Annotated in this window: 56 protein-coding genes and 5 pseudogenes (2 of these 61 cut by a window edge); 29 read left to right on the top strand and 32 right to left on the bottom strand. The window is 63.1% G+C overall.

What is annotated here, in order from left to right; genetic code table 11:
- Positions 1-478, top strand: partial view of a hybrid sensor histidine kinase/response regulator gene (locus ACG873_RS13780; RefSeq protein ID WP_394892419.1) — the 3' end only. It extends 863 nt beyond the left edge of the window; 478 of the gene's 1,341 nt are visible here — the last part of the coding sequence; its start codon lies beyond the left edge, outside the window; its stop codon occupies positions 476-478.
- A gap of 64 nt (positions 479-542) precedes the next feature.
- Here the strand turns inward: ACG873_RS13780 and ACG873_RS13785 are convergent, their stop codons facing one another.
- Positions 543-1,226, bottom strand: coding sequence for a response regulator (locus tag ACG873_RS13785; RefSeq protein ID WP_394892420.1), 684 nt, complete (start codon positions 1,224-1,226; stop codon positions 543-545).
- A 302-nt stretch (positions 1,227-1,528) separates the two neighbouring features.
- Here ACG873_RS13785 and maiA point away from each other — a divergent pair, with 302 nt between their 5' ends.
- Positions 1,529-2,179 (top strand): maleylacetoacetate isomerase, encoded by a 651-nt coding sequence (maiA, locus tag ACG873_RS13790; RefSeq protein ID WP_394892421.1) that lies wholly within the window; start codon positions 1,529-1,531, stop codon positions 2,177-2,179.
- A gap of 12 nt (positions 2,180-2,191) precedes the next feature.
- Here the strand turns inward: maiA and ACG873_RS13795 are convergent, their stop codons facing one another.
- From ACG873_RS13795 to ACG873_RS13805, 3 genes are all read right to left on the bottom strand, one after another.
- Positions 2,192-2,671 carry a MaoC family dehydratase gene (locus ACG873_RS13795; RefSeq protein ID WP_394892422.1) on the bottom strand — a complete coding sequence of 160 codons (480 nt, stop codon included), beginning with the start codon at positions 2,669-2,671 and terminating at the stop codon, positions 2,192-2,194.
- A gap of 117 nt (positions 2,672-2,788) precedes the next feature.
- Complete coding sequence (locus tag ACG873_RS13800) at positions 2,789-3,220, bottom strand: phasin family protein (RefSeq protein ID WP_394892424.1); 432 nt, start codon at positions 3,218-3,220, stop codon at positions 2,789-2,791.
- 61 nt (positions 3,221-3,281) lie between these two features.
- Positions 3,282-4,586: a DUF445 domain-containing protein gene (locus ACG873_RS13805; RefSeq protein WP_394892426.1), complete on the bottom strand. Its 1,305-nt coding sequence runs from the start codon at positions 4,584-4,586 to the stop codon at positions 3,282-3,284.
- Between the two features lie 182 nt (positions 4,587-4,768).
- Between ACG873_RS13805 and ACG873_RS13810 the strand changes: the two genes are divergently transcribed.
- A complete protein-coding gene (locus ACG873_RS13810; RefSeq protein WP_394892427.1) occupies positions 4,769-5,257 on the top strand; it encodes a phasin family protein in 489 nt (162 codons plus the stop codon).
- Between the two features lie 207 nt (positions 5,258-5,464).
- On the opposite strand, the pseudogene ACG873_RS13815 reads toward ACG873_RS13810, so the two are convergent.
- From ACG873_RS13815 to ACG873_RS13835, 5 genes and pseudogenes are all read right to left on the bottom strand, one after another.
- Positions 5,465-5,761: pseudogene (locus ACG873_RS13815) on the bottom strand (DoxX family protein); the annotation flags it as partial.
- Complete coding sequence (locus ACG873_RS13820) at positions 5,703-6,152, bottom strand: GFA family protein (RefSeq protein ID WP_394892428.1); 450 nt, start codon at positions 6,150-6,152, stop codon at positions 5,703-5,705. The gene ACG873_RS13820 and the pseudogene ACG873_RS13815, both read right to left, overlap by 59 nt.
- 28 nt (positions 6,153-6,180) lie before the next feature.
- Positions 6,181-7,107, bottom strand: a complete 927-nt coding sequence (locus tag ACG873_RS13825; RefSeq protein WP_394892429.1) for a transglutaminase-like domain-containing protein — start codon at positions 7,105-7,107, stop codon at positions 6,181-6,183.
- Between the two features lie 24 nt (positions 7,108-7,131).
- Positions 7,132-7,593, bottom strand: coding sequence for an SRPBCC domain-containing protein (locus tag ACG873_RS13830; RefSeq protein ID WP_394892430.1), 462 nt, complete (start codon positions 7,591-7,593; stop codon positions 7,132-7,134).
- Positions 7,577-7,927, bottom strand: coding sequence for an ArsR/SmtB family transcription factor (locus ACG873_RS13835; protein WP_394893503.1), 351 nt, complete (start codon positions 7,925-7,927; stop codon positions 7,577-7,579). Before ACG873_RS13835 ends, ACG873_RS13830 begins: the two co-directional genes overlap by 17 nt.
- Before the next feature lie 209 nt (positions 7,928-8,136).
- Here ACG873_RS13835 and ACG873_RS13840 point away from each other — a divergent pair, with 209 nt between their 5' ends.
- Positions 8,137-9,117, top strand: coding sequence for an alpha/beta hydrolase (locus ACG873_RS13840; protein WP_394892431.1), 981 nt, complete (start codon positions 8,137-8,139; stop codon positions 9,115-9,117).
- An 11-nt stretch (positions 9,118-9,128) separates the two neighbouring features.
- Here the strand turns inward: ACG873_RS13840 and ACG873_RS13845 are convergent, their stop codons facing one another.
- Both ACG873_RS13845 and ACG873_RS13850 read right to left on the bottom strand, forming a co-directional pair.
- Positions 9,129-10,325 carry an MFS transporter gene (locus ACG873_RS13845; protein WP_394892432.1) on the bottom strand — a complete coding sequence of 399 codons (1,197 nt, stop codon included), beginning with the start codon at positions 10,323-10,325 and terminating at the stop codon, positions 9,129-9,131.
- A gap of 115 nt (positions 10,326-10,440) precedes the next feature.
- Positions 10,441-11,817, bottom strand: coding sequence for a DEAD/DEAH box helicase (locus ACG873_RS13850; RefSeq protein WP_394892433.1), 1,377 nt, complete (start codon positions 11,815-11,817; stop codon positions 10,441-10,443).
- A 260-nt stretch (positions 11,818-12,077) separates the two neighbouring features.
- On the opposite strand from ACG873_RS13850, the gene ACG873_RS13855 reads away from it, so the two are divergent.
- Together ACG873_RS13855 and ACG873_RS13860 are read left to right on the top strand one after the other, a co-directional pair.
- On the top strand, positions 12,078-12,425 hold the full coding sequence (locus tag ACG873_RS13855; protein WP_394892434.1) for a type II toxin-antitoxin system RelE family toxin: 348 nt from the start codon (positions 12,078-12,080) through the stop codon (positions 12,423-12,425).
- A 12-nt stretch (positions 12,426-12,437) separates the two neighbouring features.
- Positions 12,438-12,803 (top strand): helix-turn-helix transcriptional regulator, encoded by a 366-nt coding sequence (locus ACG873_RS13860; protein ID WP_394892435.1) that lies wholly within the window; start codon positions 12,438-12,440, stop codon positions 12,801-12,803.
- A 15-nt stretch (positions 12,804-12,818) separates the two neighbouring features.
- Here ACG873_RS13860 and ACG873_RS13865 read toward each other — a convergent pair whose 3' ends face one another.
- Positions 12,819-13,358, bottom strand: a complete 540-nt coding sequence (locus ACG873_RS13865; RefSeq protein WP_394892436.1) for a DUF1697 domain-containing protein — start codon at positions 13,356-13,358, stop codon at positions 12,819-12,821.
- A complete protein-coding gene (ilvA, locus tag ACG873_RS13870) occupies positions 13,355-14,611 on the bottom strand; it encodes a threonine ammonia-lyase IlvA (RefSeq protein ID WP_394892438.1) in 1,257 nt (418 codons plus the stop codon). The genes ACG873_RS13865 and ilvA overlap by 4 nt, the downstream gene beginning before the upstream one ends.
- A 142-nt stretch (positions 14,612-14,753) precedes the next feature.
- Between ilvA and ACG873_RS13875 the strand changes: the two are divergent.
- The 3 genes and pseudogenes from ACG873_RS13875 (at position 14,754) to ACG873_RS13885 (ending at position 17,840) form a co-directional block, all read left to right on the top strand.
- A pseudogene (locus ACG873_RS13875) lies at positions 14,754-16,212 on the top strand (TrkH family potassium uptake protein).
- A 90-nt stretch (positions 16,213-16,302) separates the two neighbouring features.
- Complete coding sequence (locus ACG873_RS13880; protein WP_394892439.1) at positions 16,303-17,478, top strand: alpha/beta hydrolase; 1,176 nt, start codon at positions 16,303-16,305, stop codon at positions 17,476-17,478.
- Between the two features lie 14 nt (positions 17,479-17,492).
- Entirely contained in the window at positions 17,493-17,840 is a 348-nt protein-coding gene (locus ACG873_RS13885) for an antibiotic biosynthesis monooxygenase family protein (RefSeq protein WP_394892440.1), read from the top strand.
- A gap of 96 nt (positions 17,841-17,936) precedes the next feature.
- On the opposite strand, the gene ACG873_RS13890 is transcribed toward ACG873_RS13885, so the two are convergent.
- Positions 17,937-18,752: a class I SAM-dependent methyltransferase gene (locus ACG873_RS13890; protein ID WP_394892442.1), complete on the bottom strand. Its 816-nt coding sequence runs from the start codon at positions 18,750-18,752 to the stop codon at positions 17,937-17,939.
- Positions 18,753-19,047: 295 nt separating this feature from the next.
- On the opposite strand from ACG873_RS13890, the gene ACG873_RS13895 reads away from it, so the two are divergent.
- Both ACG873_RS13895 and ACG873_RS13900 read left to right on the top strand, forming a co-directional pair.
- Complete coding sequence (locus ACG873_RS13895; protein WP_394892444.1) at positions 19,048-19,395, top strand: hypothetical protein; 348 nt, start codon at positions 19,048-19,050, stop codon at positions 19,393-19,395.
- Positions 19,396-19,443: 48 nt separating this feature from the next.
- Complete coding sequence (locus tag ACG873_RS13900; protein ID WP_394892445.1) at positions 19,444-19,644, top strand: hypothetical protein; 201 nt, start codon at positions 19,444-19,446, stop codon at positions 19,642-19,644.
- A 27-nt stretch (positions 19,645-19,671) separates the two neighbouring features.
- Here ACG873_RS13900 and ACG873_RS13905 read toward each other — a convergent pair whose 3' ends face one another.
- The 8 genes from ACG873_RS13905 to ade all read right to left on the bottom strand — a co-directional run bounded on the left by ACG873_RS13905 (position 19,672) and on the right by ade (position 27,571).
- Complete coding sequence (locus tag ACG873_RS13905; RefSeq protein ID WP_394892446.1) at positions 19,672-20,907, bottom strand: HlyD family secretion protein; 1,236 nt, start codon at positions 20,905-20,907, stop codon at positions 19,672-19,674.
- Positions 20,904-21,446, bottom strand: coding sequence for a hypothetical protein (locus ACG873_RS13910; RefSeq protein WP_394892447.1), 543 nt, complete (start codon positions 21,444-21,446; stop codon positions 20,904-20,906). Before ACG873_RS13910 ends, ACG873_RS13905 begins: the two co-directional genes overlap by 4 nt.
- Positions 21,447-21,704: 258 nt before the next feature.
- Positions 21,705-22,175, bottom strand: coding sequence for a VOC family protein (locus ACG873_RS13915; protein WP_394892448.1), 471 nt, complete (start codon positions 22,173-22,175; stop codon positions 21,705-21,707).
- Between the two features lie 159 nt (positions 22,176-22,334).
- Positions 22,335-22,676, bottom strand: a complete 342-nt coding sequence (locus ACG873_RS13920) for a hypothetical protein (RefSeq protein ID WP_394892449.1) — start codon at positions 22,674-22,676, stop codon at positions 22,335-22,337.
- 146 nt (positions 22,677-22,822) lie between these two features.
- Complete coding sequence (locus ACG873_RS13925; RefSeq protein WP_394892451.1) at positions 22,823-23,494, bottom strand: glutathione S-transferase family protein; 672 nt, start codon at positions 23,492-23,494, stop codon at positions 22,823-22,825.
- Positions 23,495-23,589: 95 nt separating this feature from the next.
- Complete coding sequence (locus ACG873_RS13930) at positions 23,590-24,420, bottom strand: MerR family transcriptional regulator (protein WP_394892452.1); 831 nt, start codon at positions 24,418-24,420, stop codon at positions 23,590-23,592.
- Between the two features lie 190 nt (positions 24,421-24,610).
- On the bottom strand, positions 24,611-25,645 hold the full coding sequence (locus ACG873_RS13935; RefSeq protein WP_394892454.1) for a hypothetical protein: 1,035 nt from the start codon (positions 25,643-25,645) through the stop codon (positions 24,611-24,613).
- A gap of 111 nt (positions 25,646-25,756) precedes the next feature.
- Complete coding sequence (gene ade / locus ACG873_RS13940) at positions 25,757-27,571, bottom strand: adenine deaminase (protein WP_394892455.1); 1,815 nt, start codon at positions 27,569-27,571, stop codon at positions 25,757-25,759.
- 196 nt (positions 27,572-27,767) lie between these two features.
- Between ade and ACG873_RS13945 the strand changes: the two genes are divergently transcribed.
- The 10 genes and pseudogenes from ACG873_RS13945 (at position 27,768) to ACG873_RS13990 (ending at position 37,939) form a co-directional block, all read left to right on the top strand.
- Positions 27,768-29,609, top strand: a complete 1,842-nt coding sequence (locus tag ACG873_RS13945) for a sensor histidine kinase (RefSeq protein ID WP_394892456.1) — start codon at positions 27,768-27,770, stop codon at positions 29,607-29,609.
- Complete coding sequence (locus ACG873_RS13950) at positions 29,606-30,982, top strand: sigma-54-dependent transcriptional regulator (protein WP_394892457.1); 1,377 nt, start codon at positions 29,606-29,608, stop codon at positions 30,980-30,982. The genes ACG873_RS13945 and ACG873_RS13950 overlap by 4 nt, the downstream gene beginning before the upstream one ends.
- 156 nt (positions 30,983-31,138) lie before the next feature.
- Positions 31,139-31,734: pseudogene (locus ACG873_RS13955) on the top strand (L,D-transpeptidase).
- Positions 31,735-32,181: 447 nt separating this feature from the next.
- Positions 32,182-32,325, top strand: coding sequence for an ABC transporter (locus tag ACG873_RS13960; RefSeq protein WP_394892458.1), 144 nt, complete (start codon positions 32,182-32,184; stop codon positions 32,323-32,325).
- A gap of 147 nt (positions 32,326-32,472) precedes the next feature.
- Entirely contained in the window at positions 32,473-33,171 is a 699-nt protein-coding gene (locus ACG873_RS13965; protein ID WP_394892460.1) for a hypothetical protein, read from the top strand.
- Between the two features lie 71 nt (positions 33,172-33,242).
- On the top strand, positions 33,243-33,830 hold the full coding sequence (locus ACG873_RS13970) for a protein-S-isoprenylcysteine O-methyltransferase (protein ID WP_394892462.1): 588 nt from the start codon (positions 33,243-33,245) through the stop codon (positions 33,828-33,830).
- Between the two features lie 16 nt (positions 33,831-33,846).
- Positions 33,847-34,668, top strand: coding sequence for a hypothetical protein (locus ACG873_RS13975; RefSeq protein ID WP_394892463.1), 822 nt, complete (start codon positions 33,847-33,849; stop codon positions 34,666-34,668).
- A gap of 220 nt (positions 34,669-34,888) precedes the next feature.
- Positions 34,889-35,866, top strand: a complete 978-nt coding sequence (locus ACG873_RS13980; protein ID WP_394892465.1) for a tripartite tricarboxylate transporter substrate-binding protein — start codon at positions 34,889-34,891, stop codon at positions 35,864-35,866.
- 91 nt (positions 35,867-35,957) lie between these two features.
- Complete coding sequence (locus tag ACG873_RS13985; protein ID WP_394892466.1) at positions 35,958-36,419, top strand: tripartite tricarboxylate transporter TctB family protein; 462 nt, start codon at positions 35,958-35,960, stop codon at positions 36,417-36,419.
- Positions 36,420-36,429: 10 nt separating this feature from the next.
- Positions 36,430-37,939, top strand: a pseudogene (locus ACG873_RS13990) (tripartite tricarboxylate transporter permease).
- A gap of 12 nt (positions 37,940-37,951) precedes the next feature.
- Here the strand turns inward: ACG873_RS13990 and ACG873_RS13995 are convergent.
- Positions 37,952-38,497 (bottom strand): GNAT family N-acetyltransferase, encoded by a 546-nt coding sequence (locus ACG873_RS13995; RefSeq protein ID WP_394892467.1) that lies wholly within the window; start codon positions 38,495-38,497, stop codon positions 37,952-37,954.
- Positions 38,498-38,748: 251 nt separating this feature from the next.
- On the opposite strand from ACG873_RS13995, the gene rirA reads away from it, so the two are divergent.
- On the top strand, positions 38,749-39,219 hold the full coding sequence (rirA, locus tag ACG873_RS14000) for an iron-responsive transcriptional regulator RirA (protein ID WP_394892469.1): 471 nt from the start codon (positions 38,749-38,751) through the stop codon (positions 39,217-39,219).
- Here the strand turns inward: rirA and ACG873_RS14005 are convergent.
- The 5 genes and pseudogenes from ACG873_RS14005 to hemP form a co-directional block, all read right to left on the bottom strand.
- Entirely contained in the window at positions 39,216-40,007 is a 792-nt protein-coding gene (locus ACG873_RS14005) for a heme ABC transporter ATP-binding protein (RefSeq protein ID WP_394892471.1), read from the bottom strand. The two genes, rirA and ACG873_RS14005, sit on opposite strands and share 4 nt — an antisense overlap.
- Before the next feature lie 10 nt (positions 40,008-40,017).
- Positions 40,018-41,088, bottom strand: a complete 1,071-nt coding sequence (locus ACG873_RS14010) for a FecCD family ABC transporter permease (protein ID WP_394893504.1) — start codon at positions 41,086-41,088, stop codon at positions 40,018-40,020.
- 47 nt (positions 41,089-41,135) lie between these two features.
- Positions 41,136-42,009, bottom strand: a pseudogene (locus tag ACG873_RS14015) (heme/hemin ABC transporter substrate-binding protein).
- Positions 42,010-42,040: 31 nt separating this feature from the next.
- Positions 42,041-43,102 carry a hemin-degrading factor gene (locus tag ACG873_RS14020; protein ID WP_394892472.1) on the bottom strand — a complete coding sequence of 354 codons (1,062 nt, stop codon included), beginning with the start codon at positions 43,100-43,102 and terminating at the stop codon, positions 42,041-42,043.
- Positions 43,103-43,112: 10 nt separating this feature from the next.
- Positions 43,113-43,319 (bottom strand): hemin uptake protein HemP, encoded by a 207-nt coding sequence (gene hemP, locus ACG873_RS14025; protein WP_394892473.1) that lies wholly within the window; start codon positions 43,317-43,319, stop codon positions 43,113-43,115.
- Positions 43,320-43,482: 163 nt separating this feature from the next.
- Between hemP and ACG873_RS14030 the strand changes: the two genes are divergently transcribed.
- The 5 genes from ACG873_RS14030 to ACG873_RS14050 are packed head-to-tail and all read left to right on the top strand — an operon-like array spanning position 43,483 to position 48,099.
- A complete protein-coding gene (locus ACG873_RS14030) occupies positions 43,483-45,684 on the top strand; it encodes a TonB-dependent receptor domain-containing protein (RefSeq protein ID WP_394892475.1) in 2,202 nt (733 codons plus the stop codon).
- A 3-nt stretch (positions 45,685-45,687) separates the two neighbouring features.
- Positions 45,688-46,125, top strand: coding sequence for a hypothetical protein (locus ACG873_RS14035; protein WP_394892477.1), 438 nt, complete (start codon positions 45,688-45,690; stop codon positions 46,123-46,125).
- Between the two features lie 10 nt (positions 46,126-46,135).
- Complete coding sequence (locus tag ACG873_RS14040) at positions 46,136-47,485, top strand: energy transducer TonB family protein (protein ID WP_394892479.1); 1,350 nt, start codon at positions 46,136-46,138, stop codon at positions 47,483-47,485.
- 21 nt (positions 47,486-47,506) lie between these two features.
- The gene (locus ACG873_RS14045; protein ID WP_394892481.1) at positions 47,507-47,773 is read left to right on the top strand and encodes a hypothetical protein; all 267 of its coding nucleotides are present in this window, start codon (positions 47,507-47,509) and stop codon (positions 47,771-47,773) included.
- 11 nt (positions 47,774-47,784) lie between these two features.
- The gene (locus tag ACG873_RS14050; RefSeq protein WP_394892483.1) at positions 47,785-48,099 is read left to right on the top strand and encodes an antibiotic biosynthesis monooxygenase family protein; all 315 of its coding nucleotides are present in this window, start codon (positions 47,785-47,787) and stop codon (positions 48,097-48,099) included.
- A gap of 7 nt (positions 48,100-48,106) precedes the next feature.
- Here the strand turns inward: ACG873_RS14050 and putA are convergent, their stop codons facing one another.
- On the bottom strand, positions 48,107-51,721 hold the full coding sequence (gene putA, locus ACG873_RS14055; protein ID WP_394892484.1) for a bifunctional proline dehydrogenase/L-glutamate gamma-semialdehyde dehydrogenase PutA: 3,615 nt from the start codon (positions 51,719-51,721) through the stop codon (positions 48,107-48,109).
- 148 nt (positions 51,722-51,869) lie between these two features.
- Between putA and ACG873_RS14060 the strand changes: the two genes are divergently transcribed.
- Positions 51,870-52,322, top strand: a complete 453-nt coding sequence (locus ACG873_RS14060) for an Lrp/AsnC family transcriptional regulator (protein WP_394892485.1) — start codon at positions 51,870-51,872, stop codon at positions 52,320-52,322.
- 4 nt (positions 52,323-52,326) lie between these two features.
- On the opposite strand, the gene ACG873_RS14065 is transcribed toward ACG873_RS14060, so the two are convergent.
- Complete coding sequence (locus ACG873_RS14065; RefSeq protein WP_394892486.1) at positions 52,327-53,529, bottom strand: cytochrome-c peroxidase; 1,203 nt, start codon at positions 53,527-53,529, stop codon at positions 52,327-52,329.
- A gap of 7 nt (positions 53,530-53,536) precedes the next feature.
- A complete protein-coding gene (locus ACG873_RS14070) occupies positions 53,537-53,989 on the bottom strand; it encodes a FixH family protein (RefSeq protein ID WP_394892487.1) in 453 nt (150 codons plus the stop codon).
- Between the two features lie 145 nt (positions 53,990-54,134).
- Here ACG873_RS14070 and ACG873_RS14075 point away from each other — a divergent pair, with 145 nt between their 5' ends.
- Entirely contained in the window at positions 54,135-55,055 is a 921-nt protein-coding gene (locus ACG873_RS14075; RefSeq protein ID WP_394892488.1) for a sugar kinase, read from the top strand.
- A gap of 14 nt (positions 55,056-55,069) precedes the next feature.
- On the opposite strand, the gene ACG873_RS14080 is transcribed toward ACG873_RS14075, so the two are convergent.
- Positions 55,070-55,135 carry the end of an aldose epimerase family protein gene (locus ACG873_RS14080; protein WP_394892489.1) on the bottom strand. The gene runs 954 nt beyond the window's last position, so the window shows 66 of its 1,020 coding nt (coding positions 955-1,020); its start codon lies beyond the right edge, outside the window — the gene reads right to left on this strand; it ends in the stop codon at positions 55,070-55,072.

A 55,135-nucleotide genomic window follows, 5' to 3' on the forward strand; every position in this document is an offset into this window, starting at 1 on the left:
CGTCGGGCGGGGCACGGCGTTCCATCTCGACGTTCCGGCGGCGGCGGTATCCTTTGCCGAAGCCGGAGCGCTGGCCGCCGAGCCTGAGCGGCCGCGCGGCTACGGCCTGTTCGGCACGAGGGTGCTGCTGGTCGAAAACGACACCGAGGTTCTGGAGGCCATGACGACTCTTCTGGAACGCTGGCAATGCACGGTGAAATCGGCGACTTCGACCGAACAGTCGCTGGACGCGCTGGGCGACCGTGCGTGGATTCCGGATATCGTCATCGCCGACCAGCATCTGGACGATGGCGACCTCGGCAGCATTACGATCGCCAGCGTCCGCAACTATCTCGACCGGGCAGTCCCGGCGCTGATCGTCACCGGCGACGGGTCGGCCTCGCTCGCGCGGGACGCGCGCGCGGCTGGCGTCGAATTGATGCGCAAACCGGTAAAGCCGGCGCAATTGCGGGCGCTCATGGCCCATCTACTGGCCTGACCGGAGACTCATCGCGACAGCTAGTATAGGCTGCCTTTATCGACCAAGCGGGTCGCTGGAAGCGCTAGAACCCCGACGGATCGCGAAACAGTTCGGCATTGTCGAGTTTGGAAACCTCGATCACCGCCTGGGTTCGGCTGTAGACGTTCAGCTTCCGCAATATCTCCGAAACGTGCGCCTTGACCGTGGTTTCGCCCACCTGGAGTTCGTAGGCGATCTGCTTGTTCAACAGCCCTTGGCGCAGCATCTGCAACACGCGCAATTGCTGTGGGGTGAGCTTGGCCAGCCGGCGCACCATTTCGGCGCGGTCAGCACTTTCGGCATCGGGCGGCCGGGCTTCGTAGTTCTCCGGCACGTGGATCGCACCTTCCATCACCGAGCGAATCGCGGCAGCAAGATCGCTCTTGCGCACCGATTTCGGCACGAAGCCGGCAGCGCCGTAGGACAATGCCTCCGAGATGATCTTCGGATCCTCGTGCCCAGAAACCACGACGACCGGCAGATGCGGGTGGCGGGTGCGCAACTGCAGCAGTCCATCGAAGCCGTGCACGTCGGGCATTGAAAGGTCGAGAAGCGCAAGATCAAACGGTTTCGGCCCCGAAAGTATGGTCAGCGCCTCTGAAATGGAACGCGCCTCGGCGGTATCGACGTCCGGATAGGCCATGCGCACGGCGCTATGCAGCGCTTCGCGGAACAACGGATGGTCGTCGATGATAAGAAAGCGGGCGGCTTCGTTGGCAGCATTCATGTGGCGATTCTCCATCCGGAGATCGTCCGGGTCAACGGGCGCTTTCCGATACGCCGGACATTCCTGTTCCGCTCCCATCGTTTCCCCCATTGCCAGAGAATATCCAACCATCGCTCGCCCGATATTGGCAATTGGTACATCGCAGTCGGGCCTGCGCACGAAACGCGCGAAGGTGGCGCGCAGCTTCGCATCATGCGACAGTTTCAGGAATACGATGCCAGAAGACCGCAGGCCGTTCCGGTTCCGCCTGCGTTTCGGAATACGCGATCTGGACGAGATCGGCATGACCGGTGGGCAATGCAATGAGCGAAGTCATCCTGCACAACTACTATCGATCCTCGACCTCATATAGGGTCAGGATCGCGCTTGAGATGAAGGGGATAAGTTACCGCTACGTGCCGCATCATCTGCGCCTTGGCGAGCACCTCGAACCATCTTATCTGGCGGTCAATCCGCAGGGATTCGTGCCCGCCCTGATTTGGAGCGACGGCGCACTCCTGACCCAATCGCTGGCGATCATCGAATTTCTGGACGAAATCCAGCCGGAGCCCCCGCTTCTGCCAGCCGATGCGCATGGACGGGCGCGCGTGCGGATGCTGTCGCAGATGATCGCCTGCGACATCCACCCGGTGAACAATCTGCGGATTCTGACTTCGCTGCGCACACTCTACGGCGCCGGCGACGAGGATGTGGCCAACTGGTTCCGTCACTGGGTCAACGAAACCTTCCAGCCCCTTGAAAAACTTCTCACCGAGAGTTCCGAGACCGGAAAATTCTGCCATGGCGACACGCCTGGGCTGGCGGACATCTGCCTTGTCGCTCAAGTCGCAAACAATGCCCGCTTCAACCTCGACATGGACCCCTACCCCGTGATCTCGCGGATCAATGCCGAGTGCCTGACACTGCCGGCGTTCATCAAGGCCGCGCCCCAGAACCAGCCGGATGCCGAATGAATGGTGGCGCGATCAGGCGCCAGCTTTCCGGCGGCGTTCGTAAAGCATCACCAGCGTTTCGGCGACCAGCGCCGGCCTTTCGTCGCCATCAATTTCGACCGTGTTGCCGGCTTTCATCAGATATTGCCCGGGTCCCTTTTCCTCCACCGACATCAGCGTGGTCCGCAGCCTGACGCGCGCGCCGGCCTTGACCGGAGCGACAAAACGCACCTTGTCGAGCCCGTAATTGAAGGCGGCCTGAGTATTTTCCGGCATTATGCCGAGATCCTGCGCCAGCGTGGCGACCAGCGAAAGCGTCAGGTAGCCATGTGCGATCGGCGTTCGGAACGGGCTCTCTCTCCTGGCGCGCTCGATATCGACATGGATCCACTGACGATCGCCGGTGCAGTCGGCGAATTTGTCGATCATTTGCTGATCGACCGCGACCCATTCGGATACGCCCAGTTCCTTTCCGACAAAGTTCTCGAGCGTGGCAAAGGTCAGTGCCGTCATTCCTGGCTCCGCACCTGAAAAATGCCCGGCCTGATTCGGCACGGGTGGAAATATCTTCGATGGCATTTCTGATCGGACCCGATCCGTCTCGCGGTTCGGAACTTGTTCCCCTAACGGCTACCGGTTCTTCTCGTAGCCTTTGCGAATTTCTTCCATCGTCTCGCGAATGCGCTCTCGCAGTATCTCGACCGACTCGGTTCCGGATTTCTTTACAATTTCGGCGACTTCGCTGGCGTTCTTGACGGCGGTCTCGAAGGAGCGCCGCGCAAAATCGGCTTGTTTGGCCATCATCTCTTGCGGATTGCCGGGAGCCCGATAACTCTGCGCCATATCGGTGATTTCGCTCATCGTGTCCTGCAATATCTGTCGCTGCTTGGTCATCAAATTCTGCGCGCCCATAGTCGTCGCTGACGCCGATTTCTGCAGCGCTTCGAGATTCTTGCGGTGGTGGCTGAGGATGGCTTCAACGTCCATGCTCGGCAATTTCAGATCGCGGCCGAAATTGTTGAACATATCCAGGAAGGATTCGGATTCCGGCTTCTTTGCCATGGCTCTCTCCCTTGCCGGCGCGGCGGCGCCGCAATGAAGAATAGAGCTTTGGCGAAGCGGGTCAATTCGCCAGCAAAAGCCGTTCGGCCACGTAAAGCACCAGACCGGCCAAGCCGCCGATCAGCATGCCGTTGAAGCGGATATACTGCAGGTCGCGGCCAATGTTCAGCTCGATGAGACGCGTCAGCTGCGCCAGATCCCAGCGTTTGACCTGATCGGCGATAAAGCCTGAAACGCCGCTCTTCTGGCTTTCGACGAAGGACGCGAGCGCCACGACGAAGCCCTGGTTCATGTCGGCCCGGACCTGCCGGTCGCTCGCCAGATGTCGCCCGACCTCCACGAACATGCCGGCAAGGTGTTCGCGGATCGCCGACTTGGGGGCCTTGGCGTCCTGCTCGATGAAGGCTCGCATGCTATCCCACATATCCTGCGCGAGTTCCTTGAGCTCCGGGCGAGCCAGGAAATCCCGCTTCAGCTTTTCGGCCCTCTTGGCGTAGTCCTTCGAACTGCGCAGCTTTTCGACGAAATTGAGCACGAAGAGGTCGAATTCGCGTCGCATCGGATGGTCGGGATCGCCGCGAACCTCGTCAAGGAGCGCGCCGGCCGAGGCTACGATCTTCTTCAGGAGGTAGGCGTCGGCGCGAAACAGATTGAACAGCGACGGCAGTTCCTCGCGGATCTTTTCCCGCATGGCAACCAGCGCCTCGTCGTCGCTGAGGAATCTTCCGACGACCTTGGTGAACTCATCGAACAGCTTCTGGTGACGGCGGTCGTCGGTGAAGGCCGAAAGCAGTTCGGCGGCCAGCGGCGCGACGGGCACCTTCTCCACTTGCTCGACGATCGTCTGGGTGACGAAACCGCGCAGACCGGACTGCTCCACCGCGGACAGCGTCTGCGGCACCAGCCGTGCAACGAAGCGCGACAGGCCCGCCGCCCGACCCGGATCGGAGAGCCAGTCGGCGACCAGGGCCGCAAAATCGACCTCGTTCAGCTTTTCGCGCACCGGGCCGGCCGCCAGGAAATTGACCTCTATGAACCGGCCGAGATTGTCGGCGATGCGGTTCTGGTTTTCCGGAATGATTGCGGTGTGCGGGATCGGCAGGCCGAGCGGCCGCTTGAACAGAGCAACGACGGCGTACCAGTCGGCGAGGCCGCCGATCGTCGCCGCCTCGGCGAAGGCCGCGACAAAGCCCAGCCAAGGCAGGCGCGGCTCGAAATATTTGGCGAGCATAAAGACGACGACACACAGCGCGAGCGCGGCCGTCGCGATGAACTTGGTCCAGCGTAGCGCCTTGAGCTTGCTGTCGTCGTCCCCGGCAAAGCTGAGCGTTGCTTCGGCAGGCGCGTCATATCCGGTCGGAGGCATCGGTTTGAATTCTCCAGCTGCTTCGGAAGGCAAACCTAGCGTCCCCTCGCCACCTTGGACATGCTGCATTGCAGCAGAAATTTATGTTGCACTGCAACATGCTCGCCACTATATAGCGCCCACGCCTCGGGCCAATGACGGACGGGGCGAACCATAGCTCCCGAAATGAGGATGGAAATCAAATGGCCAAAACCACCGAAAAAACCGATAATGCTGCAGCCGGCTATTTCGCCGCGATCCAGAACGCGTTCGAGACCCTGCAGAGCAAGATTGAAGTTCCCGCAGCCGCTCGCGATTACGTGAAGCGCGGCGCTTCGACCGCCCAGGCGCAGGCCGAGACCGCGCATCGAGGCGCATCCAAATTCACCGACGGCACTGAGAAACTCGCGACTTCGTTCGTCGGCGGCTACGCAAATTTCACCCGCAGCCTGCTCGACATGACGCTCGCCAACGTCCAGCACACGCTGCTCACGGTCGAGAAGGTCGCCGGCGCCCAGTCCCTCAACGAGGCCGTCCAGCATCAGGCCGATTTCGTGCGAGAGAGCCTGAATGCCAATGTCGAGCGCGCCCGCAACGCTGCCGACACCGCGAAGAGCGCCTTCACCAATAGCGCCAAGACGGTGCAGGCCGAATTGTCCAACATCTATTCGTTCGGACAAAAGGCCGCCTGAACCGGCTCTCGAAGCAGTTCTAAAACAAAAATGGCGCAGCAGGAACAGCGCAATAAAGCCGCCGAGAACCGGCACTCCCGCAATAAACAGATGGTTTGCCGGATCGGCCCAAGGCTGGATCAGGACCGGCCACGAAACGGCGACGCTGACGGCATGCAAGATCATCGCCGCGCCATAGGCGACTGTGCGGAACAGGCCGAGGAACAGGCAGATCGCGATGGCGATCTCGATCACACCGAAGGCATAGGCCGACAGTTGCGGCACGCTGATACCGTAGAAGAAGCCCCAGATGCCGACGGTGTTTTCCGGCACGATGAACTTTTCGAGGCCCCATTGCAGCAGGAAGAGGCCGAGCGTGATCCGGAGAACCAGCAGCGCGCGGGGCAAGGTTCTGGCAAGCGCTTCGTCGTTCATGTCGCCTCCACCGTTCACCGGAGTCGCCAGTTCAGAAATATCGCGTTTCGGCGGGCGGATGCTCCCAGTCGTCGTCGCGGCCATTCTCATAGATGATCGGCGCTTCGGCAAGCTCGGTGTCGTTGGCGTCGTCGAGGCAGCAGATGTTCACCGCGTAGAACTCGCCGCCCATCTGCTCGAAGCTGGCGTTGCCGAACGTGTGGACCCCGCAGTTCCGGCAGAAGAAATGGTGGATTTGCCTGCTGGCATACCGGTAGTCGGCCAGCGCATCCCGCCCCTCGATCAGGCGGAAGTCTCCCGCACGGACAAAACCCTTCCACAGCCTAGTCTTCAGGCAGGACGAGCAGTTGCAGCGGAAGGTCGACGTCCACCACACGCCCGGCAGTTCGGGTTCGGAACGGCGGCCGGCTGGCGCCAGGTCGAGCTCGCATTCGAAGCGCACCGCGCCGCAGTGGCAACTGCCGTGATAGGTCTTCTTCATCTCGCTTTGTCCTTGCTTGTCGTCTCGTTCATGCAGCTTCCACGGCTTCCCGACGCTGCAGCACGGCGTTGAATACGGTTTTCGGCACGCGCAGGCGTTCGTCGCTTTCGTAGACCCGTCGCAGTTCGTCGAATGACGCGTCCGGATCCCGCGTCAGTTCGGCGAGCCTGTCGAAAAAGGCGAACTGATCTTCGGAAAGTTGCTCATTGGGTTGAGGCATCGCGCCCCAGCAATCCCAGGGCAGCATCTCGACCGTGTTCAGCCCGGCAATGTCACGCACCAGATCTCCGGCGATGAACCAGAAGCCGCGCTGCTCGCCGGCGAAGATGCCGAACTTGGACGGATCGGCCTTGCCGGAGCGGCATTGCGACCACGCGTCGGCGGCGATCAGGTAGCGGTCGCGCGGCACGTCCAGCACGTCGTGATCGATCTTCGCGCCCGCCCGCCATTTCTCGTCGAATTGCGGATCGGCCAGCGCCCAGCGTCCCTTCTCGGCGCTCCAGTATTCGCAGATCACATGGTCCTCGAAATACGGCGCGTTGAAATAAGAACCGAAGCCGGAGCGATAGCGCGCGGGAATCCCGTGGGCGCGCAGCATGGCTACGAGCAGCAGCGCGAAATGGTGACAAACGCCGACGATGCGTTTTTCAGGCGGCCGAGCCTTAGCGAGCGGCCGGCCGTCCAAAGCCAGGATTTCATCCAGGATCGCCTCGACCGGGCGAAGATGAGATTCGCACTTCCGCGCCTCTGGCACGGTCACGCCGTAATAAGACGCGGCGTATTGATGGATTGCCAGTCCCTGAACGATTTCGGTCAGTGCGGCTACGTCGCCGGGCAGGTCTTGGAGCAGCCCGGCATGCCTGCCGGCGTCCGACATGCCTGCCGGCCGGGAATAATAGTCAAAGATCCGGCGCGGCAGTTCCGTGACAGGAGTTGAACGAAGCGATTGCGACATTGCGGTTCCTCGCATGAGATTGCGTCATGCAGCGGGCGCGGAGGCCAGATATGCCTCCAGCCGGCCGAGGCATTCGCTCCAGCCCCCCTGATGCGAATCGCGGCTTTCGACCGTTTCGAACGGCGTCTGATGGAATGTCAGCTTCGTCCGACCGTCATTGTCCTCGAATGTTACCGTGACCAACGTTTCGTTGCCGCCGTCCCAGGCGAAGGTGAAGACCAGGCGTGCCGGTTCGACGATTTCGCGATAGGTCCCCCGCGCGCCGTGATCGGCTCCCTCGGGCGAGCGGATGGAGGTGCGCCATGCGCCACCTTCCCGGAAATCGGTCTTTGCCAAGGTGCAGGTAAAGTCCTTCGGACCCCACCAGCGCATTAGGTGCTCCGGCGCACTCCAGACCTTGAACACCAGGCTGCGCGGCGCATCGAAGATGCGGGTGATGGCAAGCTCGAATTCGGTTTGCCCGGCCTTCTCAATTACTTGGGCCATCAGGCTTCTCCTTGGTTTGCAATTCACGCAGATAGTCACCGAGACGATCGAAACTGTCGTCCCAAAACCGGCGATAATTCTCAACCCAGTCGGAAACGTCCTTGAGCGGACCGGCCTCGAGCCGGCAGGGCCGCCACTGCGCCTCGCGGCCGCGGGAGATCAGCCCGGCGCGCTCCAGCACCTTGAGATGCTTGGAAACCGCCGGCAGGCTCATGGCGAAGGGCTGGGCAAGTTCGTTCACGGAGGCTTCCCCCGAAGCGAGGCGCGCCAAAATCGCCCGCCTCGTCGGGTCGGCCAGAGCGGCAAAAGTGGTGTCAAGCTGGTCCGGGGGCATGGCGTCATATACCGTACGGTTAATTATCCTGTAGGTTAAATACAGAGTCTTGAACTGCACGTCAAGTCTGGATCAAGCCACACGCAGAACGGGAGAAAAATCCGCCGGACGCTTGGCGGGAAATGCGGAAGCCTGTAGGTCCTTCAGCGTATTGCGCTTGTGCTGCGGGAAGTCCGCAGCGCTGATCGTCATCGCTGATGGAGAATTGCTTGAGGCGCCGGATTTTGACCGCTCTTGTCGTATTGGCCGTGTCGCTCGCAGTGCTCTACGCCGTCGGGCCGCGCGTTGCCGTCGACACACGCATCACCTTCGATGCTTCAGCGATCGGCGACGACCCGGCCGGCTATCTCGACCGTTCCGAAAGTCTCGTCCGCGGCATACGCGATGGACTGGAGAAGGAAATCGTCTGGGCCGACCCGATGATCCATGTCAAAACGCCCATCTCCATCGTCTATGTCCACGGCTTTTCAGCATCCAAGGGCGAGATCAGGCCCCTCCCCGACCAGGTGGCGGAAGAGCTCGGCGCCAATCTGTTCTACACTCGCCTGAAAGGCCATGGTCAGGATGGCGCGGCGATGGGAACCGCGACCGTCAACGACTGGATCAACGACTATGCCGAAGCGCGGGCGATCGGCCGCCAGATTGGTGAGAAAGTCGTCGTCATTGCCACCTCGACCGGAGCAGCGCTCGCGGTTCATGCGGCAACCCAGGCGGGCGCCTCGGAGGGCGTCGCCGCCATGGCGCTGATCTCGCCGAATTTCGGCGTGCGTGGGTCGGGAGCGCAATTGCTGACGATGCCGTGGGGCAGGCAGATCGCGGAACTGCTGATCGGCAAAGAGCGGAGTTTTCAAGCGCGCAACGAAATGCACGGAAAACTCTGGACCACAAAATACCCGACGAGCGCGATCCTGCCGATGGCGGCGCTGACCAAACTCGCCTACACGGCGCCGGTCAAGAATGCGACCGTCCCCGCTTTGTTTATATTTTCCGATTCGGATCGCATCGTGAGGCAGGATCTCACCCGAGAGATCGCCGCACGATGGGGCGCCCCGCACGAAATTGTCCCAGTCGACGACAGCGGCGATGTCGATCATCACGTACTCGCGGGCGACGCGCTGTCGCCGGCGACGACCCGTTTTCTCGCAGACCGGATCGTCGTCTGGATAAGGGCCGTCATTGCGGTCGAGTGATCTCGCGTACGTCAGTGCTTCTCGGGCTTGGCGTCGCGCGCCAGCAGGTAGATCGCGAGCGCGAGGCCGAGCACCACTGCATAGAAGGTGAACAGCGCGGTGTATGCGGCCGCAGGCTCGCCGGGCACAATGCTGGCTGTGACGACCCCGCCGGTCGCGAACTGCATCAGGCCGACGCCGCCGATGGAGAAAAAATTCATCAGGGTGACGCCGCGGCCGACCAGATGCGGCGGCAGGAAAGCGCGCGCATGCGCCATCAGGAGGCCGTAGCCCATGCCGCAGACGCCGATCACGACAAGCACAAGAGTGGTCGACGGGATGCCGGTGACCGTGTTGAATGCGAGGTAGGAGATCGCCAGCAGGCTGATGAAATTGCCGCCGACAGCCACCCATTTGCGCGTCCGGAAGATCGTGTCCAGCGGTCCATAGATGAACGAGCCGGCGACCATCGCCAGCGCCATGAACAGGGTGACCTCGCCGATCACAAGCGTGTCGGCGCCATAAACGTCCGCGAGATAAGGCCCGGCCCAAAGGCCGCGTATGCCGGCGGTCGCGGCGTAGTTGATCGCGGTCAGCGGAATGATCGGCCACAACACGCGCATGCGCATCAATTCGCCATAGCCGGCGAAGCCCGTGCCCGAGACATGCATTCCCTTCGGCCGATCGGGATCGCGCACCAGAAACAGCACGGCCAGTGCGGTCAGCAGCGTCACCACGCCGAGCGCGGCCATCACCGGCCGCCAATCAAAAGCCTCCGCCGCATTGGCGAGCGGCGAAGCGCCGATGACGTTGCCGGCGGTGCCGAACGCCACCAGCCATGAGGTCAGCACGGCAAAACGCGCCGTAGAATAGATGCGCGCGAAAATGAAGAGCGACGCCATCAGAACCGGCGCGCAGCCGATGCCGATCAGCGCCATCGCGGCCGTTATCATCCACGGCTTGGTCGCCGCTGCGAACAGGAACGCCCCGCCCCCGCCGCCGAACGAAAGCAAGGCCGCCGCCGTGCGCCGCGGACCGAACCGGTCGAGCGACACGCCGATGGCGAATTGCGAGAGCGCGAAGCTGATGAAGAAAGCGCCCGACGCGAGCGAAAGCTCGGCCTTGGTGGCGCCGAGTTCGACGGTGAGGACCGGCGTCAGCACCGCCATAAAGGAGCGGTAGAACTGCGAAAGCACATAGGCGATTGCGAGCGCTGCGATACCTGCCATTACGATCCCGTCCAAAATACAAAAGGGCGGCCGAAGCAATCGCCACGGCCGCCCTATCGCATCATACGAGTTCACGCAATTGGACCAAATCCGGCCAATTGCGGCACAGGTTCAGTTACGCCGCGCGCGACGCCGGCTTGCCGGAGCCGAAGGAACGGCGCTTGCCGCGGAACGGCTTGCGCTCATCGCCGGGCTTGCCCTGGAACGGCTTCTTGCCGAAACCGTTGCGCGGCTTCTGTTCGCCGCGCGGCCGGTTGTTATCGTTGCGGTCGTTAGCCGCTTCCCTCGGCGCGCGATCGTTGCTGCGCGGCTCGGCCTTCGGGTCGGGCTGGCCAAGATGGTCGGCCGTCACGTCCAGCTTCATGCGGATGATCCTTTCAACCTGCCGAAGCTTGGCGTTCTCGCCCGGATCGCACAGCGTAACGGCAATGCCGTCGGCGCCGTTGCGGCCGGTGCGGCCTATGCGGTGGACGTAGCTTTCAGCCTCGTCCGGCAGTTCGTAGTTCACGACATGGCTGATGCCCGGCACGTCGATGCCGCGCGCGGCAATATCGGTCGCCACGAGAATGCGCACCGAACCATCGCGGAAGCCGTTCAGCGCCTTCTGGCGGGCGTTCTGCGACTTGTTGCCGTGGATCACCGCCGCGTCGAAGCCGTCGCGCTCGAGATCGCGGGTCACGCGGTCGGCGCCGTGCTTGGTGCGGGTGAACACGATCACCGAACGCATCGCCTCGTCGGCGAGCATCGCCGAAAGGACTTGGCGCTTCTGCTTGACGCGGGCGAGCACGACGCTCTGCTTGATCTCGACAGCCGTCGTGCCCTGCGGCGCGACTTCGACATGCACCGGATCCTTCATGATGCCGCGTGCCAGCCCCTCGATCTCGACCGGCATGGTGGCCGAAAACAGCGCCGTCTGGCGATCCCGGTGGGTCGCCTTGGCGATCCGTTTAACATCATGGATGAAGCCCATGTCGAGCATGCGGTCCGCCTCGTCGAGCACCAGCCAGCGTGTATCCGACAGGATGACTTCGCCCTCGCGGACGAGGTCGGTCAGCCGGCCGGGCGTGGCGACGAGGATGTCGACGCCGGGAGCCATCTTCTTGACCTGGCTGTAGCGCGACACGCCGCCGAGCACGAGCGCGGTCGAGACATGCAGGCCCTTGGCCAGAACGCGGATCGTATCCTCGATCTGCACCGCGAGTTCGCGGGTCGGGGCGAGGATCAGCGCCCGCGCCGTCTTCGGCAGGCGCTTGGTGCCGAGCGCGATGATTTTGGTCAGGATCGGCAGGCTGAAAGCCGCCGTCTTGCCCGAGCCGGTCTGCGCCACCGCGAGCACGTCGCGGCCGGCAAGGTGCGCCGGAATGGCCTGCACCTGCACCGGCTTCGGCATGTCGAAGCCAGCGGCATGGGTCGCGTTAAGAAGCGCGCCGGTAATTCCGAGTTTGGCGAAACCGTTCAGTTCCGCATTGTTTTCATTCGTCAATTTATTCATCTTTCACGCGGACTCCAGGCCCGCAACAACACTCGCGGCAAGGCGCTACCTGCCGGCGAAAATTTTTGTGGAAACGACAAGGCGGGCGGACTGTCGTCCGCTCGGCTGCGCTGTCGTGCCCGCCGACATCATGTCCGCAGGGCTCTTTCGCCGCTTACCGTTTCGTTCGGTGAGGGGAGAAAACAGACGCAACCAGTCCCATCGGAGGGGAAAGCCGGAAAACCCGGCCCAAGCGCCTATTAACCGGCATATGGGGAACTTTGATCGGAAATGCAACCGAATTCGTTGTGCCGTGCAAAAAATCGACCCCGAGAAACAGATCACTTGAAATCAATATCACGATTTGTGATATTGAGGATGTGAAACGCGTGATTATTCTTCCGCCTGCCGCCAAGGACCTGCGCAGGTATCGCGCGGATGCCGGAAGATTGATTGCCAAGATTGAGGCTTACGCAAGCGCGCCCGAAACCTTGGCCAACAACATAAAGTCTTTAAAGGGGTCCACGGCCTTGCGTCTTCGTGTCGGAGAGTTCCGAATAATCTTTGAGGAGACGTCCGACGAGATCATCGTCACCAAGATAGCGCCGCGTGGTTCGGTGTACGACTGAGGAAATGAGCCTATGCAAAACATCGCTTATGTGAAGACCCCAGGTGGCGAAGAGCTGGCGGTTCTGCCACGCGCCGAACTGGAAGCGCTGATGGCTGCAGTTGAACACAACATGGCTTTAGCCGATTATCGCGCTGGAAAAACGCCGGGGCTGACGCCGGTCGAAGCGATTGCTTTTTCCGAGGCTGCCTCGCCGCTGGCTTTCTGGCGCAAGAAGCGGCGGGTGACGCAAGCTGCGCTGGCGAAAGCTGTCGGCGTTGCCCAAGGATATATTTCGGAGCTTGAAAATGGCAATCGCGGCGGCGACATCGGTCTATGGATGAAAATGGCGAAGGCGCTGGATCTGCCGCTCGAAGCGATTGTTGAAGAACAGGATTGACGAGGCCGGCCAAACTCACTCAACTTCTGCCTTTTCCGCCAAATCCATCAGCTTCAGCACCGTGTTCCAGTTGCGCGCGGTGTTGGGGACGCCGATGCCCTTGTCGAATTTTACGGCGAGTTTCGAGGTGCCGAAACCTTCCGGCGTATGGAGATAGGCGACCTTGCCGACTACGGCGATGCGTTCGCCCTTCCCTGCAAACGCCTGCAATGCCTCGACTTTTGCCTCGTCGGGTCTTACCGCCAGCACGGCGGCGTGCAGGAACTTTGGCACGGCGGTCGCTTCGGGGAACGGGTTGGCTACGATCAGCTCCGACCATTCGGCGGGCGTGATCGCGTAGATATCCTTGTCGAAACCGAACCCGCGTTTGCAGATGTCGGCCACCGAAGCGATTGTTTTTTCACGTGAAATTCTGCTTTTCAGCACCGCGTTGCCGCTGTTGATATAAGTCGAGACGTTCTCGAAACCGGCCGCCGTCAGCGCCTCGCGCAGCGGCTTGGTCGGTAGCTGCGTTGCACCGCCGACGCCTCGAAAGAGGATGATAAAGACACTCATATGACCAGCCCCGCAATAGTCTCGTTGTCGGTGATGTCCTGGTAGGCCCAGCCGGCGTCGTGAAAACGCCTGGCGAGCACGTCGAAATTCCGCCGGTCTTTCGTTTCGATGCCAATCAGCACCGAGCCGAAATTGCGCGCCGACTTCTTCAGATATTCGAAACGAGCGATGTCGTCGTCGGGACCGAGCAGGCCGAGGAAATCGCGCAGCGCGCCCGGCCGCTGAGGGAAGCGGAAGACGAAATATTTTTTCAAGCCTTCGAAGCGCAATGCCCTCTCCTTTACGTCGGGCAGCCGCTCGAAATCGAAATTGCCGCCCGAGACGATACAGACGATCGTCTTGCCCCGGATCTCCTTGCGCGAAAAATCCTTGAGCGCGTCGATGGCAAGCGCCCCGGCCGGTTCCAGCACCACGCCCTCGACGTTCAGCATCTCGATCATCGTGGCGCAGAGGCGGTTTTCCGGGATTTCGTAAACGGCGTCCTGGCCGAACTCCTTCAGGAGGCGAAAATTCTCGCGGCCGATCTCGGCGACCGCCGCGCCGTCGACGAAATTGTCGACCGTCGAGAGTTTTACGCGTTTTCCGGCGGAAAGACTTTGCTTGAGGCTCGGCGCACCCGACGGTTCGCAGAAGACGAATCGGGTTTCACGCTGCTGTTCGCGGAAATAGCGGGTGACGCCGGCCGAGAGCCCGCCGCCGCCGACCGGCAGCACGATCATGTCGGGCGTCCTGCCATCCGGCATCTGGCCGGCGATCTCGTGGGCGACCGTCGCCTGGCCTTCGATGATATCCTTGTGGTCGAAGGGCGGCACCATGTGGGCGCCGGCGGTTTCGGTGAAATCGAGCGCGGCGCGCAGGCAGTCGTCGAAAAAGTCGCCGACCAGCCTGATCTCGACGAACTCGCCGCCGAACAGCTTTGTCTTGTCGATCTTCTGCTGCGGCGTCGTGACCGGCATGAAGATGACGCCCTTCTTACCGAAATGGCGGCAGACAAAGGCAAATCCCTGGGCGTGATTTCCGGCGGAAGCACAGACGAACAGTTCGGCGTGGTTGCCGGCGGCCAGCGCTTTGCGGAAGAAATTGAACGCGCCGCGGATCTTGTAGGATCTGACCGGCGTCAGGTCTTCGCGCTTGAGCAGGATGCGCGCGCCGGTCTTCTTCGACAGATAATCGTTTTCCTGCAGCGGCGTTTCGGCAAACAGTTCGCGCACGCCCTTTGCGGCGGCCGCAACCCTCTCGGCAAAACTCGTCATCCAAAATCCCTGCCAAATGCGCGGCGCTGTAATTGTCAGGCCTATTGCATATTCGGCCCTATGAAGCCACTGTCCCGGCCTTGCCGCGCCTTCGGATGCCCTCTCCGATTCCGGCGCCCGTCACATCTGGGGTCCCGTATTCGTGAATAGAATTGCCGTTCGCGCCGCGGTCCATGTTGCAGCCGTCTTCGCCTTGTACCTGTCCGCCGCAATGCTCATTCCGGCGGCGGTCGATCTCTATTTCGGCAACGATGACTGGCGGGTGTTCGCTTTTTCGGCGATGTTCATGGGTGGGCTGGCGATGGCGGTGGCGCTCGCCACCCAAGGCCGTGCGCCTCCGGTCACCACGCGTTTCGGCTTCTTCCTGGTCAACCTGCTCTGGCTGACGCTGGCGATAGCCGGCGCCGTGCCGTTCATGGCGTCGTCGCTCGACATGAATATAGCGGACGCCTTCTTCGAGATCGGTCTCCGGCATCACCACGACCGGCTCGACGGTCATCAGCGGGCTCGATCGCGCGCCGCCGGGGCTGATCCTGTGGCGCTCTCTGTTGAATTATATGGGCGGCCTCGGCGTCATAGCGTTAGGCCTTTTTCTCCTGCCTTTTCTGAATATTGGCGGCGTTTCCTATTTCAAGATCAAATCTTCCGATATCGAAGACCGGCCGTTCGAGCGTTTCCAGACCTTCGCCATCAGCCTGATCGGCATATATACGGCGCTCGTCGTCGCCTGCGCGATCAGCTATGCGGCAGCAGGCATGAGCGGGTTCAACGCCCTCAACCATGCAATGGCGACGCTCGCCACAGGCGGGTTTTCGCCTCACGACACGTCATTTGCCCGCTACGCGGCAACGCCGGCCATCCTGTGGATCGGCGTTGTCTTCATGTTCATCGGCGCGCTGCCATTCTCGATCATGATCCTGTTTGCGGTTCGCGGCCGTTTCGACGCGCTGCGCGATCCGCAAATCCGCGTCTTTGCGGGCTATTGCATCGTCTTTACGGTTGCTGTCGCGGTCTATCTGCGGGTGCAACTGGACATGCCGTTCTTTCAGGCGCTGACGCATTCGGCGTTCAATTTCACCTCCATCATCACCACGACCGGCTTCGCCAGCGACGACTACACGCTTTGGGGGCCTTTCGCGGTCGCCTGCTTCTTCGTTGCGACGTTTCTCGGCGGCTGCTCCGGCTCTACCACCGGCGGCATCAAGGCCTACCGGTTCCTGATCCTGTTCGAACTGATGGCGAACGGCCTGCGCCGCCTGATCTATCCGCACACTGTGCTGCCGGTGCGCTATGGCGACCGCACGGTCGACCCGGACATGCAGCGGGCGATCGTGCTGTTCATTGCGGCGTTCTTCGTGCTCTGGGCGATCACGACCATCCTGCTTGCCGCCACCGGCCTCGACCTGGTGACGGCGATGACCGGCGCCTTGACCGCCATGACCAATGTCGGCCCCGGACTTGGCCCGATCATTGGCCCTGTCGGCAATTTTTCGTCGCTGCCTGACGCGGCCAAGTGGATCCTTTCGGCCGCCATGCTGCTCGGGCGTCTCGAAATCCTCGCTGTGCTGGTCATTTTCACTCCCACCTTCTGGGCTCGCTGACACCCCCATGGTTATGGCTGGACCACGCGATGCCCACCAGCTAACAGAGTCGAATTCAGGCGGGATGAGCCGGCCGAACGGGACCATTAAATGTTGCGTCGTGTCGCTTCGGCCAATCTTTGCCTTCTCGCTGTGGTGCTGCTGATCGGCGGGTGTGCCGCCCGGCAGCAGACACATGACCTCTTGAGCCAGCCGGCAATTGCAGTACCCGCCTCCGCGATCGCCGCAAAGCACGAGATCTTCGTCGCCACCACCCGGGCCAGGGCGGAAATTCCCAACGAGGTCTTCAGCGGCCAGCGTTCACCTGTCACCAGTTACGCCCGCGTCGACATTACTGTTCCCGCAATCCACAAGACCGGCGCGATCGAACGCCGCAAGAAACGGCAAAAGCCTGACCCCGCAAAGTTTTTCGTCGCCAACGACGTCGCCGGATATGAAAGCGAGGCGGCGTTCTCCAACGCGCTCCGCGCCGACATCGCAGCCAGGGGCGGCCGCGCCCTGGTGTTCATCCATGGCTACAACACCGCCTTCGACAGCGCGATCTATCGCGTCACCCAGATCGCGCATGACGCCGGCTATTCGGGCACGCCGGTGCTGTTTTCATGGGCGTCCGGCGGCAAGACGGTCGACTACGTTTATGACAGCAACAGCGCAAGCGCCGCCCGCGACGCGCTGGAGGAGACGCTGCGGCTTGTCGCCCGCTCGGGCGCCAAGCGCATCGACATCATCGCCCATTCGATGGGCAACTGGGTGACGATGGAGGCGCTGCGGCAACTGGCGATCACCGGCGACCGCGACCTCGACGGCAAGCTGGGCGACGTCGTGCTGGCCTCGCCGGATATCGATGTCGACGTGTTCAAGACCCAGATGGCGCGTTACGGAAAACCGAAAAAGCCGTTTTTCCTGTTCCTGTCAGACGACGACCGCGCGCTGAGGCTTTCCAGCCTTATCGCTGGCAACAAGCCGCGGCTCGGCGACTACGGCAAGGCTCAGGACATCGCCGAATATGGCTTTGTCGTCGTCGACCTCTCAAACGTCGAATCCAGCGACCGGCTCAATCACATGAAATTCGCCGACAACCCGCTGCTGGTCAAAATGCTCGGCGATGGTCTGCAGCGGAGCGAAGATCTCACCGCCAACGAGCGCGAAGTCACCGACCGCATCAACGGCCTGGCGCAAGGTCTCGGCCAGACGCTGACATCGGCCGCCGAGATTGTCATAACCACGCCCATAAGCGTGCTTAACGTGGCGGTCGGCGGAAACTGACCTGAGTTAGGCACATGAACGACAACGGCGTTGCGAAGCGGCCGGCGATCGCCCGAATCTGGCGCGGACGGGTCAGAGCCGGGCGGGCCAACGAATATGAAGCCTATAATTACGAAGCCGGCGTCAAGCCATTGATGGAAAAGGCGATGGGCGTCCAGACCTTTCGCGAGGACCGCGACGGCGAGAGCGAGTTCATCACGATTTCATACTGGGAGAGCGTGGAGGCGATGAGCGTCTTTGCCGGAAGCGATCCGACGCGCATCCACCATCTCGATCGCGATCCCGAGTTCCTGATCGAGCTGCCGAAGGAGGTGCAGATCGTGCGGTTGCTGGTCAGCCATGGGAATGTTGGGGCGGGGTGAGACGCTGCGGGGCGGGTAGATCGTGCTGACGCTTCGGACGAGTTGAAGGGGAAGCCCTGACCCCTTTTGCGGACTTCCCATCGACGCGCCGTAGGATCACTTTTGGTATACAGAAACATGCATCTTACTTGATGCATCGAACTGTGAGCGATCGTAGCCTCCCCACCGGTGAATGCGTGTCAGACCAGCGAGCCGTGCCATGAGATCAATCTCGCTCGGCCAGGCGTACCGCATGGGCAGGGGCACCAGCCGCACCCCCGTTTCGGTCACTCTGATCCGCTGATACTCGAAGAGTTGGCAAACAGGATCATGCAGGGCTGCCTCGATCCAGACCGAGGTCTTGTCAAGCCGCTTGGTTCGAACGCGCTGACCATCCGAGAAACCCGAGAAGTCGGGAACGAATGTCTCGATCATGAATGTCCCGCCCGGATTCAAACGATCGGCGACATTCCGAAAACATCGTATCTGATCTTCCTGACTCTGCAGGTTAAACAAGGTGTTGAATACCAGAAACACGTGATCGAACGGACCTTTGATATTGACATCCGCAAAGTCGCCTATGGTCACGTCGATCGCGTCCGATCCGGGCTTTTCGCGCAGCTTTTCGATCATCTCGAGCGATCCTTCGATGCCAGAAACGCGGTGGCCCAAAGCGACCAACGGCAAAGCAACGCGACCTGTGCCGATTGCCAGTTCGAGGATTGAACCCTCCCCGGCCAGTTCGGAGATTAACCGAACGGTCTCTTCTGTCGTCCCGGGGTCGTGTAGCTCGTCGTATTCGGCTGCGTTCAACTCTCCGAACGTCGATGCGGTAAACCCTTCCATCTCTTCGATCCAACCTCCTACTTTGCGGCAACCATAATGTTTTGCAGAGGCTTTAGAAACGGCAGACTTGGTCTGCACCTGGCTCATTCTAGCGATCGATGGGAATGACGGCTCGCCACCCCTTGCAGTCAATTAGGAACAGCTAATGTCAGGAGAGCGGATCGTGCTTGAGCTTAGTCGCGCGCCGTCATCCCTCAATGGCCGCCGGAGAGAACAAGCGTTTTCACGGGAGGCAGCAGCGCCTGAAACCGCAATATGATCGCAAGCACCAGCCCGACCGTGCCGCGCCAGTGGGAATTCTCACAGACGAACCTACCCACTCCTCATATCCTTTGGGCACAGGTCTTGTTCTGACCTGTCGGTTGGGGGAGGAAAATACCCAATGTACAGACACATAGTCCTTGCAGCGCTTTGCGTGACGACGGGTTATGCCTTCGCAGGTGAACTGGACACCCTGCAAGGAGGGGGTATCGATCTCGGCGGGTTCCGAGGCGTCGTCTATTACACGCAGGCCGATAACAGCTTCCGGGTGGTCGCCACGATCGCTGAAAGCGAGGCGGGCCTGCCCGTGCGCTTCGAGGCGACCCTCGATGAAGGCCAAAGCTTCACGATCTCGGTTCCAGGCAGGGTGGACGAGCCCAGCCAAGCCGTCGAGATCTCGCGGGCCAACGGCAAACTCTTCGTGGCAGGAGCCGAGCCTGCTCCCGAACTCATTCGTGCCAGCCATTAAATCTGTCGCCTCCTAGGACGAACTCGATCTCCGCGAAGGAACAAGACAATGTTTTATACGCTCGTTATTCTGGCTTGCCTGACATCCGCTCCGGGGGCCTGCGAGTCGCGCGAGTTGATCGTCAGCGATTTGGCCATCCATCCCGGGACCGCTTTCATACAGGCGCAACCACTTGTCGCCCAATGGACCGAAACGCATCCCGCCTATTTCGTACAACGCTGGCGACTGCTGCCCGGTCGTGGGACATGAATGCTGCGCCAAGTCGCGCCTCCGCCCTCAATGGCCGCCGGAGAGGACGAGCGTTTTCACGGGAAGCAGCAGCGCCTGGAACCTCAATATGATCGCATGCACCAGCCCGACCGTATCTATGACGTGCAGGAACAGCCATTTGGGCGTGCTCAGCCCCTCTTCGGAAAGAACGTCGTGATTGTTGGTGTAGGCGTTGGCGATACAGCTGCTGCCCGGCGGAACGCCATCGAACCCTCCGGCGAACAGCGGCTCCAGAAAGACGGTGATCGTTCCGGGGCGGACGACCTGCTGGGCGTCGATCAGCTGATCCGACGCCCGGACCTGGCCGGTTGCGATAAGATCCTGAACCTCGGTGACCACCATCGGGATGATCGTCAAGGGCATGGAAATGCAGGTCGCTTCGGCAATCATGCCGACCTTCATCACCTGGGCTTCGAGCTGGCCGAAGCCCGCCACAAGCGCCTTCCTTCCGGCTTCCGCCGGTATCAAAACGCCGGCGGGCCGCATGAAGGGATTTACGATATCACCCTTGCGCAGCGTGAATTGCTCCAGCGTACCGGCAACCCCGGCGTAGACGACGGTCTTGTCCAGTTCGACCTGGGCCTGGGCCAGCGACGCCTCGGCGCTTTTCCGCTGGGCCGGCAGCACGGAGGAAATCTGCGATTCGACGGACTGCTTGCTTGCCATGACCGCCGAAATGGCGGCCTGCCGCCCTTCCACGACATTGGCGAGCTTCTCGATCTCGCGCTGCGCGACCGTGCCGGCGTTTCGCCGTTGAAGTTCGGTTTTGGTTTCGAGTTCGTCCAAGGCCTGCTTGTACGAGCTTTGCGCTTCCTGGATCCGTGCGTCGGCCCCGGCCAGCTCGGTCTTGGCCAGTTCTAGCGCCGCGTCTATCTCCGATACGCGCCGCCTCGCGGTCTCGAGCGCCGCTTCCTGCTGCGCGCTGTCGAGCCTGAAGATGCGCTGGCCCGCCTCGACCCTGTCCCTCATTCCCACATAGACTTCCTCGACGCGGCCGGAGCCTTCGGGGAGAATAGGGATCGTGCGATAGAACGAAACGGCGCTGGACGTCGACGGGTGAAAGTAAAGAATGAGCGTCAGCAGGATTATGGTCAGGCCTATGCACGCCGTTATCCCGTATCGCAGCTCGTACCATATTGAAAAGAGCGTGATCTCGTGGCCGATCCTCTTTCCCTGTACAAACCGCCGGACGAGAAAGTCGGGCAGGATAGTGACGACCGAACAAAGCAGAACTTCGATCATCGCTCAGGCCCTCCCGCCGGCACGGCCTGTACCTGATGCGGGTCGGATGGCGCCTTGGCCGCTTCGTCAAGGGGGCCGTTTCTGGCTGCCTCTTTCGGTTCCGGCGGAGGTGCGATCTCGACTTTGATTTGCGCGTAGTTCACGAGCACCTCGGGCGCTTGCTCCGATGTCGCTTCGGCAACCGGAGAACGAAGCCGCCCCGTCGCCATTCTGGCGAGCGAGTCGGCCATGCTCGCCAGGGGTGTCCAGAAATCGGGCACGGGAATGAGCGCCAGCAGCAATGCGGCAACCCAGAAAGCATTGATGTGGGTGAACAACGCCAGCAGCGACAGTGCCCCCACCAACTGGAACTGGAGTTGGCCGGTGCCGTGGGACATGCGTTCCGGCAAGGAGTGGAGCCAGAAGTACAGGCTGCCTATCCCCATCACAGCCAATACAAGGAAGATGACAGCCCCCGTGAACAACACATCGGTCTCGCCAGGGGCCGTTATGAAGGACGGGAGATAATGGGGCGCCGCCGGATGCATTGCCTCGGACATGCCTGCCACTCCCCCTTTTTCGCTCGCACAAGAACGCCCGAGCACTATTTTTGAGGCGCCGCGCCGTCTCGCGCCCAAACAAAAGAATACTCCGACCACGTTCGAATGCAAACTAAAGCGGCCGGGCGCCGGCCAGGCTGACGTTGGCCTGCGGCGCGCGTCGCCGCGCGTCCTTTCCGGACGCTCCAAGACTTTGAATCTGGCGCATGACCCTTCCGAAAACCCTGCTTTCGGGGGTCATGCGCCAGCACCGCAGCCTCAGCCTCTCGCCGCCGCTTCCAGGCCGGCGATGTCGAACTTCACCATCTTGAGCATCGCTTCGGTGACGCGCTTGGCCTTGCCTTGGTCGGGATCGCTCATGAGCTCTCCCAGCAGCCTTGGCGTGATCTGCCAGGAGAGGCCCCAGCGGTCCTTCAGCCAGCCGCATTGCTCTGTCGAGCCGCCCTCTTTCAGCGCGTCCCAGAGACGGTCGATCTCAGCCTGGGTTTCGCATTCGACGATGATCGAGAAGCTGTGGTTGAACGGATCGAGCGGGCCGGCCTCGATGGCCATGTAGCGCTGGTCGCCGAGCGTGAAGGCCGCAATTCTGACGCTGCCCGCAGGTCCGCTCGGGGTGTCGGCGGGCAGGCCCGAAATCCAATGGATCGACGAGCCGGGAATGAGCGATGTGTAGAAGCCGACGGCGGCCTCCATGTCCTTCGCGAACCAGAGATGCTGAGTAACCTTCATCGTTGTGATCCTTCCTCGAAATGGCGTCGGCCGACACGGCCGCACGTTGGCGCGCTCCGAACAGACGCGGGCGCGCGACCCAAGGACGAACGAGACGGCCGGCTCCCGACAGGCGGAGCGATTTTTATCGCAAAGGTCGCCAAAGTTGATTCAGCTCATTCAGTGACGACTATCGGGAGAAGAAACCGTCCAGCGCGGTTGGGAGATGCGCATGAGCCTATTTGAACTTGAAAACTTTGAACGCTTCACCTCTTCGCTTCCGGGCGTCTCCCTTGCCGACCAGTGGGAATCGCGGGTCGCAAAGGTGGGCCGCAAGGTATTCACGCTGCTCAGGCTGACATCGCCGGACTTGCACAGCATCGTGTTCAAATGTCCGGAGGAAAGTTTTGTCGTGCTGACCGCGATCGAGGGCGTCAAGCAGGCGCGCCCTACTTCGCCAAGCGGCAATGGGTGTGTGTTGCGAAGGAGGCCGGTCTCAGCGACGATGAAATCGAGACCCATCTGCGCCGGTCCTACCGGCTTGTCGCAGCGGGACTGACGAAGAAACTTCGCCAGGAATTGGGTATTCCGCTCGAATAGACGTTGGCGGCGCCTCGGCGCGTTTGCAATAATGGCCTGTGCGAGCCGGAAGGCCCGGCCGAGATCGGTCAGGCAGCGAGGCTGTCCTGGGAGAAGCCCATCTGCTCGGCGAAGGGTTTCTCGGCGGCGAGCTGCTCGACGAAGATCGGCGTGGTGACGAGACGCCTGAAATAGGCGGAGAGTGCGGGATAGCGCGCCGGGGACACGGTTTCGCCGAGGTAGTGGAACAGCACGAGGTTGGTGCCGACGGCGATGTCGGCGATGGACAACGCTTCGCCGACCAGCCAGCCGCTGCGAGCTTCGCCGCCGAGATATCCGAAGTACCGAGGAGCGACCTCGGACAGCACGCGGTCCGACAGGCCGGTGTCGGGCGCGCCACCCTGCATGGGCGCGACCACACGCTGGTGGAAGAGCGGGTGTATCACATCGCGGAAGAAGGCGCCGAGATAGGCCTCGATCCAAAGCGCCCGGCCGCGCTCCCGCGGATCTGCGGGGATCACCGGGATCGCCGGATGCTTCGCGTCGAGATACTGCAGGATCGCGCTGCTGTCCGGCAGGATGAAATCGCCGTCCTCGATCACCGGGATGAGGCCGGTTGGGCTGAGTTGGCTCCAGTTCGTTGGCAGAGTCTCAGGCAATATCGGAATGACCACATTGAGTTCGTGGTCGAGCCCCTTTGCCCGAAGCGCGAGCTGGACCTTGCGGGTGTGGACGGAGAGTGGAACGCCGTGGAGTTTCATGGTCTTGGGTCCTTTCTGACCGGGAGCATGGGCGAACGCCCGGCCCGCGCGTCCCGGTTTCCGGCGCGGGTGTTCAGTGCGGCTTGACCGCGAAGTCAGGCTGGGGTGAGGGGAAACTGAATCTCGACCAATGCCTTGTCGAAGCCAGGCGGTTTGAGCACAGGCTCCAGGAAGATTTCGCGGCTTGGACCGGCGACGGCATAGCCGTTGGCTTCAATCCACGCGCCGATTGCGCCGAAGGCGGCGTGGCTTTCGGGATTCGTGCCCTGGCGGACGATCGTGGCGGCGGTATCGACGGCAGGCAGGTTCTCGGGAGAGAATGTCAGCCCCTCGGCGCTCACGGTGCGGCCAGTGAAGCGGGTCAGTATGTAGCCGATGGTGAGGTCCAGCCGGTCGGAATCGGGATCGTTGCGCGCCACCACAATCAGGTTGCCGCGCTGGCTTGGGCGTAGAGCGGCGTGGCCGGCGGCCGCCGCGGCCGCGACCAATGGGCCGGCCTCCTCGAGGTCGGCGACGGTGTGACGGGTGGCGAGGATCGGCTGAGACGGCAAGGATTTGGTGACGACATCGTAACCCGAGATGCCGCCCTGCCGGTCGATCTGGGCGATCCGGCTTTCGATGTGCCGCAGGCGCTGTTCTCCTATCCGGATCGCCTGCTCAGCCTCGGCCCGTTTGAGCAGGAGCATGCCGCGAAGCTCCTCCGGCGAGATCGCCTCGTCCAGGAACGAGCCGATCTGGTCGAGCATCAGTCCGAGGTCTTTCAGGGCGAGGATTGCGTTCAAACGCGACAACTGGTGAATGGCATAGTAGCGGTAGCCGGTCTGCGGGTCCGTGTGGCCGGGCTGGAGCAGGCCTATCTGGTCATAGAACCGCAATTGGCGGGTCGAAACTTGCGCGATCTGAGCGAACTCGCCTATCCGGAACATGAGAATATCTTCGCTGTTTGTTTTGCCGGATTTCTGTTTACGGGTTTGACGTAAGGGCAAAGTCAAGCGGGATTTCGCAAACGCCTTAGACAGCTGCAATTCAGGCGTCGTCAGCAAAAAAACCGGCCCGTTCCATTTTCGCTGGAACGGGCCGGTTCGATGTTCGGATTGCTTCGAGGTTGCTACCGCTTCAGGGTTCCAGCGTCTCGCGGACCTCGTCGATCTTGCCGACGGCATCGCCGACGCCAAGCAGATCCTTGGCCCAGTCCATCATTTCATCGTCGACGTAATCATCGCCGAATTCGGCGACGCGGTTTTCGTTCGCGGCATCGAGCAGCGCGGCCCTGAGCGCTTCGTCGTCGGTACCGACTGCCGCCGTTTCCGCCGCCAGTTCCGCATCCGTGAGCGACGTTTCCGCATTAGCGACGGCGGTGGCCTCCGCGCTGCCAAGCAGGCCTTCGACTCCGGTAATTTCGGCATCCAAGGCTGGATCATCCACAGTTTCGGCAGCAGCGGTCAGGTCCGCGAGCCGATCCTCCAAGCTCTCGACCGTCGGATTGTCGTAGACGCCGACCGCGTCGTCATATGGCGTCAAGGCCGCGGCGTTTACGGCGGCGGCGAAATCGGCCTGGGCCTCGGCTAGCGCAGCCGTCGCGTCAGCCACGTTCTCCTGCGCAAGGTCGAACTCGGCCGACGCCATCACGAAGTCCCGGATGGCCGCCATTCGCGGCGACTTGCTGTTTAGATAGGCGTGATAGTTACGCTTCAGCGAGTTGAGTCCGGCGAGCTTGGCGTTGAAATTCTTCGGCTTGGCGTCAGGCAGGGGCGCGTTGGCCGGGAGCGCCGCCATTTTCACCTCTTTCGGCGATTTCGTTTTCGCCTTGGCGGAAGATGTCTTGGCGGCGGTGCCTTTCATCCGCGACCGCTCCTTGCCGAACACAGCGCCAAACATGTTGCCTACCGAACGCGAGGCCGCCAGGCTGGTGGAGGATTTCGTGTGGCCCTTCGCATCGGCCGACTTTCCGTGATCAGCGGAACCGCCCTTGCCGTTTCCGCCACTGTTGCCGCCACCATTCCCGCCACCATTTCCCCCACCGTTGCCGCCCTTGGCGTAGGCGGCGGCGGGTTCGAACCCGCCGGATACCACCGAATCGAGATTGATCGGCAGCGCGCTGACGGCCAGCGCCGACACCGCTCCGAGCAGGAGTTTGGGAATGCGTTTCATGATTTCCTCCGACTGAAGTCCGCTCCGTGCGTAACGCTAGTGCGAGCCGTGGCGGCGTCCAATAACTTTGTATCTCCGCGCGTAAGGCAATTAGAACAGCCTGAACGGATGTTAGACAAACAGATCGACCTTCTCGAATTTGGTCACGTCGATGATGCCGACATCGGAGATGCGGAGTTCCGGGATCACCACCAGCGCCAGCAGCGAGTGCTGCATGTAGGCGTTGTTCAAGCTGCAGCCCATGGCGCGCATCGCCTCGGTCAGTTTCTCGGCCTTGGCGGCGACTATTTCGGCGCGCTCGTCCGACATCAGGCCGGCGATCGGCATTTCGACCAGCGCCAGTTCCTTTCCTTTGGAGAAGATCACCACGCCGCCGCCAACCTGGCCGAGGCGGTTGGCGGCCTTGGCCATGTCGTCCTTGTCGGTGCCGACGACGATCATGTGGTGGCTGTCATGCGCCACCGTCGAGGCCAGCGCGCAGTCCTGCATGTAGCCGAAGCCGGAGACAAAACCGTTGGTGACGCCGCCCGTGCCGCGGTGGCGCTCGACCAGTGCGATCTGGCAGACGTCGTTGCGCCGGTCCATCGCCACCAGCCCCTTCTCGACCGAAAGCTCGGCTTCGAGCGCGCGCGTCGGCGCCTGGTTTTCGATGACGCCGATGACGCGGACCTTTACTTCCTTGGCGCCTTTCGGCGCGGGAATGTCGAAGTCGGCTCCCTTGAGCTTGCGGCCGAGTTTGACCGTGTTCTTGGCGCTCTTCGGATAATCGTAGGCGGGAATGTCGATCTCGAGTTTTCCCCCTTTGGCGAGCCGCGCGCCGCGGCCAAAAACCTCGTCGATCTTCATTTCGGCAAGGTCGGAGACGATCAGGAAATCGGCGAGCCGCCCCGGCGTGATCGAGCCGAGTTCGCGCTCGAGCCGAAAATGCTGCGCGGTGTTGATGGTCGCCATCTGGATTGCCGTGACCGGCTTCAGCCCTTGCGCGATGGCATGGCGCACCACCCGGTCCATGTGGCCGTCATGGACCAGCGTGCCGGAATGGCTGTCGTCGGTGCAAAGAATGAAGCTGCGCGGGTCGAGCCCGGATTCCGTCACCGCCTTGATCTGCGTGGCGACGTCATACCAGGCGGAGCCGAGCCTCAGCATCGCCTTCATGCCCTGACGCACCCGGGCGATGGCGTCCTCGACGCGGGTGCCTTCGTGGTCGTCCTCGGGCCCGCCGGCGACATAGCCGTGGAACGGCAGGCCGAGATCGCGCGAGGCGTAGTGGCCGCCGACGGTCTTGCCGGCCTTGACCGTTTCGGCGATTTCGCCGGCCATCACCGGATCGTTGGCGACAACGCCGGGAAAGTTCATGACCTCGCCGAGCCCGATGATGTTTTCCCAGGTCATCGCCTCGGCGACGTCGGCGACGCTGAGCGCGGCGCCGGCATTTTCCAACCCAGGCGCGGAAGGAACGCAGGACGGCATCTGGACGTGCACGTTGACCGGCATCGCCATCGCCTCGTCATGCATCAGCCTGACACCCTGCAGGCCGAGCACGTTGGCGATCTCGTGCGGGTCGATGAACATCGAGGTGGTGCCGTGCGGGATAACGGCGCGGCAGAACTCGGTGACCGTCACCATGCCGCTTTCGACGTGCATATGTGCGTCGCAGAGGCCCGGCACGAGGTAGCGCCCGCCAGCGTCGACCACTTTCGTGCCCTTGCCGATGGCGTGCGAGGCATTAGGCCCGCAATAGGCGAAGCGCCCGGCGACGATGGCAAGGTCGGTGCCGGCGATGATCTCGCCCGAATGCACATTGACCCAGCGGCCGTTGCGGACGACGAGATCGGCCGGCCGGCGGCCGGTCGCCACGTCGACCAGGAGCGGCCCGACTTCGGTCCACGGCTTCGGCTTGGAAAACTGTCCGGCGGGCTTCGGCATGCGCAAAACTCCTGATTCTAGAGACTGTGCCAAGCCTTGCGAGCTTTGACTAGCCAGCACCCAGGCGGAAGCCGCAACTTGTCCGGCGCAGGACCGAACCCGGCGTGGACCTGGCAACCGGTTGTATCGGCAAACCGCGCCATTATACTGCGCCGACTGAACAGGACGGGCGAGAAATGCCGCCGGTGGCGAATTGATGGATGGTTTTTTCAGGCGTCGCAGGCTGTGGATCGGCCTGGTCCTGTGCGCGGCCGCCATCGTCATTGCCGTGCTTGGCAGCTCATTCGCAACCAGCGTCTATCTCGATCAGGCGGCCACGCGCGGCCAGACGACGCTGCGCCTGGCGGTCGCCGCGCTCCGCGGGCATATGAGCCGCTATGAACCGCTGCCGGCGCTGATCGCCGATCACGACGACATAAGGCAGCTGGCGGCCGACCCGCACAGTGCGTCACTGCGAACGGCCGCCAACAATTACCTCAAGGAAATCAATGCGCTGCTGGAATCTTCCGACATCTATGTGATGACGGCCGACGGCGACACCATCGCGGCCAGCAATTTCGACGGCCCGTTGAGCTTCGTCGGCGAGAATTTCAGCTACCGGCCCTATTTCCAGCACGCGATGGAGGGGCGGCAGGGGCGCTTCTTCGCGCTCGGCACGACTTCGCTGAAGCGCGGCTATTATTTTTCCTCGCCGATCATGGCGGACGGAAAAATCCGCGGCGTTGTCGTGTTCAAGGTCGACATCGACGCGATCGAGGCTTCGTGGAAGGGCGGCGACAACGAGATCATCGTCTCGGACCCGGAAGGCATCATCTTCATGACCGGCCGGCCGGAATGGCGCTATGCCGGCCTTGAGCCGCTGACGCCGGAACGCCTTGCCCGCACGGCCGCCTCGCGCCGCTACGCCGACGCGGCGCTGCGCGAACTGCCGGTCGTGCGCGGCCTGTTCCAGGACCGGCACCATCTGATGACGATATCCGGCGCCGGCGCGCGCCGGGAATATCTCGTGCTCGCCGAGGATATGCCGGAGGCGGGCTGGACGGTGAGCGTGCTTCTTAACACCGGCTCGGCGCGTGCGCAGGCGCTGACCAGCGTCGCGGCCGCCCTGCTGCTGCTTGGCCTCGCCGCACTTGGCGGCGCGATCGTCCTGCAGCGCCGGGCGCGCCTTGCCGAGCGCATGGAGATGCAGGCCAGCGCCCGGGAAGAACTCGAACGCCGCGTCGAGGAGCGGACCGGAGATCTGGCGCTGGTCAACCGTCAGCTTGAACTGGAAGTGGCGGAGCGCCGCGCGACCGAGCAGCAATTGCGCAAGACGCAGTCGGATCTGGTACAGGCCGGAAAGCTGGCCGCGCTAGGCCAGATGTCGGCGGCGCTGTCGCACGAATTCAACCAGCCGCTGGCCGCGGTGAAAACCTACGCCGACAATGCCGCGATCCTGATCGACCGCGAGCGCATAGCGGAGGCGCGCGACAACGTCTCGCGCATATCGAGCCTCACCGACCGCATGGCCGCGATCAGCCGGCACTTGAGGAACTTCGCCCGCAAGCCGAACCAGAAGCTCGGCCCCGTGCCGCTGGCGGAAGCGGTGGCGGACACGCTGGAAATCATCGGCGGGCGGCTGAAGGCGGCGGATGCGACGCTCAACGTCGATCTCGGCCCTGTTCCGATCACCGTCAGGGCAGGATCCGTGCGCCTGCAGCAGGTGCTGGTCAACATCATCTCCAATGCCGCCGACGCAATCGAGGGGCTGCCGGACCGCAGCATCGACCTCGCCGCGCGCAAGAAGGGCGGCAAGGCGCTGATCACCATCAGCGACCACGGCCCCGGCGTGCCCGACGCAATCGCCGAACGCATCTTCGACCCGTTCTTCACGACCAAGGGCGTCGGCAAGGGCCTCGGGCTCGGCCTGTCCATCTCCTACAACATCATCAAGGATTTCGGCGGCAGCCTCCGCGTCGGCAAGGCGGCCGGCGGCGGCGCGCAATTCGCCATCGAGCTCGAAGCCGTCCGCGAAACGGTCCGCGAGGCGGCGGAATGAAGTCCGCCACGGTGCTTCTGGTCGACGACGAAGACGAACTGCGCCGGTCGACGGCGCAGTCGCTCGACCTTGCCGGCTTCAGCGTGCGCGATTTCGCCGGGGCCGAGCGGGCGCTGGACTTCATCACGCAGGGCTTCAACGGTGTCGTCGTCACCGATATCCGCATGCCCGGCATGGACGGCATGACGCTGATGGCGCGCATCCGCGACATCGATCCCGACATTCCCGTGATCCTGGCGACCGGTCACGGCGACGTGCAGCTTGCGGTGAGGGCGATGCGCGAAGGCGCCTACGATTTCGTCGAAAAGCCGTTCACCGGCCAGCATCTGGCCGACATGGCGGCGCGGGCGCTCGACCGGCGCCGGCTCGTGCTCGAAAATCGCCAGCTCAGGGCCGTGGCCGGCAAGCGCGACGATATTGAGGCCCGCCTGCCCGGCCGCACCCAGGCGATGATCGACCTGCGCTACCGGCTGCGCGCCGTGGCTGGCACCGACGCCGACGCGCTCATCATCGGCGACACCGGCACCGGCAAGGAGGTGACGGCGCGCGCGCTCCACGATTTGAGTTCCCGCGCGGCAAGGCCGTTCGTCGCCATCAACTGCGCCGCCCTCCCCGCCACGCTCATCGAAAGCGAGCTGTTCGGCCACGAGGCCGGCGCCTTCCCTGGCGCCATGCGCGCCCGCTTCGGCAAGTTCGAGCATGCTCGCGGCGGCACGGTGTTGCTCGACGAGATCGGCTCGATGCCCGTCGATCTGCAGGCGAAGCTGCTGCGCGTCATCCAGGAGCGCGTCATCACGCGGCTCGGCTCAAACGAAGCGCTGCCGCTCGACGTGCGCTTCGTCGCCACCAGCAAGGCGGACCTAGAGGCGGAGGTCGCCGCCGGGCGCTTCCGCGCCGACCTGCTCTATCGCCTCAATGTCGTGACGCTGCGCCTGCCGTCGCTCTCGGCGCGGCGCGAAGACGTGCCGCTGCTCTTCCTGCAGCTGGTCAGCGAGGCCGCCGCCCGCTACCGGCGCGACGATATCGAGGTGCCGCAGCGTGTCATCGCGGAGATCGAAAGGCGCGAATGGCCGGGAAATGTGCGTGAACTGCGCAACGCCGCCGACCGCTATGTGCTCGGCCTCGGGCTGCAGCTTGCCGATGACGCCGGCGACGCTGCCGCAAGCCGGCTCGCCGAGCGCGTCGCCGATTTCGAGAAGGGCGTGATCGCCGGCGCGCTGTCGGCGCATGGCGGCAGCCTCAAGCCGGTCTACGAGACGCTCGGCATCTCGCGAAAGACGCTCTACGAGAAGATGCAAAAGTACGGACTGGACAAGCGCGATCACGGCCGGGAAAGCGGCGCGAATGGGGGCCCGGACCACTTCAGGGACTAACCAGAAATGCAATGTTCGACGGCACAGATGCCGAGGACTCGATTTTGTCGTTTGTGCCGGCCAGAAGAGCGTGCAAGCGCCGCACCGGCAACGCAGGCTTGGCTTTTCGCACGAGTAGGTTAAACCAATGACATCACTGGCATGCTGGGGATTGAAATGACCAAGGACAAGATCGCGCGGCGGGGACTGTTGCTCGGCGGCCTGGCGCTGATGGTTTCCGGATGCACCTCCGCGATGGGACAGGCCGCCAGGCCTATCGCCTTCGCGTTCCCGGACGGGACCGGGTCGATCGCCGTTTCAGGCGGCAGCGCGTGCGCTATGATGGAGGCGAGAGACCCGGCACGATCGTCGTCGATACGTCGCAGTTTTTTCTCTATTTCGTGGAGGAAGACGGCTGGGCGACGCGCTATGGCGTCGGCGTCGGCGAGCAGGGACTGACGCTCAAAGGCAACGCGAGCATCGGCCACAAAGCCGTCTGGCCTTCCTGGACACCCACCGCCAACATGATGCGCCGCAAGCCGCGCCTGTTGCAGTATGCGGGCGGAGTCCCCGGCGGACCGAATAATCCGCTCGGCGCGCGAGCTCTATATCTCTACCGCGGCGGTCGCGACACCATGTTCCGGCTGCACGGCACCAACGAGCCGTGGTCGATCGGCACGGCGGTATCGAGCGGGTGCATCCGTTTGCTGAATGACGACGTCATCGACCTCTACGACCGCACCCCCGTGGGGACGGCAGTGCGGGTCATTTGACCAGGATGTGCTGACGTTCAGGCGATTCCGGCCTGCAAATGGCGGTTTTCTGCGCTTCCGGCCAGGTCGGGGCCTTTACCCCGGCCAAGCGCTTCGACAAAGCAGCTTACAGCGGTTGCCGCCGTTGCAGTGTCCTTCGGATGCGGCTCGCCTGTCTGGCCACCTTGTCGCGAAGGACTTGAAAATGATAGACATTTCTGCGCCTTCGCTTCCCGTGTCCGAACGGATGGCCTCACACCATTTCAACCAGATTCATGGGTTCACAACCTAATTTCTGGGGCAAAGGAACCGCATCCGGTCCAATTGCGTTAGGGATGTTGGCAGGTCAGTCCCGATTGTGTCTTTCCTGCACTAGGCTTTGGCCTGGTTCACGCCTACGTTTAAGCGCCACGATTCGTGGCATTCGTTCTTAGACAGCCATTCCGCCTTAGGGGAAAGGATCGCTTAATGAGCAGAATTACCGCAGTCATTGCCATACTTGCCGTTGCCAGCCTTAGCGGCTGCGCAAATATGGACATCGGCAAGGGGAAGGGGAAAGCTCCGCCGCCCGTCGTCGTCGAAGAGCCGGCACCGGCGCCCGTCTACAAGTAAGGACCGGCTACGGCCGGTTCGGGGGAGGGTTACGGCCCTTCCCCGCAATGCAATGATATCCGTGCCGGGCGGTCACTCGATCCGGCGTGAGGTTCGACAGGACGTGCAGACCTGGTGGTTTGCGCGGCTTCAAGCTTTGGGTATGAAATGACGCCTGTGGTCGGCCGTTCCACAATCGTGGCCCTGCTCGCGCTCGCGGCCGCTTCATGCCAGTCCTCCTCCGGGGACAGCGTCCAGACGAATTACGTTTCGGGCGACCGCGCGACGGCGGCGACCTCCGGAGTTCCGATAACGAGGGCGGCGACTACCTCGTCGCAGGGGACAGCCTCGTTGCGGGGCCAGTATTTCATCGAATTCCGCTCCCGCTACGCCTATACCTACGGTCACTCTTTCGTGATCTTCGGGCGCATGGACAACGCAGGAAGGATGATCAATCCCCAAGTCGCCGGGCTCGCTCCAAAGTCCAACGATCCCAATGTTTACATGCTCGGCCACGCTGTACCCGTGCCGGCCTCGACCGGATGGACCGACGGCGATCTGGAAATCGCCTATCGGTCGGCGAGCTGGACAGTTCCTCTTGCCGAATCCGATTACAGGAGAGTCGTGGCCTACATACGCAAGCTGCAGGCCAGTTCGCCGCTCTGGCACGCGTCGCTCTACAATTGCAACGCCTTCGTGGCCGACATCGCAAACTTCATGGGCTACAAGACGCCCGGCATCTGGCTTATGCCGCGTGATTTCATCACAAAGCTTCGACAGATGAATGGTGGGCCGAATGCCATCGGCTATACCGGCCCTCCGGGAGTTGAATCCGGAAATGCCCCCGCCCCAACGGCCGCCCGTTAGGAGATCGACGTGTCGAGGCGGGCCGCGCCTCGGACATTCCATAACGCCGAAAGGGCGCCGGTGAAGTAAGCATGGAGTTAAGTTCAGTCGGCGAGATCGTCTGGGTCCTTGGCGTCGTCGCGTGGTACATGATCCGATACCCCTTCGAGCGCCGGGCCAAGCGCTCAAGGGTCGTAAGCGACCGCCGCTCCCCATCCGATATCGCTGGGCTTGCCGCGGCTCTCCTCGGCCTCGCCATCGTGCCCGGCTTCTACATCGCCACCGGCATTCCGGAAACCGCCGACTATCCGGCCAGCGCATGGGCCGTCGCGCTCGGATCGATCGTCTTTGCCACCGCTTTGTGGGTTTTTCGCAGATCCCACAAGGAACTTGGCCGGAACTGGTCGATCACGCTTGAGATCCGCGAGCGGCACAAGCTGGTATGCACGGGCCCCTACGCGGTGATCCGCCACCCGATGTACACGTCTTTCATGCTCATGGGTCTCGGCCAGGCTTTTCTGCTGTCGAACTGGGTTGCGGGGGCTGCGGGCCTCATCGGCTTCGCGGTGCTGTTTTTTCTGCGAGTGGACAAGGAAGAGCGTATGATGATGGAGAATTTCGGCCCTGAATACCGAGCCTACATGGAGAGGACCAAGCGAATAATCCCTTACCTGTATTAGAATTAGAGGTTCCATAATGCGAGGCCGAGCCCTGAAGCTTTCGGCGTCCCGACGCCTTGTCGGAGACCTGATGAGATTTTCGATCGGCGTGCCGCGGGTGACGGTGCAGCGTCACATGAATCTCGGCCCGCTCTTGAGGGCCAGAATGGCGCAGCAGCCCAGACCCTCCTGGACGGCAATCTTCCTGAAAGGATACGCGCTGCTTTCCCGCGAGGTGCCGGAACTGCGCCGCGCCTACGTTAAGCTGCCCTGGCCCCACCTTTACGAATATCCGGCAAGCGTGGCCTCGATCACCCATGAGCGCGAGCATGATGGCGAACGGGCCGTACTGTTGACCCGCATCAAGGGGCCGGAGCACTGGTCGATCACCGAGCTTGAGGCTTCGATCCACGCCGCGCGATCACATCCGGTCATGGAGATAAAGGAGTTTCGTCGCGCCCTTAGGCTTGCACGAGCTCCCGCCCCGATCAGGTGGCTCCTGATGTGGCTCGGGCTGAACATCGCCCGGCAGAGGGCGAATTTCTTCGGCACGTTCCAGCTATCGGTCTATTCCGGACTCGGGGCGGAATCCCTCAACCCGCTTACGCCTTTGACCACGCTCCTGAACTACGGTCCGATCGCCGAGGACGGATCGGTGACCGTGCGCATCCACTACGACCACCGGGTGATGGATGGAGCCAACGTCGCGCGGGCGCTGGAGAAGTTCGAAAAAATCCTGAACGGCGCGGTCGCCGACGAAGTGACTCAACTCACTCGCAGCGCTGCCGTTCCCGCAGCGCCGACGGACTTTCCGCAGCTGATCGACGGGCAAGCCCGGCAGCGGCCTGCAGCCGGATAGTTGCCAGGGCGCGACCCGTTGGGTCGTGGCGCACCCAGCTTCGGACCCGAATGTCACCCTTTCCACCCATTTTGCAGAATCCGAGCGGCGAGAAATCATAGTTTGCGACGCGAGTCCGATTGCAATCTGCCAGCTTGGCCTAATTGATATTGCGTCCGCAGCCGGCGTTGGGAGGAACTCTGCGCACTGGCTGGGAATTCATATCCTGGGAGGATTCACGATGAAGAAACTCGTCGCCGCACTCGCCACCGCGGCAGCCGTCTCGCTTTATTCGTTCGCGGCCGGCGCGCAGGCCTATCCCGAGCGCACCATCACCGTCGTCGTGCCGTTTTCGGCCGGCGGCCCGACCGATACGGTCACCCGCCTCGTCGCCGAAGCCATGTCTAAGGATCTCGGCCAGCAGGTCATCGTGGAAAACGTCGGCGGTGCCGGCGGCACGCTGGGAGCGGGCCGCGTCGCGCAGGCTGATCCTGACGGCTATACGCTGCTCCTCCACCACATCGGCATGGCTACCAGCGCGACGCTCTATCGCAAGCTCGCTTATGACACGCTGAACGCCTTCGAATATGTCGGCCTCGTCACGGAAGTGCCGATGACCATCGTCGCCCGCAAGGACCTGGAGCCGACTGACCTCAAGGGCCTCGTCGAATACGCCAAGACCAACAAGGATACGGTCACCGTCGCCAATGCCGGCATCGGCGCTGCCTCGCACCTCTGCGGCATGCTGTTCATGAGCGCCATCGGCACGCCGCTGGTCACCGTGCCCTACAAGGGCACCGGCCCGGCCATGACCGACCTGCTCGGCGGCCAAGTCGACATCATGTGCGACCAGACCACCAACACCACCAAGCAGATCCAGGGCGGCACCATCAAGGCCTACGCGGTCACCTCGCCGGAGCGCCTCGACGTGCTGCCGGACCTGCCGACAACAACGGAAGGCGGCCTGCCGGAAGTGCAGGTCGGCATCTGGCACGGCCTCTATGCGCCCAAGGGTACGCCGGCCGAGGTCACCGAGCGCCTGTCGAAATCGCTTCAGGTCGCGCTGAAGGACGAGAACGTCGTCGCCCGCTTCGCCGAACTCGGCACCAAGCCGTCTTCCGAGGCGGATTCGACGCCTGCCGCGCTGAAGGCCAAGCTGGAGGGTGAGATCACCCGCTGGAAGCCGATCATCGAAGCCGCCGGCCAATACGCCGACTGAGGCTTTCGAGAAACGGGGCGCCTACCAGCGCCCCGTTTTCACACCGGCATCGGCATCGGCGTGCCTGCGAAGCGGGCCTGGGAGGAACGTCATGAAACCTTTCGCAATCGACACGACCAACGGCATATGCGCCGCCCTGTTCATCTTTCTGGGTGCGTTCTTCGCCATACAGTCGCTTGGGCTCGAAATCGGCACCGCCTTCCGCATGGGACCGGGCTATTTCCCGCTGGTCCTGGCGTTCGTGCTCATCGTGCTCGGGGTTGTCATCCTCGTCGAGGCAATACGGGTCGAGAGCGAGCCGATCGGCCACATAGCCTGGCGCGGCATGCTGTTCATCCTGCCTGCCCCGATCTTCTTCGGCCTGACGGTGCGTGGCCTCGGCTTCATCCCGTCGATCTTTCTGACGGCGCTGATCGCATCCTTTGCCAGCAGCCGCATGCGGCCGCTCACCGCGATAATACTGTCTGCCGGCCTGACGCTGTTTGCATTCCTCGTCTTCAGCTACGCGCTCGGCCTGCCGTTCCGGCGCTTTGGCCCGTGGCTGCCATTGTGAGGAGATGACCATGGAACTCCTCGACAATCTCGCGCTCGGCTTCTCGACGGCTACGACGCTGGCAAATCTCGGCTTCTGCCTGATCGGCGTGCTTCTCGGAACGCTGATCGGCGTGCTCCCCGGCATCGGCGCCACGGCAACCATCGCCATGCTGCTGCCGATCACTTTCCAGATCGGCGACCCGGTTTCTTCGCTGATCATGCTCGCCGGCATCTATTACGGCGCGCAATATGGCGGCTCGACCACCGCCATCCTCATCAACATGCCGGGCAGAATCCTCCTCCGCCGTGACCGCGATCGACGGCTACCAGATGGCCAAGAACGGCCGCGCCGGGGCAGCACTCGCCATCGCGGCGATCGGCTCGTTCTTCGCAGGCACCGTGTCGACATTCCTCGTCGCGATCTTTGCCCCGCCGCTGACGGCGATCGCGCTGGAATTCGGCGCGGCCGAGTATTTTTCGCTGATGATCGTCGGCCTCGTCTCCTCCGTCGCGCTTGCCCACGGCTCGATCGTCAAGGCGCTCGCCATGGTCGCGCTCGGGCTGCTGCTTGGCCTCGTGGGGACCGACATCTACACCGGCACGCCGCGCTTCACGCTTGGCATACGCGAATATGCCGACGGGCTGAATTTCGTCGCGGTGGCGGTCGGCGTCTTCGGCGTCGCCGAGATCCTGCGCAACCTCGAAAACGAGCACGAGCGCTCCGTGCTGATCAGAAAAGTCTCCGGCCTGATGCCGACCCGAGAGGATTTCCGGCGGATGGCCGCGCCGATCGTGCGCGGAACGATCATCGGTTCGGCGCTTGGCATCCTGCCGGGCGGCGGTGCGATCCTTGCGGCCTTCGCCTCCTACACGGTAGAAAAGCGCGTCTCGGACCATCCGGAAGAATTCGGCAAGGGCGCCATCGAAGGCGTCGCCGGGCCGGAATCAGCCAACAATGCCGGCGCGCAGACCTCCTTCATCCCGATGCTGACGCTCGGCATTCCGGCCAATCCTGTGATGGCGCTGATGATCGGCGCGATGATCATCCAGGGCATCGTGCCCGGTCCCAACGTCGCCATCGAGCAACCGGCGCTGTTCTGGGGCATCATCGCCTCGATGTGGATCGGCAATCTGATGCTGATCGTGCTCAACCTGCCGCTGATCGGGCTGTGGGTGAAGCTGCTGACGATCCCCTACTACGTGCTGTTCCCGATCATCATGGCTTTCTGCTCGATCGGCGTCTATAGCGTCAACACCAACGTCTACGATCTCTACGCCGTCGCCTTCTTCGGCCTGCTCGGCTACCTGCTGGTGAAACTTCGCTGCGAACCGGCGCCGTTGCTGCTCGGCTTCGTGCTTGGGCCGCTGCTCGAGGAGAACCTGCGCCGCGCCATGATTCTTTCGCGCGGCGACCCGACGACTTTCGTGACAAGACCAATCAGCGCCGGGCTTCTGCTGATTGCCGCGGCCGTGCTGATTATCGTCTTCCTGCCTTCGGTCAAGAAAAAGCGCGAAGAGGTGTTCGTCGAGGAAAACTGACCGCGGCTGGACTCAGGTGAACATGCGCTCCGCCGGAGCGACAGGAAAACTGCGCCCGCGGGTAACGGGCGTATCGAGATCGATCACGCCGACGGTTTCACCATCCTCGAACGACAGCGCGGCGTCGAACCGGCGGGCCAGCGCCTTCATGGCCTCATTGTGCGGGTGGGTGGTGACCCTGAGCCTGGTGTAACCGAGACCACGGGCATTGCCAATCAGCCGTTCGAACAGCCTCCGGCCGATACCCATATGCTGCAACTCGCGTTCGACGCTGAAGGCGATCTCGCCGGTCGGCTCAGGCAGTTCCGGGCGCTCGTGCAGTTCGGCTGCACCCAAAACCTTGTCGCCTTCGACATAGGCTATGACGGTCGTGCCCTGGGCAAAACAGCGCTCCGCATAGGACGCAACGCAATTGTCGTCCGCCACGCCATTGAAGCGGTCGCGGCGGCTTTCCGAATCGAGCCTCAGCAGATGGTCGCGAAACCGCGGCAGGTCGGAGGGCCTGAGCTGCCGGATCGTGCCTGGCGGAAAAGTGGTGAAGGATGGCATCGTTTGCATGTCGCTTTTCTCATGGGTCCTCCCAGAGTCGACGACGATCGACACGGTCCATATATTGTGCGCTGCAACATGGATTGCAAGATAGCGCCGATTCTCTTCCAAACGCCGAGGGGGCAAAGGGTTTCCGGCCATTTCGAGTGTCATGCGGCGTAATATGACCGCTTATGTCATGTTTACGTCCACTCTTGTCTGGAATTATTCCAAACTATAGGCCATATTCCAGCGATGCAGGGCTTCGCGAAGGAAAGACGATGCGGCTAACGCGCCAGACGAATTACGCCATGCGCATTCTGATGTATTGCGCAGCCAATGACGGCCGGCTGAGCCGTATCCCAGAGATCGCCAGCGCCTATACGGTGTCTGAGCTGTTCCTGTTCAAGATCCTGCAGCCGCTGGTCGAGCACGGGCTGGTCGAAACCGTGCGCGGACGCAATGGCGGCGTGCGGCTTGGCCGGCCGGCCGAGACGATCAGCCTGTTCGACGTGGTGCGGGTGACCGAAGAGAGTTTCGCCATGGCCGAATGCTTCGAGAGCGATACGGCCGAATGCCCGCTGGTCGACAGCTGCGCCCTCAACGCGGCGCTGCGCGAGGCGCTGAACGCCTTCTTTGCCGTTCTGGAGCGCCACTCGATCGCCGATCTCGTGGCTTCGAAGAAGGACGTGCGCTCGCTGCTCGGCATCGACTTCCTGCCGGAAAAGCGCGCGCCCGCATCCGCGGCTTAAAGCGCCGCCGACTGCGGCAGCACGAAAGGCGTGTTGCCGGCAGGCAAAGCCCCTACTTTCAACCTGCATTCGAACACTTTCGAGATAAGTTCGTCGCTGAGCACGGATTGCGGCGAGCCCGCTGCCGCGAGCCGGCCGCGATGCATGACGAAGATGCGGTCGGCGAACATGGCCGCGAGGTTGAGGTCGTGCAGGATCGCCACCACGCCCCCGCCCCGCCGCGCGAAATCACGCGCGATGTTCATTATGATGAGCTGATGCTTGATATCCAGGCTGGAAACCGGCTCGTCGAGAAGCAGGTAGCGAGGGCTGCCGTCGAGCACCGGCGCCCAGACCTGGCAGAGCACGCGCGCAAGCTGGACGCGCTGCTGCTCGCCGCCGGAGAGCTCCTGGTAAAAGCGGCCGGCGAAGCCTTCGAGGTCGACGCGCGCAAGCGCCCGGTCGGGCAGCCGCTCGTCCTCGCCGGGCAATGCCCCCGAACGCCCGCCGGTCAGGCCGAGCTTTACGATCTCGCGCACGGTAAACGGGAAGGACAGCGCGGTCGCCTGCGGCAGCACGGCCCGCATCGCCGCCGCCTGCCACGGCTTCAGCGCAGCGATGTCGCGGCCGTTGATGCGGATAGCGCCCGAATAGGACAGGTCGCCCGACACCGCCCTCAAAAACGTCGTCTTGCCTGAGCCGTTCGGCCCGACGATCGCCGCCAGCTCGCCCGGACGGATTTCGAAATCGACATTGGCGATGATCTGTTTGCCGCCGATGGACACCGACACGTCTCGTGCTTCGATCATGCTGTTATCCTCAGAGGTCGAGAATCCCGCGCTTGCGCAGCAGTATCCAGAGGAAGAATGGGCCGCCGACGGCAGCCGTGACGATGCCGATAGGCAGTTCGGCGGGCGCGACGATGGTGCGGCTGACCGCGTCCGCGAGAAGCAGCAGCGAAGCGCCGAGAAGTGCCGAGGCCGGCAGCAGATAGCGGTTGTCCGGCCCGATCAGCAGGCGCAGCAGATGCGGCACGACGATGCCGACGAAACCGATGCCGCCGCTGACCGCGACCGACGCGCCAGTGGCCGCGGCGACCGCGACGATCGCCACATATTTAAGCCGCTGCACCGGGATTCCGAGATGATTTGCCGTCGCCTCGCCCAGCGACAGGGCGTTCAGCCCGCGCGCCAGGAACGGCGAGACGGCCAGCCCCACCGCGATGATCGGTCCCGCCGCCGCTATCTTGCCCCATGTGGCGCCGGCGAGCGAGCCGAGCTGCCAGAACGTCAGGTCGCGCAGCTGGCGATCGTCGGCCATGAAAATCAGCATGCCGGTGAAGGCAAGCGCCATGGCGCCCAGCGCGATCCCGGCAAGCAGCATGGTCGCGACCGAGGTTTGCCCACGTCGCGTCGAAACGCGGTAGAGCACCAGGGTCACGACAAGTCCGCCTACGAAAGCAGCCGTCGGCAACGCGTAGATGCCGAGCAATCCGGTCAGGGGCGCGAGCACGGTGCCGCCGAGCACGATCACCGAAACCGCGCCGAGGCTCGCGCCATTCGAAACGCCGACAATGCCGGGATCGGCGAGCGGATTGCGAAACAGGCCCTGCATGACGGCGCCCGAAACCGCAAGCGCGGCGCCGATCAGAACGCCGAGAGCGACGCGCGGCAGGCGAATGTCATAGATGATGATGCGATCGCGCACCGAAAGCGCGTCGGCCGGCGAAGCCGATGGAAACAGCCAGTCGCGCGCCACGGCGAACGCGGATGCGTCGGATGCGCCCGACGTCAGGCTGAACAGTACCGTCAGCGCGAGCGCGAAACAAAGCGCCGCGATCACCAGCCTGGCGCGCCCCGAACGGTCGCCGTCGGCCGCGCGGTTTTTCATAAGGCCGAACGGGCCGACGGCCGCATGGTCGGTCACATTCCGTCCGATCAGTCCTTGATCCGGTCGCCGTAAAGCGCGACCGCGAGGTCATGGATGGCGTTCGCCGTGCGCGGTCCGAAGCCGAGCAGATATTGCCCATCCATGCGGATAAGCGCCTTGGCCTGGCCCGCGGGCGTGGGTGCGATAGCGGGATGGGCAAATGGATCGACGTTCGCCGAGGGATCGCCCCCGCCGCGATCCATCATCAGGATGATATCGGGCCTGGCGGTCAGCGCGGATCTCGTCGGAAAGCTGCTTGTAACCGGAATAGCCTTCGACCGCGTTCACGCCGCCGGAAAGCGAGATGATGCCGTCGGCGGCCGTGCCGCTACCGGAAGCCAGGATCTTGCCGCCCTGCATGCTGAGGATGAAGAGCACCCGCTTGCGCTCGGTTATTCCGTCGGTGAGTTTTTCGGCGGTTTCGAGCTTGGCAGCGACCGAATCCGCCAACGCTTCAGCCTTCGCATCCGTACCGAGCGCTTTTCCGACAATCCGTATCTTTTGGAGAATGCCTTCGCTGTCGAACGTCTCCGGCACTTCGATGAACGGGACGCTGGCCTTCTTCAGCACGTCGACGGCCTCCTTCGGGCCGCTGCCGGCAAGCGCCAGGATGCCCGACGGATTGACCGACAGGACGCCTTCCGGAGACAGGGCCCGCATGTAGCCGACATCCGGGAGCTTCAGCGCCGTTTCGGGATAGACGCTGGTCGAATCGCGTGCAATCAGCCGCTTTTCCTCGCCGAGCGCAAAGACGATTTCTGTGATCGAACCGCCGATCGAGGCGATCCGCGATGAGTCCGGAAATACCGCCTGGCCTTCTTCGGCCGTGGCGGACGAAGCAGATAGAACCGCGACGACGGCGACGGCGCCAAGGCGCCGCATCAAAAGCTTCAAACTCGGCATGGCTTGCTCCTCAGGCGGCCGTGGATCGCGGAATGCGCGGCACGTTTTCAGCCAGGAACCGCCAGTCATCCCGTTCGCCTTGGCCTTCGTGGCGCTTGCCGAAAAATTGTATGATCATCTTGCCGTCCGCGCCATAGGCCTCGAGCGACGTGACGTGCCCGTCCTTCGTCGGCTTTCGCACGGCCCACGCTTCGGCGATGTGGTCGGCCCTCAGATGCAGGTGGAACGTCTCGTCGAGAACGTTGATCCACGGGCCCACCGCCTTGATGTTCTGTACCGGCCCGGAATGTATCTGGATGCAGCCGCGATTGCCGACAAAGCACATGATCGGGATCGCGCCCTGCGCCGCGTGGCTGAACATGGCCGTGACGGCGTCGTTGTCGATCTGCCATGCGTAGTCCTGGCCGACCATGCGCACCGCCTGGCGGCGGCTCAGCTTCAATGAGCGCAGCATGCCGAAAAACTGATGCACGTCGGTAAGCTTGCTCCAGCGCTCGCGGAGGTCGTCGAACGCTCCGGCGGAAGGCGGCGACTCGGGGCCCTCGCGGTCCTCGACCGGTTCGGCCGCGACGCTCTCGGACTGGTCGGTCGACGAAAGCGCGGCGACCAGCTTCTGATAGGCGTCGAGGCTGGATGCCGGACGCAGATGGACCTTGTGCACCGCCTCGCCCGAGGCGTCGAAGAACTGCAGGCTGCGCCTGATCTCGTCGCCGTCGCGCTTCTCGACGGCGAAGCCATGCGCCCAGATTTTCGGGAAGATGCGCAGGTCGATGTTTTCGCCCAGAACCATGGCGTTCTGGTCGCCGGTCACGACTTTGTCGTAGATTCCGATCTTTTCATGCACGGCGCTTTCGTTGCGGGTCAGCGCCATGACCTCGCCGACGGCTTCGAGGCCGGCCAAAAGATCGTTGACGCGTGGCTCGATGCGCTGGACGCCGTCGCCGCAATGGGCGGCGACAAGTTCGGCCTCGGAGATGCCCAACTGGGCAGCCAGGTCGCGCTCGCGCATTTTCGGATTGCCAGCTCTCGCCAGACGGATTTCGTGCGGCCCGGGTTTGACGCGAGCTTCCATGGAACGGCCCCTACTTGTTGAGAATGAGTTTGCCCTGGCGGGTGATCTTCAGGCGGTAGAGCGAACCGGCATGGCTGATGCCGATCTCGTGCTCACCGGCAAACAGAGCCGAACTGGCGACGACCCGCGGTGGGCGGTGCATTTCCGGCGGGCGTTGCGTTTCGACGGCCGCCCTCCTCGCGCGATGATGAAAATGGTCCTGGTTGTGACTGTTCATGACCTTCCCGGTCCTTTCCCGATCGGCCGCAGGTTTGGATGTCCGGCAATCGCCGAAATCAATCTTGACTCAAAACTTCATGTTCAATAGTCAGTGCAATACCGGAGTAAACGAGTCAAGATTTAAAACGATCCGGGATCAATGAAAAATGCCAGCAAGCCACATGCCAGCCCGCATCGAAATGCACACACCAGGAGTTTGGGACATGGGGCTGGCGGCCAGGGATTGGGCTGCGCTGATGAGCGGCGCGGCGATGACGGCATTTGTGGGGATGGGGACGGCGAAAGCCCAGGAAGCGCAGACGAACGACGAAGAAAAGCAAGGACGCGTGACGACACTGCAACGCCTCATAGTGGGCGCCGGCGTCGAGAAGATCGCAATCGACACGCCTCAGGCGGTTTCCGTCATCGAGCAGGAAGACATCGACCGCGCACAGCCGACGACCATCGGCGATGTGTTCGATCAGATTCCCGGCGTCAACGTTTCGGGCAGCGACCGCGTCTTCGGAGAGACCTTCAACATCAGGGGCATCGGCGCCCCTGAATCGGCCAACGAGGAAGGCCGCATCATCGTCACCGTCGACGGGGCCATCAAATTCTTCGAACAGTACCGCATGGGCGGCTTCTTCTCCGATCCCGAACTCTACAAGCGGGTCGAGGTGCTGCGCGGTCCCGCGTCCTCGACCCTCTACGGCTCAGGCGCGCTCGGCGGCGTTATCAATTTCACCACCAAGGACGCCGCCGACTTTATCGCGGACGGACAGAACGGGGCTCTGCGGCTCAAGGGCGGCTACAATTCGAACAAAAATGGCTGGCTTGGATCGGTTCTCCTCGCCCAGCGCTTGAACGAAAGCGCCGAATTCCTGTTCGAAGGCAATTACCGCCGAGCCGACTCCTATTTTACCGGCGACGGAACCGAGGTGCCGAGTTCCGATTTCGACGCCTGGTCGGGTCTCGCCAAGGGCACCTTCAAGGTGGGTGACGAAGGCACGCTGCGGCTATCCTACTCGCAATGGGATTCCGACGCGGACGACCAGGATTATGCGCAGGTCGGCACCCAATCGACGTTCGGAACGGTGGATCGCCACGTCATCGACAAGACCGGGATCATTTCCTACGAGAATCCGTTCTCGGACAATGATTGGCTGGATCTGAAGGTTTCGGCCTCATTCTCCGATACGACGGTGGACCAGACGGATGCCTCGGGCAATCCGATGTTCGGCCTCACCTGCGCCACGAGCGTGCTCTTCTGCGACTCCGAATACGGCTACCAGACCTGGCAATTCAACGTCCAGAACACGACCGAGTGGCAGGGTGATAACTGGGAGAACTTCCTGACCTACGGTTGGCAGAGCGCCTACCAGATAAGGACCGCCGACGCCGTAGACGTATTCGGGAACCCCTTGCCAATCACCTTCCATCCAGAAGGCACGGACGTCAAAACCGGCATTTTCGTCCAGGACGAATTCGTATGGGATGAAAGACTTACCCTGATCCCGGGCATGCGTCTCGACTGGCACGAGTTGTCGCCGGAGGATTCGATCATCGGCGCGGAGGAAACCGACGATACCGCCTTCTCGCCGAAGATCGCGGCGTACTACAGATTCAACGAGACTTTTGCTGTCTTCGGCTCCGTTGCGCATACCGAGCGCTTCCCGACACTCGACGAAACCTTCTCGACCAGTTCCTCCAGCAGCTTTTTCAATCCGAGCCTCGATCTCATCAAGGAGCAGTCGAACAATTTCGAACTCGGCTTTGCCCTGTCGGGTTACGATCTCGCCCAGTCCGGAGACAGTCTTCAGTTGAAGACGACGGGTTTCTACAACGACATCAAGGATCTCATAACCAGAAACCCGGCCCTGGTTTCCGGATTCAACGACCTTCCCGGCTACGTCAACATCAACCGGGCAGAGATCTACGGCGCCGAGGTGGAACTCGCCTATGACGCCGACTACTTCTTCGCAAATGCCGGCTATTCCTATGTCCAGGGCAAGGACAAGGACACCGGCAACTACCTGACCACCATCGCCCCGCACGAATTGTCATTCACGCTTGGTGGGAAACTCCCCGAGCACGATCTGGTGTTCGGCTGGAAGGCGCGTGTCGTGTCCGGCCCGCAGGATCCGGACCGGGATTCATCCGGTCCGCTGCCACCGCCGAACGCGTCCTCAACGCGTTTCTCGGAGGCCTTCGACGTCCACGACATCTTCCTCACCTGGACGCCGCAGGACGGCGAGTTCAAGGGGTGGGAGGCCAATCTCGGCGTCGATAACATTTTCGACAAGCAATACAAAGAGTTCCTCTCGAACGATCCGGCCAAGGGCCGGACCTTCAAGGTTTCCCTCGCAAAACAAATTGGTTGGTGATCCATGACGCGCGCAGCGACATTCTTCCGTTTCCTTACAGCCGCGGTCGTAATGTCGGCTGTGCCGGCGCTGGCGCAGACAGCGGCGCCCGCCCCTGCCCTCACGCTCGAACTCAATGGCGCGCAGACCTCCGACAAGGGCTGCCGCCTGACCTTCGTGGTGAACAACAGTCTCGGGGCGGAGCTGACAAAGGCCGCCTTCGAGATCGCGTTGTTTAATGCTTCCGGCGTGGTCGACCGTCTAACCGTGCTCGATTTCAAGGAGCTGCCGGCCGGCAAGACCAAGGTGACGCGGTTCGACCTTGCCGGCGTCGACTGCGCCGGGATCAGCCGCATCCTGGTCAATCACGCGACCGAATGCGCGGGCGAAGGCGTCGAGCCCGCAGCGTGCCTGCGCAAGCTGAAGACCGCCGCCAAGGCCGGCATCGCTTTCGGCATGTGACGAGGTTTCCGTGGGTTTAGAGCCAGTCTTCGCGCGCAGTTCCGGCACCTGGCCCTTGGCCGGCATGCTGCCGGTTGAGCCGGACGACCCGCGGCTGGCTATCCCGCACAACGCATTCCCCGCCACCGGCGCGCGCGGCCCTCGATACGAACGGTATGTCCTGACCTCCGACGCGGCCCTGGACAAGACGCCGGCCGAGCCGCTGGGTATTGGCAGCGCCGCCGGCAAACCGCCGAGAAGCAGGCGCTGGAAGGCGGCGATCGCCGGCTCCTGCGCCTTCCACGCCGCGATTGCGCTCTGCTTTCTCGCCGGCATCGATGAGAGCGCGAAGATTGCCGGCGCGGACCAGGCCGGAATTGCGCAGCTGGGCAGCGCTGCCCAGGACGCCCGTTCGGCGGGCGCCGAGACTGATCCCGCGGTTGCCGACGTAAGCATCATCACCATGCTCGACGCTAAGCCGGTGGAAACCGTCAGCGCCGAGCCGGTCACCGACGCGAATGCGACCGAGCCGGTGGAGACGTTGGAGCCCGCAGCGCCGGTCACCGAGACGCTGGAACCTGTCGAGGCGACGCCGGTCGAGCCCGAAACGCCGGTCCAAACCGCGCCGGCCGCCGAGCCGCAACCGGCGGAACCTGCGCCGCAGGCGACGGCGGTGAGCGAGCCGGAGCCGGAGATCCTGGCCACCGACACGGTCGAGCCCGTCGACGAGAACACGGTTGCGCCGCCGGTCGCGGCCGTTGAGCCAACCACGGAGGCGACGCCGGAGCAGCCCGCCGAGGCGGTGGCCGAGCCGGTGCCTGAAGAGACGTTCGAAACGCTTGCCGCGATCGCACCCATACCCGAGCCTCGGCCCGAAGCGCCGAAAGAAAAGCCGGCCGAGAAAGTCGAGAAGAAGCGGGCGACGGAGAAAGAGACGCCGGCAAAGCCGCGCGAACAGAAATCCACGAAAAAGCGGACCGCAGGCTCCAACGGCAATGCCACGGCGGATAGCCGTCGTGGCCAGGCTGACGGGCAGGCGAAGGGAAGCGCCGCCGCCGACAAGGGCGGCAGCCGGCAATCCGCGGCAGGAAACGCCGCCGTCTCCAACTATCCTGGCAAGATCGTCTCGAAGCTGCGCCGCGCGCTGCGCTACCCGGCCGAAGCGAAGCGCAACAAGCTGCGCGGCGAAGTCCGGGTTGCCTTCACGGTCTCGGCCGCCGGTGGTGTCGGCGGGGTGCGGGTCGTGGCAAGTTCGGGCTCGCCGGTGCTCGACAAGGCGGCGATCGAGACGGTCCGCCGCGCAGCCCCCTTCCCGGCCATTCCCGAAGGAGCCGGGCGCTCCAGTTGGCCGTTCACCGTGCCGCTGGCGTTCACGCGCTGAGCTTGCGAACTGGAGACGAGGATGTTCCGTCTTAACGCACTTAACGCAATCGCTGCCGCACGGGGCGACGGTCTTCGTCCCGAGTTCCTGGCGCTGACCGACCGCCTTGAAGCCGAGAGCACGGTCGCCGATATTGCCCGCCATCGCGGCGACGCGCTGATCCAGGCTGGTCCGAATCCGACGGGCACGGCGGGAGCAGCGCTGCCGGACGGCGTGGTCAAGTTCCCGCAGGCTGCCTGCAAAACCGATTCACGGCCTGGCGCGACGCCGGCCAAACGCATCATCTGAAAGGAATGCCCATGTACATCGCGATGAATCGCTTCAAGGTCCAGGCCGGCTCTGAAGAAGCCTTCGAAAATGTCTGGAAAAACAGGGATTCCACGCTTTCGGAAATGAAGGGTTTCGAGCAGTTCCACCTGCTGCGCGGCCCGGCCAACGAGGCCGACGGCTACACGCTTTACGCCTCGCACACCGTCTGGTCGAGCTACGAGGACTTTGTCGCCTGGACGAAATCGGAAAATTTCCGCGCCGCCCACAAGAATGCCGGGGCCAACAAGCCGCTCTACATCGGCCATCCGCAGTTCGAGGGCTTTACCGTCGTCGAGGGAGCGTAGCCGCTCCTCAGGCCGCCGCCAGCAGGCTCGCATTGCCGCCGGCAGCCGTCGTGTCGACGCAGACCGCGCGCTCGTGGGCATAGGCTGCCGGATAGAGGATTTCCGCCACCAGCGGCACGATCGGCCCCGTTCGCCCGGCCAGCGCCTGCCTGATCTCGCGCGTTGGTTCGGCCACACCGGAAAACGCCACAACATCTATGCCGAGGGTTTTTAGCTGCGCCGGGTCCAAAATCCCGTCGAACGCCGCGATCGGCAGGCCTTTGCCGGTGAGCGCATTGAGCGCCGCCGGCGCGCCGGGAGCTACGGCGAGAACCGCATTGCCTGCGGCCAGCGCCTGGATCGCCTGCGCGAGCAGCGTCTCGCTGTCGGGCCCAAGGCAAAGCACGCGGCCGCGCGGCAGAAGCGTCAGCGTATTGGCCTCTCCCGTCGGCCCTGGCAGATCGACTGGGCCGAAGTCGGTGGCCGCCGCGGCCGCAACCGCCGCAGCGCCTTTTCCGCGCAGATGTTTTCGCAGGACCGCGATACGGTCGGCGGTGGCGTTCCAGCCGCCGGTGGATGGATCCGGCAGTGCGTCGGCCAGCGCTTTCGCGGGGAGTTTCTTGCCTTCGCCGATCTCGGCACGAGCGCTTTCCGAGCGCCGGAAGCGGCGCAGATAGTGCGGGCCGCCCGCCTTTGGCCCGGTGCCGGAAAGCCCCTCGCCGCCAAAGGGCTGTGAGCCTACGACCGCGCCGATCTGGTTGCGGTTGACGTAAATGTTGCCTGCATGAATGCCGTCGAGGATGTGCTGCACCCGTTCCTCGATGCGGGTGTGCAGGCCAAAGGTCAGGCCGTAGCCCTTGCGGTTGATCGCAGCGATGACCTTGTCGATCTTGTCGGCGTCGAAAGTCGCGACATGCAGCACCGGCCCGAACACCTCGCGGTCCATCTCCTCGATGCCAGAGACGCGGAACACATGCGGCGCGACGAAGCGCCCGTCGGCCGGCGCGTCGAGCTTCGCGATCAGCTTGCCTTTCGCCTCCATAGCCTCGCAGTATTCACGAATGGAGTTCTGCGCCTCCTCGTCGATCACCGGACCCACATCGCTGGACAGAAGCCATGGGTCGCCGACATTCAGCGCCCTCATCGCGCCTTCGAGCATCTCCAGCATCTTCCTCTCGACGTCCTTCTGGACGTAGAGAATGCGCAGCGCCGAGCAGCGCTGGCCGGCGCTCTGGAAGGCCGAAGCGAGGATGTCGCGCACCGCCTGCTCGGGCAGCGCGGTGGAATCGACGATCATCGCGTTCAGGCCGCCGGTTTCGGCAAGCAGCATGGCGTCAGGCGCGGCGGTCTCGGCGAGCTGCTTTTCAATCAGTTTTGCGACTTCGGTCGAGCCTGTGAAGCAGACGCCGGCAATGCGCGGATCGGCGGTCAGCGGCGCGCCGACCGACGGACCGTCGCCCGGCAAAAGCTGGATCACGTCTTCCGGGATACCGGCCTTGCGCATCAGTTCGACGGCGCGCGCGGCGATCAGCGGCGTCTGTTCGGCCGGCTTGGCGATGACCGCATTGCCGGTGACGAGCGCCGCCGCGACCTGGCCCGTGAAGATCGCCAGCGGAAAGTTCCACGGCGAAATGCAGGCGATGACGCCGCGCGCCTCGGTGCCCGCTTCGGCGTTGGCAGCCTCGGCCGCGTAGTAGCGCAGGAAGTCGACGGCCTCGCGCACTTCGGCGACGCCGTCGGCCAGCGACTTGCCGGCCTCGCGGGTGGCGAGCGCGAAAAATTCGGTGGCGTGGGCCTCGTAGAGGTCGGCGATGCGGCGCAGCATGCCGGCGCGCTCGGTGACGGGCCGCTTGGCCCATGCCGGCTGCGCCTCCACGGCGATGCGGACCGCAGTCGAAACCTGCTTGGCCGTCGCCTCGCTGATCAGACCGACGACATCCTTGGGGTTGGCCGGGTTGAGCACCGGGCGTGGAGCGCCGTATCCGGCCGCGCGCGTCACCGGTTTGGCGGACCATCGCTCGGCCCCTGCGAAAGCGTTCCTGCCCTTGTCGATCGCAGCCAGCACCACCGGATCGGTGATATCCCAGCCTTTCGAGTTCGACCGCGCCGCGCCGAAGATCGCCGACGGTTTCGGGATTGCCGGATTGGCCGCCGGGCCTTGCGTCTCGACCACTTCGAACGGATCGCGGGCGATATCCTCGGCCTTCACGTCCTCGTCGGTAAGCTGGTGGACGAAGGAGGAATTGGCGCCGTTTTCCAGGAGTCGGCGGACGAGATAGGCGAGCAGGTCGGAATGCGCGCCGACCGGCGCATAGATGCGGCAGCGCGTGCCTTCGGCTTTGCGCACGGTCTCGTGCAGGGGCTCGCCCATGCCGTGCAGGCGCTGGAACTCGAAGCTGTCGCGGTCGGGCGTCATCGACAGGATGGCCGCGACCGTATGCGCGTTATGGGTGGCGAATTGCGGATAGATGCGGTCGGTCATCGACAGCAGCTTCCTGGCGCAGGCGATGTAGGAAACGTCGGTGTTCACCTTACGCGTGAACACCGGATAGCCGTCGAGGCCAAAAGCCTGCGCCCGCTTAATCTCGGTATCCCAGTACGCACCCTTGACCAGGCGCACCATGATGTTGCGGTCGAGCCGCTTGGCGAGCGCGTAGAGCCAGTCGATGACGTAGGCCGCGCGCGGCCCGTAAGCCTGCACGACCACGCCGAAGCCGTTCCAGCCTTCGAGTTCGGGAGCGGCCAGAACGCGTTCGATGACGTCGAGCGACAGGTCGAGCCGGTCGGCCTCCTCGGCGTCGATGTTCAGGCCCATGCGGGCATCGCGCGCCGCAACTGCAAGCGAAAGGAGGCGCTCGGCCATCACCGGCAGCATCTTTTCCTTCTGCGCCATCTCGTAGCGCGGATGCAGCGCCGAAAGCTTGACCGAAATGCCCGGATTGGTGCGGATATCGGGGCTGTTGGAGCCGCTGTTCAGCGAAGAGATCGCGTCGGCATAGGCGCGATGGTAGCGCAGCGCGTCGGTTTCGGTCCGCGCTGCCTCGCCCAGCATGTCGTAGGAATAGAGATAACCTTTCGCGATCATCGAGCGGCCGCGCTTGACTGCCTCCGCGATCGTGCGGCCGAGCACGAACTGCTCGCCCATTTCGCGCATCGCCGCCGCCACCGCCTTGCGGATCACCGGCTCGCCGAGACGGCGGACCATCGAACGCAGCGTGCCGGCAATGCCTTCGTCCTCTTCATCGTCCAGCACGCGGCCAGTGAGCATCAGCGCCCAGGTCGACGCGTTGACGAAGATTGAACTCGACCCGCCCGAATGCGCCGACCAGTCGTGGGGCGCGATCTTGTCCTGGATCAGATCGTCCATCGTCTCGGTGTCGGGCACGCGCAGCAGCGCCTCGGCCAGGCACATCAGCGCCACACCCTCCTTGGTCGAGAGACCGTAGGCCGAGAGAAATACCTCCATCAGGCGCGGGTCGGAGGAACCTCTCACCGCCTTGACCAGTTTGACCGCCCTCGCCGAAATCGCCTCGCGTTCCGCGGCCGAAAGATCCGCGGTGGCGACGAGATGGGCCAGCGCCTCACCTTCATCGGGAAGGTAATTGGCGCGGATGGCGTTGCGGATGGCGTCGGGCGCTGTCATGGCGGTCCTGTCGGAACATTCTAGCTTGATGGAATGATTATCCAAAGCTAGCACAATCCGAACGTCGATTTGGACCGAAAAGCTGGACCATGCAGTCCGTTCGGCCTATTGATGAGGTCGTTTGAACCGTATTCAGGCCTGCCAATCCATGAATCAAGATCAATTGGACCGCATCGACCGCAACATCGTGGCCGCGCTGTCGCGCGACGGCCGCCTGTCGATGGCGGAACTGGCGGCAAAGGTCGACCTATCGAAAACCCCGGTGCAGGCGCGGGTGCGACGTCTCGAAAACGCCGGCTTCATCCGCGGCTATTCGGCTGTCATCGACCGCGAGCGCATGGGCGAAGGCCATGTCGCCTTCGTGCAGGTCACGCTGTCCGATACCCGTTCCGCCGCGCTCGACGCCTTCAACCGCGCTGTCCAGGGCGTGCCCGAGATCGAGCAGTGTCACATGATGGCGGCGAGTTTCGACTACCTGCTGAAGGTGCGCACCAAGGACATAGCCGCCTACCGCCGCGTTCTCGGCGAGCGCATTTCCGCGTTGCCGCATGTCTCGCAGACTTCGACCTTCGTCGCGATGGAGACGGTGAAGGACCGTTAAGCCGCTACTCCGCCAGCGTCTTCAGGAACGCGACGAGCGCGGCTTGCTCCCGTTCCGACAGACCGAGCGGATGCAGTTCCGACGTGCCCCGCGGGCTTGCCGGCGCGGTGTTGTAATGGTCCACGACATCATCCGGCGTCGCGATCTGGCCGGAATGCATGTAGGGCGGGCGGGTGGCGGCGCCGCGCAGCGACGGCGTCTTGTAGGCGCGCTTTAGCGCATCCCCGGACTTGACCATGAAGCGCAACTCGCCGCAGGCCTCCTCGCCGCCGTCGCGAAATGCGCCAAGGCAGTTGAACGGGTCGACGGCGACCTGGGCAACAGCCGTCTCGCGACCGCGATCCTCCGGCAGGCCCTTCGCCTCCGGTATCCCTGTGTTGTGGAAATGGTCGTCGGTGAAGCGCGGACCGTTGTGGCACGTCACGCAATTGGCCTTGCCGATGAACAGCTTAAGCCCGTGCATTTCCTCATCGGATAAAGCCGCCTCGCCTTCCGGATCGCGCCCGGCCGCCACCGCATCGACGAAGCGGTCGAAACGCGTCGGCTCATGCACGATCGACCGTTCAAAAGCCGCGATCGCCTTGCCGAGATTGGCAAACACCCGGTCGACCGAAGCGCGCTGCTCTCCGCTCATTCCGTTCCAGGCCGCCTTTTCGGCCTCGGTTCCCAGCGGTCCTGCATTCTTCGGCAATCCGGAAAGATCCGGCAAAGGCCCGAAAATCCGTTCGTAACGGTCGCCGAATTCCTTTCTGATGAAGTGCGCGTAGGCGGTGCGGTTGCCGGCGTGTTCCCGCGCGTCCTCCAGCGGCCCGAGCGCCTGCGCCCAAAGGCTGTCCTTGCGCCCGTCCCAGAAGAACCAGGGGCTTCGCGCGACCCCGGCCAGCGGCATGGTGCGCCGGTTGGTGGTCGCGACGCCAACGGCGAGCGGCCGGCCGTCCTGGAACTGGCGATCGATCATATGGCAGGTCGCGCAGGACACATTGCCGTCCCGGCTGAGCCGCTGCTCGAAGAACAGCGTCGCTCCGAAGGCCGCCGCAGCCGGCAAGCCGGCATAGCGGTTTGTCGGATCAGGCGGCAGCGGCGGAAGCTCCGAAAGCGACAGCGAGCCGATCATCGCCTTTTCGGCTTCGGTGAAGTCGGGCTCGCCGCAGCCGCCGAGCGTCAGGGCTGCGGTCAGCCCAAGCGCAAATGTTGCCCGGCTGCGCATTGCCCGCTCACAGCGTCAGGTTGAAGACGGCTTCGTCGGCGCCGGCTGGCGACGAAATGGCGAAGCGCAAGACCCACCAGCCGCCCATGTTGAACTTCACGCCCTCGACGCGGTAGCGGCCCTCGCCGAGATGGGCGGTTGCCTGCGGGCTGGTTGGCAGGCCGTGATTGTGGTCCGGCATGCCGCCATCCACCGCGATGCTGGCATCTTCCACCGGCGTCCCGTCCGGCTTTTTGACGGTCAGCACCCATGAATGCAGTTCGCCCTGCCTGAACGACCCGGCTTCCGGTTCGACCGAGGCGAGGAAAACACCCTTTTCCGTGGCCTTCGAACGCGAGAGATCGAGGTCGGCGGGAGGAGCCGACGAACCGTGCATGGCCATCATGCCGCCGGCCGCGATCACAGCAACCACAAGAGCAGCGATGACATAGCGCCAGATCGAAGCCAAATCAGCCTCCATTGCGATTCCGAGCGAGCGTCGCAGGGTAGTCGCTCCGACGTGGAACGAAAAGCCGCAACGCACCATTCCGCCTGACGAAAGAGGCAGTGGCAAGTCTGCTTTCTACCGGCTAAGAAGCGAGCGGCGGCAGCGAAGGAGATATTGCATGGCGCATGGCATTGCGGCGGTCGGCGAGTGCATGATCGAACTGTCGAGCCAGGGCAGCAGCCTGTGGCGGATGGGCTATGCCGGCGACACGTTCAACACGCTCTGGGCCGTGCGCGCGCTGATGCCGGGCTATCATGTCGACTACGTCTCGGCCTTCGGAGACGATCCGTTTTCCAACGGCCAGATAGAATTCTTCAAGTCCCACGACATCGGCATCGCAAACAGCCCGATCCTGCCTGGAGCGCGGCCCGGCCTCTACGCGATCACGCTTACCGGGGCGGAGCGGGCGTTTACCTACTGGCGCAGCGATGCCGCCGCACGCCGGCTCGCAGACGATCCCGCCGAATTGGCGAAAAGCCTTGAAAACCGGGAGCTTATCTACTTTTCCGGAATCACTTTGGCAATTCTGGCGCAGCCCGCGCGGCGCGCCTTTCTGGAAGCCGTCGGCAAGGCGCGCGAGCATGGCGCCCACATCGCCTTCGATCCAAACTACCGGCCGAAGCTGTGGCCGGATATTTCCGCAGCGCGCGAGGCGATCGGTGAGGCGCTGGCTGTCGCCGATATAGCCCTTCCGACATTCCCTGACGAAGAGATGCTGTTCGGCGATCAGTCCATGGAGGCGACGGCAAGGCGGATAGAGCATGCCGGCCCCGCCGAGGTTGTCGTCAAGAACGGCGAGCAGCCGGCGCTGATCCTGCACTACGGCGACACGTTCGAATCGCCCGCCATTCACGTCGCGAACCCGGTCGACACGACTGGCGCTGGGGACAGTTTCAACGGCGCTTATCTCGCGGCCCGTCTGCTGGGCCATCCGCCGGCCGAGGCCGCCAAGCGCGCGCACCGCGTTGCGGCGACGGTGGTTCAGGTGCGCGGCGCGCTTGCGCCATTCGAACTGTTGAAGATGGCCTTCGACAGGTAGGGAATTTCCGCCGGTCAGACCTGCCTGAAACGATATTCGGTCGTTTGGCGATAGGTTTCGCCGGGCAGCAGCATCGCTTG

This window comes from Allomesorhizobium aridi (assembly GCF_043769475.1).
Taxonomy (GTDB): domain Bacteria; phylum Pseudomonadota; class Alphaproteobacteria; order Rhizobiales; family Rhizobiaceae; genus Allomesorhizobium.

Bases quoted from the DNA above. Each gene is read 5' to 3' on its own strand.
- ACG873_RS13785 (WP_394892420.1), bottom strand. From the start codon at position 1,226: ATGAATGCTGCCAACGAAGCCGCCCGCTTTCTTATCATCGACGACCAT.
- maiA (WP_394892421.1), top strand. From the start codon at position 1,529: ATGAGCGAAGTCATCCTGCACAACTACTATCGATCCTCGACCTCATAT.
- ACG873_RS13795 (WP_394892422.1), bottom strand. From the start codon at position 2,671: ATGACGGCACTGACCTTTGCCACGCTCGAGAACTTTGTCGGAAAGGAA.
- ACG873_RS13800 (WP_394892424.1), bottom strand. From the start codon at position 3,220: ATGGCAAAGAAGCCGGAATCCGAATCCTTCCTGGATATGTTCAACAAT.
- ACG873_RS13805 (WP_394892426.1), bottom strand. From the start codon at position 4,586: ATGCCTCCGACCGGATATGACGCGCCTGCCGAAGCAACGCTCAGCTTT.
- ACG873_RS13810 (WP_394892427.1), top strand. From the start codon at position 4,769: ATGGCCAAAACCACCGAAAAAACCGATAATGCTGCAGCCGGCTATTTC.
- ACG873_RS13820 (WP_394892428.1), bottom strand. From the start codon at position 6,152: ATGAAGAAGACCTATCACGGCAGTTGCCACTGCGGCGCGGTGCGCTTC.
- ACG873_RS13825 (WP_394892429.1), bottom strand. From the start codon at position 7,107: ATGTCGCAATCGCTTCGTTCAACTCCTGTCACGGAACTGCCGCGCCGG.
- ACG873_RS13830 (WP_394892430.1), bottom strand. From the start codon at position 7,593: ATGGCCCAAGTAATTGAGAAGGCCGGGCAAACCGAATTCGAGCTTGCC.
- ACG873_RS13835 (WP_394893503.1), bottom strand. From the start codon at position 7,927: ATGCCCCCGGACCAGCTTGACACCACTTTTGCCGCTCTGGCCGACCCG.
- ACG873_RS13845 (WP_394892432.1), bottom strand. From the start codon at position 10,325: ATGGCAGGTATCGCAGCGCTCGCAATCGCCTATGTGCTTTCGCAGTTC.
- ACG873_RS13850 (WP_394892433.1), bottom strand. From the start codon at position 11,817: ATGAATAAATTGACGAATGAAAACAATGCGGAACTGAACGGTTTCGCC.
- ACG873_RS13860 (WP_394892435.1), top strand. From the start codon at position 12,438: ATGCAAAACATCGCTTATGTGAAGACCCCAGGTGGCGAAGAGCTGGCG.
- ACG873_RS13865 (WP_394892436.1), bottom strand. From the start codon at position 13,358: ATGAGTGTCTTTATCATCCTCTTTCGAGGCGTCGGCGGTGCAACGCAG.
- ilvA (WP_394892438.1), bottom strand. From the start codon at position 14,611: ATGACGAGTTTTGCCGAGAGGGTTGCGGCCGCCGCAAAGGGCGTGCGC.
- ACG873_RS13880 (WP_394892439.1), top strand. From the start codon at position 16,303: ATGTTGCGTCGTGTCGCTTCGGCCAATCTTTGCCTTCTCGCTGTGGTG.
- ACG873_RS13885 (WP_394892440.1), top strand. From the start codon at position 17,493: ATGAACGACAACGGCGTTGCGAAGCGGCCGGCGATCGCCCGAATCTGG.
- ACG873_RS13890 (WP_394892442.1), bottom strand. From the start codon at position 18,752: ATGAGCCAGGTGCAGACCAAGTCTGCCGTTTCTAAAGCCTCTGCAAAA.
- ACG873_RS13895 (WP_394892444.1), top strand. From the start codon at position 19,048: ATGTACAGACACATAGTCCTTGCAGCGCTTTGCGTGACGACGGGTTAT.
- ACG873_RS13900 (WP_394892445.1), top strand. From the start codon at position 19,444: ATGTTTTATACGCTCGTTATTCTGGCTTGCCTGACATCCGCTCCGGGG.
- ACG873_RS13905 (WP_394892446.1), bottom strand. From the start codon at position 20,907: ATGATCGAAGTTCTGCTTTGTTCGGTCGTCACTATCCTGCCCGACTTT.
- ACG873_RS13910 (WP_394892447.1), bottom strand. From the start codon at position 21,446: ATGTCCGAGGCAATGCATCCGGCGGCGCCCCATTATCTCCCGTCCTTC.
- ACG873_RS13915 (WP_394892448.1), bottom strand. From the start codon at position 22,175: ATGAAGGTTACTCAGCATCTCTGGTTCGCGAAGGACATGGAGGCCGCC.
- ACG873_RS13920 (WP_394892449.1), bottom strand. From the start codon at position 22,676: ATGGGTCTCGATTTCATCGTCGCTGAGACCGGCCTCCTTCGCAACACA.
- ACG873_RS13925 (WP_394892451.1), bottom strand. From the start codon at position 23,494: ATGAAACTCCACGGCGTTCCACTCTCCGTCCACACCCGCAAGGTCCAG.
- ACG873_RS13930 (WP_394892452.1), bottom strand. From the start codon at position 24,420: ATGTTCCGGATAGGCGAGTTCGCTCAGATCGCGCAAGTTTCGACCCGC.
- ACG873_RS13935 (WP_394892454.1), bottom strand. From the start codon at position 25,645: ATGAAACGCATTCCCAAACTCCTGCTCGGAGCGGTGTCGGCGCTGGCC.
- ade (WP_394892455.1), bottom strand. From the start codon at position 27,571: ATGCCGAAGCCCGCCGGACAGTTTTCCAAGCCGAAGCCGTGGACCGAA.
- ACG873_RS13945 (WP_394892456.1), top strand. From the start codon at position 27,768: ATGGATGGTTTTTTCAGGCGTCGCAGGCTGTGGATCGGCCTGGTCCTG.
- ACG873_RS13950 (WP_394892457.1), top strand. From the start codon at position 29,606: ATGAAGTCCGCCACGGTGCTTCTGGTCGACGACGAAGACGAACTGCGC.
- ACG873_RS13960 (WP_394892458.1), top strand. From the start codon at position 32,182: ATGAGCAGAATTACCGCAGTCATTGCCATACTTGCCGTTGCCAGCCTT.
- ACG873_RS13965 (WP_394892460.1), top strand. From the start codon at position 32,473: ATGACGCCTGTGGTCGGCCGTTCCACAATCGTGGCCCTGCTCGCGCTC.
- ACG873_RS13970 (WP_394892462.1), top strand. From the start codon at position 33,243: ATGGAGTTAAGTTCAGTCGGCGAGATCGTCTGGGTCCTTGGCGTCGTC.
- ACG873_RS13975 (WP_394892463.1), top strand. From the start codon at position 33,847: ATGCGAGGCCGAGCCCTGAAGCTTTCGGCGTCCCGACGCCTTGTCGGA.
- ACG873_RS13980 (WP_394892465.1), top strand. From the start codon at position 34,889: ATGAAGAAACTCGTCGCCGCACTCGCCACCGCGGCAGCCGTCTCGCTT.
- ACG873_RS13985 (WP_394892466.1), top strand. From the start codon at position 35,958: ATGAAACCTTTCGCAATCGACACGACCAACGGCATATGCGCCGCCCTG.
- ACG873_RS13995 (WP_394892467.1), bottom strand. From the start codon at position 38,497: ATGCAAACGATGCCATCCTTCACCACTTTTCCGCCAGGCACGATCCGG.
- rirA (WP_394892469.1), top strand. From the start codon at position 38,749: ATGCGGCTAACGCGCCAGACGAATTACGCCATGCGCATTCTGATGTAT.
- ACG873_RS14005 (WP_394892471.1), bottom strand. From the start codon at position 40,007: ATGATCGAAGCACGAGACGTGTCGGTGTCCATCGGCGGCAAACAGATC.
- ACG873_RS14010 (WP_394893504.1), bottom strand. From the start codon at position 41,088: ATGAAAAACCGCGCGGCCGACGGCGACCGTTCGGGGCGCGCCAGGCTG.
- ACG873_RS14020 (WP_394892472.1), bottom strand. From the start codon at position 43,102: ATGGAAGCTCGCGTCAAACCCGGGCCGCACGAAATCCGTCTGGCGAGA.
- hemP (WP_394892473.1), bottom strand. From the start codon at position 43,319: ATGAACAGTCACAACCAGGACCATTTTCATCATCGCGCGAGGAGGGCG.
- ACG873_RS14030 (WP_394892475.1), top strand. From the start codon at position 43,483: ATGCCAGCCCGCATCGAAATGCACACACCAGGAGTTTGGGACATGGGG.
- ACG873_RS14035 (WP_394892477.1), top strand. From the start codon at position 45,688: ATGACGCGCGCAGCGACATTCTTCCGTTTCCTTACAGCCGCGGTCGTA.
- ACG873_RS14045 (WP_394892481.1), top strand. From the start codon at position 47,507: ATGTTCCGTCTTAACGCACTTAACGCAATCGCTGCCGCACGGGGCGAC.
- ACG873_RS14050 (WP_394892483.1), top strand. From the start codon at position 47,785: ATGTACATCGCGATGAATCGCTTCAAGGTCCAGGCCGGCTCTGAAGAA.
- putA (WP_394892484.1), bottom strand. From the start codon at position 51,721: ATGACAGCGCCCGACGCCATCCGCAACGCCATCCGCGCCAATTACCTT.
- ACG873_RS14060 (WP_394892485.1), top strand. From the start codon at position 51,870: ATGAATCAAGATCAATTGGACCGCATCGACCGCAACATCGTGGCCGCG.
- ACG873_RS14065 (WP_394892486.1), bottom strand. From the start codon at position 53,529: ATGCGCAGCCGGGCAACATTTGCGCTTGGGCTGACCGCAGCCCTGACG.
- ACG873_RS14070 (WP_394892487.1), bottom strand. From the start codon at position 53,989: ATGGAGGCTGATTTGGCTTCGATCTGGCGCTATGTCATCGCTGCTCTT.
- ACG873_RS14075 (WP_394892488.1), top strand. From the start codon at position 54,135: ATGGCGCATGGCATTGCGGCGGTCGGCGAGTGCATGATCGAACTGTCG.